43 protein-coding genes and 5 tRNA genes are annotated in these 41,603 nt (G+C 38.7%); 9 read left to right on the forward strand and 39 right to left on the reverse strand.

Annotated elements, in window-relative coordinates; translation table 11 throughout:
- Positions 1–126: 126 nt before the first annotated feature.
- From IBX42_RS03835 to IBX42_RS03845, 3 genes are all read left to right on the forward strand, one after another.
- Positions 127–450, forward strand: a complete 324-nt coding sequence (locus tag IBX42_RS03835; RefSeq protein ID WP_294929052.1) for a hypothetical protein — start codon at positions 127–129, stop codon at positions 448–450.
- Between the two features lies 1 nt (position 451).
- Positions 452–955 carry a hypothetical protein gene (locus IBX42_RS03840; RefSeq protein ID WP_294929055.1) on the forward strand — a complete coding sequence of 168 codons (504 nt, stop codon included), beginning with the start codon at positions 452–454 and terminating at the stop codon, positions 953–955.
- A gap of 102 nt (positions 956–1,057) precedes the next feature.
- Positions 1,058–1,777: an arginyltransferase gene (locus IBX42_RS03845; protein ID WP_294929058.1), complete on the forward strand. Its 720-nt coding sequence runs from the start codon at positions 1,058–1,060 to the stop codon at positions 1,775–1,777.
- On the opposite strand, the gene IBX42_RS03850 is transcribed toward IBX42_RS03845, so the two are convergent.
- The 19 genes from IBX42_RS03850 to IBX42_RS03940 form a co-directional block, all read right to left on the reverse strand.
- Complete coding sequence (locus IBX42_RS03850; RefSeq protein ID WP_294929060.1) at positions 1,766–2,431, reverse strand: hypothetical protein; 666 nt, start codon at positions 2,429–2,431, stop codon at positions 1,766–1,768. The two genes, IBX42_RS03845 and IBX42_RS03850, sit on opposite strands and share 12 nt — an antisense overlap.
- Before the next feature lie 368 nt (positions 2,432–2,799).
- Entirely contained in the window at positions 2,800–4,890 is a 2,091-nt protein-coding gene (fusA, locus tag IBX42_RS03855; RefSeq protein ID WP_294929063.1) for an elongation factor G, read from the reverse strand.
- An 11-nt stretch (positions 4,891–4,901) separates the two neighbouring features.
- Positions 4,902–5,369 carry a 30S ribosomal protein S7 gene (gene rpsG / locus IBX42_RS03860; RefSeq protein WP_294929066.1) on the reverse strand — a complete coding sequence of 156 codons (468 nt, stop codon included), beginning with the start codon at positions 5,367–5,369 and terminating at the stop codon, positions 4,902–4,904.
- A 221-nt stretch (positions 5,370–5,590) separates the two neighbouring features.
- The gene (gene rpsL / locus IBX42_RS03865) at positions 5,591–5,965 is read right to left on the reverse strand and encodes a 30S ribosomal protein S12 (RefSeq protein WP_194369106.1); all 375 of its coding nucleotides are present in this window, start codon (positions 5,963–5,965) and stop codon (positions 5,591–5,593) included.
- 238 nt (positions 5,966–6,203) lie between these two features.
- Positions 6,204–10,715 carry a DNA-directed RNA polymerase subunit beta' gene (gene rpoC / locus IBX42_RS03870; RefSeq protein WP_294929072.1) on the reverse strand — a complete coding sequence of 1,504 codons (4,512 nt, stop codon included), beginning with the start codon at positions 10,713–10,715 and terminating at the stop codon, positions 6,204–6,206.
- A complete protein-coding gene (rpoB, locus tag IBX42_RS03875; RefSeq protein ID WP_294929075.1) occupies positions 10,708–14,853 on the reverse strand; it encodes a DNA-directed RNA polymerase subunit beta in 4,146 nt (1,381 codons plus the stop codon). The genes rpoC and rpoB overlap by 8 nt, the downstream gene beginning before the upstream one ends.
- A gap of 223 nt (positions 14,854–15,076) precedes the next feature.
- A complete protein-coding gene (gene rplL / locus IBX42_RS03880) occupies positions 15,077–15,448 on the reverse strand; it encodes a 50S ribosomal protein L7/L12 (protein ID WP_294929078.1) in 372 nt (123 codons plus the stop codon).
- 179 nt (positions 15,449–15,627) lie between these two features.
- Positions 15,628–16,113, reverse strand: a complete 486-nt coding sequence (gene rplJ / locus IBX42_RS03885; protein ID WP_294929081.1) for a 50S ribosomal protein L10 — start codon at positions 16,111–16,113, stop codon at positions 15,628–15,630.
- 300 nt (positions 16,114–16,413) lie between these two features.
- Complete coding sequence (gene rplA, locus IBX42_RS03890; RefSeq protein ID WP_294929084.1) at positions 16,414–17,106, reverse strand: 50S ribosomal protein L1; 693 nt, start codon at positions 17,104–17,106, stop codon at positions 16,414–16,416.
- Positions 17,107–17,171: 65 nt separating this feature from the next.
- Positions 17,172–17,597, reverse strand: a complete 426-nt coding sequence (gene rplK / locus IBX42_RS03895; RefSeq protein ID WP_294929088.1) for a 50S ribosomal protein L11 — start codon at positions 17,595–17,597, stop codon at positions 17,172–17,174.
- 188 nt (positions 17,598–17,785) lie between these two features.
- Positions 17,786–18,328: a transcription termination/antitermination protein NusG gene (gene nusG, locus IBX42_RS03900; protein WP_294929091.1), complete on the reverse strand. Its 543-nt coding sequence runs from the start codon at positions 18,326–18,328 to the stop codon at positions 17,786–17,788.
- 9 nt (positions 18,329–18,337) lie between these two features.
- On the reverse strand, positions 18,338–18,517 hold the full coding sequence (secE, locus tag IBX42_RS03905) for a preprotein translocase subunit SecE (RefSeq protein ID WP_137011690.1): 180 nt from the start codon (positions 18,515–18,517) through the stop codon (positions 18,338–18,340).
- A 61-nt stretch (positions 18,518–18,578) separates the two neighbouring features.
- Positions 18,579–18,655: transfer RNA gene (locus tag IBX42_RS03910), tRNA-Trp, on the reverse strand.
- 54 nt (positions 18,656–18,709) lie between these two features.
- Positions 18,710–18,862, reverse strand: coding sequence for a 50S ribosomal protein L33 (gene rpmG / locus IBX42_RS03915; RefSeq protein WP_137011688.1), 153 nt, complete (start codon positions 18,860–18,862; stop codon positions 18,710–18,712).
- Positions 18,863–18,907: 45 nt separating this feature from the next.
- Positions 18,908–20,107 (reverse strand): elongation factor Tu, encoded by a 1,200-nt coding sequence (tuf, locus tag IBX42_RS03920; protein ID WP_294929097.1) that lies wholly within the window; start codon positions 20,105–20,107, stop codon positions 18,908–18,910.
- 90 nt (positions 20,108–20,197) lie between these two features.
- A tRNA-Thr gene (locus IBX42_RS03925) sits at positions 20,198–20,272 on the reverse strand.
- Positions 20,273–20,429: 157 nt separating this feature from the next.
- Positions 20,430–20,506: transfer RNA gene (locus tag IBX42_RS03930), tRNA-Gly, on the reverse strand.
- A gap of 14 nt (positions 20,507–20,520) precedes the next feature.
- Positions 20,521–20,605: transfer RNA gene (locus tag IBX42_RS03935), tRNA-Tyr, on the reverse strand.
- Between the two features lie 55 nt (positions 20,606–20,660).
- Positions 20,661–20,737 (reverse strand) — tRNA-Thr (locus IBX42_RS03940).
- A gap of 150 nt (positions 20,738–20,887) precedes the next feature.
- Between IBX42_RS03940 and IBX42_RS03945 the strand changes: the two genes are divergently transcribed.
- Positions 20,888–21,619 carry a YaaA family protein gene (locus IBX42_RS03945; RefSeq protein ID WP_294929100.1) on the forward strand — a complete coding sequence of 244 codons (732 nt, stop codon included), beginning with the start codon at positions 20,888–20,890 and terminating at the stop codon, positions 21,617–21,619.
- On the opposite strand, the gene IBX42_RS03950 is transcribed toward IBX42_RS03945, so the two are convergent.
- Together IBX42_RS03950 and IBX42_RS03955 are read right to left on the reverse strand one after the other, a co-directional pair.
- A complete protein-coding gene (locus tag IBX42_RS03950) occupies positions 21,614–23,977 on the reverse strand; it encodes a heavy metal translocating P-type ATPase (RefSeq protein ID WP_294929103.1) in 2,364 nt (787 codons plus the stop codon). The two genes, IBX42_RS03945 and IBX42_RS03950, sit on opposite strands and share 6 nt — an antisense overlap.
- A 21-nt stretch (positions 23,978–23,998) precedes the next feature.
- Positions 23,999–24,610: a hypothetical protein gene (locus IBX42_RS03955; protein ID WP_294929106.1), complete on the reverse strand. Its 612-nt coding sequence runs from the start codon at positions 24,608–24,610 to the stop codon at positions 23,999–24,001.
- Between the two features lie 206 nt (positions 24,611–24,816).
- Between IBX42_RS03955 and IBX42_RS03960 the strand changes: the two genes are divergently transcribed.
- Genes IBX42_RS03960 through rlmB form a run of 3 tightly spaced genes read left to right on the forward strand, consistent with a single transcriptional unit; the run spans position 24,817 to position 27,180 of the window.
- Positions 24,817–25,554 carry a Lon-like protease helical domain-containing protein gene (locus IBX42_RS03960; RefSeq protein WP_365943309.1) on the forward strand — a complete coding sequence of 246 codons (738 nt, stop codon included), beginning with the start codon at positions 24,817–24,819 and terminating at the stop codon, positions 25,552–25,554.
- Positions 25,555–25,603: 49 nt separating this feature from the next.
- The gene (locus tag IBX42_RS03965; RefSeq protein ID WP_294929109.1) at positions 25,604–26,395 is read left to right on the forward strand and encodes a S16 family serine protease; all 792 of its coding nucleotides are present in this window, start codon (positions 25,604–25,606) and stop codon (positions 26,393–26,395) included.
- Between the two features lie 35 nt (positions 26,396–26,430).
- Positions 26,431–27,180 (forward strand): 23S rRNA (guanosine(2251)-2'-O)-methyltransferase RlmB, encoded by a 750-nt coding sequence (rlmB, locus tag IBX42_RS03970; RefSeq protein WP_294929112.1) that lies wholly within the window; start codon positions 26,431–26,433, stop codon positions 27,178–27,180.
- 1 nt (position 27,181) lies between these two features.
- On the opposite strand, the gene IBX42_RS03975 is transcribed toward rlmB, so the two are convergent.
- Positions 27,182–27,502, reverse strand: coding sequence for a thioredoxin family protein (locus IBX42_RS03975; protein WP_294929115.1), 321 nt, complete (start codon positions 27,500–27,502; stop codon positions 27,182–27,184).
- Between the two features lie 56 nt (positions 27,503–27,558).
- Between IBX42_RS03975 and IBX42_RS03980 the strand changes: the two genes are divergently transcribed.
- Positions 27,559–28,467: an AEC family transporter gene (locus tag IBX42_RS03980; protein ID WP_294929118.1), complete on the forward strand. Its 909-nt coding sequence runs from the start codon at positions 27,559–27,561 to the stop codon at positions 28,465–28,467.
- A complete protein-coding gene (locus tag IBX42_RS03985) occupies positions 28,464–29,156 on the forward strand; it encodes an endonuclease III domain-containing protein (RefSeq protein WP_294929121.1) in 693 nt (230 codons plus the stop codon). The genes IBX42_RS03980 and IBX42_RS03985 overlap by 4 nt, the downstream gene beginning before the upstream one ends.
- On the opposite strand, the gene IBX42_RS03990 is transcribed toward IBX42_RS03985, so the two are convergent.
- From IBX42_RS03990 to rpmJ, 17 genes are all read right to left on the reverse strand, one after another.
- Positions 29,131–29,382: a helix-hairpin-helix domain-containing protein gene (locus tag IBX42_RS03990; RefSeq protein ID WP_294929124.1), complete on the reverse strand. Its 252-nt coding sequence runs from the start codon at positions 29,380–29,382 to the stop codon at positions 29,131–29,133. The two genes, IBX42_RS03985 and IBX42_RS03990, sit on opposite strands and share 26 nt — an antisense overlap.
- Positions 29,383–29,646: 264 nt before the next feature.
- Positions 29,647–31,566 carry a transketolase gene (gene tkt, locus IBX42_RS03995; protein WP_294929127.1) on the reverse strand — a complete coding sequence of 640 codons (1,920 nt, stop codon included), beginning with the start codon at positions 31,564–31,566 and terminating at the stop codon, positions 29,647–29,649.
- A 166-nt stretch (positions 31,567–31,732) separates the two neighbouring features.
- Entirely contained in the window at positions 31,733–32,578 is an 846-nt protein-coding gene (locus tag IBX42_RS04000; protein ID WP_294929130.1) for a polyprenyl synthetase family protein, read from the reverse strand.
- A gap of 12 nt (positions 32,579–32,590) precedes the next feature.
- A complete protein-coding gene (locus IBX42_RS04005) occupies positions 32,591–33,571 on the reverse strand; it encodes a PDZ domain-containing protein (protein WP_294929134.1) in 981 nt (326 codons plus the stop codon).
- Positions 33,572–33,889, reverse strand: coding sequence for a YbaB/EbfC family nucleoid-associated protein (locus tag IBX42_RS04010; RefSeq protein WP_294929137.1), 318 nt, complete (start codon positions 33,887–33,889; stop codon positions 33,572–33,574).
- Position 33,890: 1 nt separating this feature from the next.
- Complete coding sequence (panD, locus tag IBX42_RS04015) at positions 33,891–34,256, reverse strand: aspartate 1-decarboxylase (protein WP_294929140.1); 366 nt, start codon at positions 34,254–34,256, stop codon at positions 33,891–33,893.
- 3 nt (positions 34,257–34,259) lie between these two features.
- Entirely contained in the window at positions 34,260–34,634 is a 375-nt protein-coding gene (locus IBX42_RS04020) for a (2Fe-2S) ferredoxin domain-containing protein (protein WP_294929143.1), read from the reverse strand.
- A gap of 239 nt (positions 34,635–34,873) precedes the next feature.
- The gene (locus IBX42_RS04025) at positions 34,874–36,169 is read right to left on the reverse strand and encodes a UDP-N-acetylmuramoyl-L-alanyl-D-glutamate--2,6-diaminopimelate ligase (RefSeq protein WP_294929146.1); all 1,296 of its coding nucleotides are present in this window, start codon (positions 36,167–36,169) and stop codon (positions 34,874–34,876) included.
- Positions 36,159–36,749, reverse strand: coding sequence for a hypothetical protein (locus IBX42_RS04030; protein ID WP_294929149.1), 591 nt, complete (start codon positions 36,747–36,749; stop codon positions 36,159–36,161). Before IBX42_RS04030 ends, IBX42_RS04025 begins: the two co-directional genes overlap by 11 nt.
- Positions 36,750–36,766: 17 nt before the next feature.
- Entirely contained in the window at positions 36,767–37,042 is a 276-nt protein-coding gene (locus IBX42_RS04035; RefSeq protein WP_294929152.1) for a NifU family protein, read from the reverse strand.
- Between the two features lie 80 nt (positions 37,043–37,122).
- Positions 37,123–38,355: an aldo/keto reductase gene (locus tag IBX42_RS04040; RefSeq protein WP_294929155.1), complete on the reverse strand. Its 1,233-nt coding sequence runs from the start codon at positions 38,353–38,355 to the stop codon at positions 37,123–37,125.
- A gap of 94 nt (positions 38,356–38,449) precedes the next feature.
- Positions 38,450–38,800: a 50S ribosomal protein L17 gene (rplQ, locus tag IBX42_RS04045; RefSeq protein WP_294929158.1), complete on the reverse strand. Its 351-nt coding sequence runs from the start codon at positions 38,798–38,800 to the stop codon at positions 38,450–38,452.
- A 23-nt stretch (positions 38,801–38,823) separates the two neighbouring features.
- Positions 38,824–39,816: a DNA-directed RNA polymerase subunit alpha gene (locus IBX42_RS04050; protein ID WP_294929161.1), complete on the reverse strand. Its 993-nt coding sequence runs from the start codon at positions 39,814–39,816 to the stop codon at positions 38,824–38,826.
- Positions 39,817–39,837: 21 nt separating this feature from the next.
- Positions 39,838–40,464, reverse strand: coding sequence for a 30S ribosomal protein S4 (rpsD, locus tag IBX42_RS04055; RefSeq protein WP_294929164.1), 627 nt, complete (start codon positions 40,462–40,464; stop codon positions 39,838–39,840).
- 11 nt (positions 40,465–40,475) lie between these two features.
- Positions 40,476–40,868: a 30S ribosomal protein S11 gene (rpsK, locus tag IBX42_RS04060; RefSeq protein WP_294929167.1), complete on the reverse strand. Its 393-nt coding sequence runs from the start codon at positions 40,866–40,868 to the stop codon at positions 40,476–40,478.
- 10 nt (positions 40,869–40,878) lie between these two features.
- The gene (rpsM, locus tag IBX42_RS04065) at positions 40,879–41,241 is read right to left on the reverse strand and encodes a 30S ribosomal protein S13 (RefSeq protein WP_294929170.1); all 363 of its coding nucleotides are present in this window, start codon (positions 41,239–41,241) and stop codon (positions 40,879–40,881) included.
- A gap of 2 nt (positions 41,242–41,243) precedes the next feature.
- Positions 41,244–41,357 (reverse strand): 50S ribosomal protein L36, encoded by a 114-nt coding sequence (rpmJ, locus tag IBX42_RS04070; RefSeq protein WP_008338806.1) that lies wholly within the window; start codon positions 41,355–41,357, stop codon positions 41,244–41,246.
- Positions 41,358–41,603 lie beyond the last annotated feature (246 nt).

Raw genomic sequence — 41,603 nt, forward strand, 5'->3', positions numbered from 1 at the left:
GCTTGGAGGAAATATTAAAAAACTTTGTTGTCTTTTAGAATGAATCAGCCGTGTTGTGACGTTTTTCATATTTGCTAAATTTTTTCTTTTTAAATACAATAGCACATATTTATCAAGGATTTCAATATGATGACAAAAGAAGCAATAGAAGAACTTTTAAATCAAGAACATTATACTTTTGTTGAAAGTGTTTATAATTCAATAGGAGAAGTATATGAGGCTATTTATTTTGTAAAACCTAATCAAGAAGAACTTCAAAATTTTATAAATAATTATGAAGAGATATTAAAAGAAGAAGAATATGAACGAAGAAAAAGCTATTTGGCATATGATATTGAAGAGATTGAAAATTTAGCAGAGGATGAAGAAAGAGACCTCACAGAAGAAGAGGAAGAAAAAATTGCACAGCTTGAAGATGAACTTCAAAGTTTAAAAAATTATCGAAGTTAAAATGACTGAACAAGACAAACTAAGCAAAGCAATTTATGGAACTTCGAGTTTAGAATCTTTTTTTAGAGAAGAAAATAATATTTCTAATAGAAATCCTCTATTAAGAGATGCTCTATTATTATTTTTTGCTTTGACAGAAGAACAACAAGAAGAATTTTACGCAATTATAGATTATAATGAAAATAATAGTGATGTTCCAAAAGAAGATAGACAAGACATGATGTTTAAAATGCTTATGGAAATAAATGAAAGAAGTAAAAACTCGATTAGTCAAATAAGTTTGTCTGAAAGACAGAAAATTGTTGAAGCTAAAACAATTATTTCAGTTGAAGAGTTTGAAATGAAATATGGAGATAGCGAGGAAGTTCAAAGAGTTTATAGAGAAAGACCTCAAAATAAAATTCCATACCACCAAAAAGTTAAAAGAGGAAAAATAACTTATAAAGTTATTGAAGTCGATAGATGGAGAGAAAATAACAATATTTCTAATAAAGAAAATAGATAAAATTGTTGTTTTAACACTATCTAATGGGTCAAAAAGGGGTCAAAAATAAAATTATGATTGAAAAAATCACTATAAATATGGAGTTTTTTAAAAATATCTGAAATGAATATACTTAAAGAGTTTAGAATCAGCGATAAGTGCTCCTACTTGCCGGACAAGAGTCAGACAACGCACTACAAGGTAATAGATAAGTGCTCCACTACTTATTGTGAGGATTTAATAGAGCGCGGATACAGAAGATTTGGCAAGATGTACTTCAGACCAATCTGCCCCACATGTGATGAGTGCAAAAGTATAAAAATAGATGTAGAAAACTTCAACTTTTCATCCTCTCAAAGAAGAGTAATGAGAAAAGCTTCCAAGATTAAAAGCTATATTCAAAGACCTACAATCAGCAAGGAGCACTTAGAGCTTTTTGAAAAATATCATCTCTATATGAGTGAAAAAAAAGGGTGGGAGTTTGCGCCATCATCGGTGCAGAGTTACTATAACTCATTTGTAGATGCCCATAACAATTTCGGTCATGAGGTTTTATACTTTTTGGATAACAAGCTCATCGGAGTAGATTTGATTGATATTCTTAATGATGGCGTATCTTCAATCTACTTCTACTATGACCCTGATTATGCTCATCTCTCTTTGGGAAGGTTCTCTTTATATAATCAGATTGCATTTGCAAAAAAAAGCAAAAAAAGGTGGGTTTACCTAGGCTACTACGTCAAAGAGTGTCCCTCTCTTGTATATAAGTCTCATTACAAACCCTACCTAATGCTTCAAGGCAGACCTACAACAGATGAGGATGCTCTTTGGTTAACTACCTAGGAGCTCCCCTTTTTGGTACTCTCTAATCTCTCTTTTTTGTTGATGCAACTCTTCTTCTAATAGTTTATTTTTTCTCTCTTGCCTCTCTTTATCTTTTTCTCTAAGCCATTTTATTCTCTGTGCTTCACTTCCTCTTTTCGTGGCAGCCTCTCTTGCCTCAACTGCACTCTTACGCTGTTGCAGCTCCTCTTCTATATAGAGTTTTGGCTCCTGCGAGAGAGAAATCTCATCCCTGTGCAAAGTGTAAAACTCTACAATACTCTCTCTGTACTCATCTAATTCTATTATTCCTGAATTTATAAGCTGTTCAAAAAGCATAACATTATCGTTTTGCATTGATTCTTCAAAACTAATTTTAGAGACTCTTATAAAATTTCTGTCTTTTTTATAGAGCTCTCTTAGCTTTTTCAAATAGAGCGCCTCATCTACGCTCTTATCTCCGGACTCGATGGCAAATCCATCCTTTTTTGTAGCATTGACATCTTCTATATACTCTTGTATCTCTTTTTTATAGAGTGATAGCTCCTCTATCTCCGCTAACTTTTCAATAGCTGCAGAGTTGTTGTAAATCGTGTCACCTAGTTGAGAATATACAGAAGGGTTTTTAGCAAAGAGAGTTAGTGATAGAAGTGATAGTATTACAATTTTTTTCATCTTTTTTTGCCTAATTTTTTTATTTTTTTAATTATAATAGATATAATTGCATTATGATTAAAAAAATAAAAGTCGAACTTATTTACTTCTTAGCAATCTTGGTGTTGCTTTCTATTTTACAGCACTCCGACCTATTAAGTTCGCCGATTCAAAGAGCCTCTCTCATGATGGAACGGGGAAATTTTCTACACCCTCTTCTTTGGACATCCGTCGTTTACGTAATTATACTGGCTTTAAGAGCAGTTGTAAAATTTCTATTTTATATAAAAAATAGAAATAAAACTAATTTATCATAAAATTTTGATTTTTTGTAGATAGTTTGGAGTTAATGCCTCCCCCAACTAAGAGGAGGCACTTTTTGTAGCGGTTTAGCCGTTTCTCTTTTTAATAATCTCTTCAGATACATTTTTTGGAACTTCTTCATAGTGATCGAATTCCATAGAGTACGTTGCTCTACCTTGAGTAGCAGAACGAAGATCGGTTGAGTAACCAAACATCTCAGCAAGTGGAACGAATGCATCAACAATTTTGTTTCCGCTTCTATCGCTCATTGCGTTGATTTGTCCACGACGACGATTAAGGTCACCGATAACATCACCCATGTAATCTTCTGGAACTTCAACTTCTACTTTCATCATTGGCTCTAAAATTGAAGGATTTGCTTTTCTACAACCCTCTTTAAAGCCCATTGAAGCAGCAAGTTTAAATGCCATCTCGTTCGAGTCAACTTCATGGTATGAACCGTCATAAAGCGTAACTTCAACGTCTTCCATCGGGTAGCCCGCAAGAACACCGTTGCTCATTGTCTCAGAACAACCCTTCTCAACTGCAGGAATATACTCTTTTGGAATTACCCCGCCCTTGATTTCATTATGGAAAACAAAACCTGTACTAGGCTCGCCCGGCTTGATTCTAAGGTATACATGACCAAAAGCACCGCGTCCACCAGACTGTTTTGCGTATTTGTACTCTTGTTCAACTTCTTTTTTGATAGTTTCACGGTAAGAAACTTGCGGAGCACCGACTTCAGCTTCTACTTTAAACTCTCTTTTCATACGGTCAACAAGAATTTCAAGATGCAATTCGCCCATTCCTGAAATAATTGTCTGTCCTGTCTCTTCATCAGTATGAACTCTAAAAGATGGATCTTCCGCAGCAAGTTTACCGAGTGCTAGACCCATTTTCTCTTGATCGGCTTTTGTTTTTGGCTCAACAGCAACAGAGATAACCGGCTCAGGGAATACCATACGCTCTAGCACAACTGCCTCATCTGAATCACAAAGAGTGTCACCGGTAGTTGTATATTTAAGACCGACTACTGCACCGATTTCACCCGCATAAATCTCTTTAACTTCTTCACGCTTAATAGCATGCATCTTTACGATACGGCCAATGCGCTCTCTTTTATCTTTTGTAGAGTTATGAACGAATGAACCTGCTTCTAATGAACCGCGATAAACACGGATAAAAGTCAATGTTCCAACGAATGGATCAGTCATAATCTTAAATGCTAAAGCAGCAAACTTGCCATCATCAGTAGATGGAACTATGACTTCTTGCTCTTCGTCATCCATCACAGTGCCTTTAATCGGAGCACACTCTACAGGAGAAGGAAGATAAGCAACAACTGCGTCAAGAAGAGTCTGAACACCTTTGTTTTTAAATGCTGTTCCTGCAGTCATAGGAACTATATGCATTGCTATTGTTGCAGCTTTAATTCCTGCAATAATTTCCTCTTCGCTTAGCGCTTCACCCTCAAGGTATTTTTCGGCAAGCTCTTCGTTTCCGTCAACTTCAGAGATTGATTCAATCATCTTTTCACGATACTCTGCAGCTTTGTCCAACATGTCCGCCGGAATCTCTTCTACGTGGTAGTTTGAACCCATTGCAGCATCTACATCCCAAACGATTGCTTTCATCTTAACAAGATCTACAACACCTGTAAAACCATCCTCAGCACCGATTGGTAATTGGATTGGAACAGGATTTCCTTTTAGGCGATCACGAATTTGAGCTTCAACTTGATAGAAATCAGCGCCTGTTCTATCCATTTTGTTAACAAATACAATCGATGGTACACCATAACGATTTCTTTGTCTCCAAACAGTCTCAGATTGTGGTTGAACGCCGCCAACTGCACAGAAAACTGAAACAGCACCGTCAAGTACACGCATAGAACGCTCAACTTCAATAGTAAAGTCAACGTGACCCGGAGTGTCTATAATGTTAATTTGTTTGCCGTCCCATTCACAAGTTGTTGCAGCAGAAGTAATAGTAATACCACGCTCTTGCTCTTGCTCCATCCAGTCCATTGTAGCAGCGCCGTCATGAACCTCGCCGATTTTATGCTCACGACCTGTATAGAACAGAATTCTTTCAGTTGTTGTCGTTTTACCCGCATCAATGTGAGCAGCAATACCGATGTTTCTTACATCTTCTAGTTTATGTGATCTTGCCATAATTTATCCTATTACCAACGATAGTGAGCAAATGCTTTATTTGCTTCAGCCATACGATAAGTATCTTCTTTTTTCTTAAATGCATTACCTTTTTCGGAACCGGCATCCATTAACTCATTAGCCAATCTCTCAGCCATTGTTCTCTCGTTTCTTTTTCTAGAAGCATCAACTAACCATCTAATAGCTAGCGACAATTGGCGTACCGGGCGTACTTCTACTGGAACTTGATAAGTAGCACCACCAACACGGCGACTTTTAACTTCAATAATCGGCTTAATATTTTCAATAGCATCGTTAAATGTATCGATACCTGTTTTTTCACCGCGAGAGCTTACGATATCTAAAGCGCTGTAAATAATCTTCTCAGCTGTACTTTTTTTACCGTCATACATAATTTTGTTTATAAATTTCGTTAAAACTTTGCTTCCATAAACAGGATCAGGCATAATTTCACGAACGGGAGCTTTTCTTCTTCTCATTTGTAATTTCCTTACTTCAATTTTTTTTAAATTTACTCAAAATATATCACTTAAGAGATATCCTGTGTTAGCTTAATATTTTTCAGCTTTTCACTAAAACATAATTTCAAATAAAACTAGTTTCATGAGCCCACTGCTGAAGTGAACTTAGCGTTAGCGTAGTGAAACGGACTTGTTCGTTTCGCGTACTAATTAATGTTTAGGTTCCTAAAAAATAGTCCCTATTTTTTAGGACGTTTTGTTCCGTATTTAGAACGAGCAACCTTACGATTTGCAACACCTGCGGTATCGAGTGCACCACGAACGATGTGATACTTAACACCGGGTAAATCTTTTATACGACCGCCACGAACTAGTACGATTGAGTGCTCTTGAAGGTTGTGACCCTCACCACCGATATAAGAAATAACTTCAAAACCTGAAGTCAAACGAACTTTTGCAACTTTTCTCAAAGCCGAGTTAGGTTTTTTTGGTGTTGTTGTGTAAACACGTGTACAAACACCACGACGCTGTGGACATGATACAAGAGCAGGTGATTTTGATTTTTTAACCACACGTTTACGCTCATTGCGAATCAATTGATTGATTGTAGGCATACAATTCCTTTACTTAATTTTTCCAGTAGAATTTAACTCGCTATTCTCTAGGGAGTTATAGACGCGTAATCTTATAAAAAAAGTGATTAAAGCTAGCTTATTTTAAGTATAAATTAATATATAGAGTTTTATGTGAGAAGCTATAGAGGCTAATCATAGATAACAAGAGTTTAAGCGGAGAGCAACCTCTTGCATAAGCGCAAGAGGTTGAGTTTATTTAAATATATAAAGATGAAACTTAGTTGTACCCAAATACAATCTGTTGATCTTTATAGATACCTGTTCCAACCGGAATAGTACGTCCGATAATAACGTTCTCTTTGAGGTCGTTTAGATCATCTACTTTCGCACTAACCGCAGCTTCTGTCAATACTTTTGTAGTATCTTGGAATGATGCAGCAGAGATAATACTATCAGCTGAAACGGCAGCTCTTGTAATACCAACCAAGAATGGCTCTGCAATCGCAGGGCGACCGCCAAGTTTAATAATCTTCTCATTCTCTTGAGCAAACTTCGTTTTAGAGATTAAATCTCCCGCTATAAACTTCGTATCGCCTGATTTTACAATTTTTATCTGTCTTAACATCTGAGTAAAGATTACCTCAATGTGCTTATCGGAAATATTAACACCTTGTGAACGGTAAACCTGCTGCACTTCGCTTACTAGATAGTCATAAAGTGCTTTAACACCCATAATACGAAGAAGCTCATGTGAAGAGATAATACCGGATGTCAATCTCTCGCCGGCATGTACAAAGTCTCCCGTGTTGACAACCGCAGTGTGCGATTTGTCTACAAAGTACTCTTTAATTATGCCGTTATCAGATGCAACGATAATTCTAATCTTTCCACGAAGAGGCTTTCCGAAACTAACATTTCCATCTATCTCAGATATTAGTGCCGTTGCTTTTGGTCTACGACCCTCAAAAAGTTCACTTACACGAGGAAGACCACCCGTAATATCGCTTGACTTTTGAAGAGCTTTTGGTGTTTTTGCAATGATATCTGCTACTTTAACCGTTGCTCCGTCTCTTACATATATTGATGTTTTTGGTTGAAGCTGGTATCTTAAAAGTTCGCCGTCTTCGCTTGCAAGAACAATTGTCGGTTTGTACTCTGTAGATACGTGATCGCTTATCATTAAACGGGTTTTACCCGTTAGCTCGTCATACTGCTCTGTTGCCGTTGTACCGCTGATGATATCTTCAAAATGAACCACACCGTTTGTCTCGGATATAATCGGGTTAGAGTATGGATCCCACTCTGCAATTACAGTCGACTCGTCACTCTTTGGCTTAGCTATAACAGACTTAGAATCTACAAGCACGTCATCTTCTGCAACGATTACGGAACCGCGCGCAATGTAGTGACGTACTGCTTCACGATTGTTAGCATCTACAACGGTAGCAAAAAGACCTTTTTCTACTACTTCATAACCGGATTTTAGCCCCTCAAATCTCTCTAAATAATCGCCTTTTAGCAAGAAGTATTTCACGACTCCTTCCTCTTTTGCAAAAATCTTTTGTGTTACAGGTGCTCCATTTGCAACTAAAAGCTCGGATGCATATGGTATACGGCTTGGAACATTCCAGCCATCTTTAATTGTTTCAACAATTGATTCATGCTCTTTAACTTCAGAACCGCTCTCATACGGGAAGTAATATTTCCCTTCAATCTGTCCGCCGACACCTGCTAACTCATTAGGTTTAGCAATCTCGTTTTTACGTAGTACGTAACGAACAGTATCAGTTTTAGAAGATACGCTGATGATAACTTCATCATGCACAGTCTGAATCTCAATTTTACCGGCAAAAGGAGCTTTGATTTTTGGTTCAACCAATAGCACTGCTGCATTTCTGCGGTTTGCCACTATGTTTTTGCCCTCTTTTGAAGCATAAGTTTTAAGGTTGTAGTAACGGATAAAACCTTCTTTCTCAGCAACAACCTGTCTCTCTTGAGCAGTCGAGCTTGCTGTTCCGCCAACGTGGAATGTTCTAAGAGTAAGCTGTGTACCAGGCTCGCCGATTGACTGTGCGGCAATAATACCAACAGCCTCACCTCTACGAACTATATATCCTGTTGCAAGGTTTACGCCGTAACATAGTGCACATATACCGTTTTCACTCTTACATGTAGTCGGTGTTCTGATATATGCTGTTTTGATGCCAGCCTCTGCTATAACTTTTGCACTTACTTCATCAAGAAGTGTTCCCTCGGCAAAAAGTATCTCGTTGCTTATCGGGTCAATAACATCATCTGCTAAAACCCTGCCGTTGAGTCTATCTTCAAGAGATTCGATAAGCGTATTTTGATCACTTATATCTGAGATCTCAATACCCTCATGAGTATGACAATCATGCTCAACAACTTTAACATTTTGCGCAACATCTACAAGTTTACGAGTCAAATAACCCGCATTTGCAGTTTTAAGAGCAGTATCGGCAAGACCTTTTCTAGCTCCGTGAGTGGAGATAAAGTACTCGATTACGTTAAGACCCTCTTTAAAGTTAGAGATAATCGGAGTTTCAATAATTTCACCGCTTGGTTTAGCCATAAGACCGCGCATACCGGCAAGCTGACGGATTTGTGCAGCAGAACCACGAGCGCCAGAATCTGCCATCATGTGGATAGAGTTAAACCCGCTCTTATCTGTTTGAACCAGCTCCATCATCTGTGCTGCAAGAGTGTTGTTTGTGTCTGTCCAAACGTCGATAATCTTGTTATATCTCTCTTGTTCAGTTAAAAGACCCGCTTCATACTGCTTTTGAATCTCAAACACTCTGTTTTTAGAGTCAGCGATCTTAACTGATTTTCCCTCAGGTATTTTAATATCATCAATAGAGATAGAGACACCTGATTCTGTAGCATGTTTGAAACCTAAATCTTTAAGTCTGTCTAAGAAACCGGCTGTAATACCTATGCCACCATGTTTTTGAACATAGTCAACTAGTTCATTTATAGCTTTTTTCTTCATAACTCTATTCCAAAGTTCTGATGGAACGAAGTCAGGCAATATTGCTTTAAGCAACATACGTCCTGCAGTTGTATGGATGATTCTTCCCTCATCTCTAGTTCTTACTTTTGCATGAATATCTAACGCATCATGCTCAATTGCTATTCTTACTTCATCAACGTTTGCAAAAAGTTTGTTTGAACCCTTTACGCTGTTTTTCTCCAAAGTAATATAGTAGATACCAAGAACCATATCTTGTGAAGGCGTAGCTATCGCTTTTCCTGATGCAGGCAGAAGGATATTCATAGATGCCATCATCAAGACTTTAGCCTCTGCAATAGCAGCTGAGCCAAGTGGAACGTGTACAGCCATCTGGTCACCGTCGAAGTCGGCGTTGAACGCAGCACAAACTAAAGGGTGAAGCTGAATAGCTTTTCCGTCAATCAGCTTAGGATGGAACGCTTGAATAGAGAGCTTGTGAAGCGTAGGCGCACGGTTTAGAAGTACCGGATACCCATCAACTATCTCAGCAAGACACTCCCAAACTTCGTTTGTTTTGTCCTCAATCATCTTTTTAGCAGCTTTAACCGTTGTTGCATAACCCTTATCTTCAAGTTTTGCAATCAAATGCGGCTTAAAGAGTTCAAGTGCCATCTTCTTAGGTAATCCACACTGATCCATTGTCAGCGTTGGACCTACAACAATTACAGAACGTCCGGAGAAGTCAACACGCTTACCGAGTAAGTTTTGTCTAAAACGACCCTGCTTACCTTTAATGATCTCACTTAAAGATTTCAGTGGACGCTTGTTAGCACCCTTTACAGCATTTGCACGACGACCGTTGTCAAATAGAGCATCAACCGACTCTTGAAGCATACGCTTCTCATTTCTAACAATAATCTCAGGTGCTTCAAGCTCTACAAGACGCTTAAGACGTTGGTTACGGTTGATAACACGGCGATAGAGATCATTTACATCTGATACTGCAAATTTTCCGCCATCGAGTGATACAAGCGGTCTTAAATCTGGCGGAAGGACAGGAAGAACCGTAAGCATCATCCATGCAGGATTGTTTCCTGAATTTAGAAATGATTCAATAACCTTAAGTCTCTTAGCAATAGTTTTTGTTTTTGCTTCGCTTTTTGTAAGTTCAATATCTTCTTTAAGCTGCGTAAACGCATCAACTAAATCGATTGAGTCTAACAAATCACGAACAACTTCGCCACCCATGCGAGCTCTAAAGCCTAACTCGCCAAATCTTGATACTAAAGTACGGTACTGCTCTTCATTTAAAACGTCATATTTTAAAACAGGAGTTTTAGCTTCAGCATCATAGTATGCCTCTCCGCCCGATTCAACAATGTATGCCTCATAATAAAGAACGCGCTCCAAATCTTTCATCTTGATACCCAAAAGAGTACCGATACGAGAAGGTAGTGAACTGACATACCAAATGTGTGCAACAGGCGTCACAAGCTCTATATGCCCCATGCGGGTACGGCGAACTTTAGTGCTAGTTACTTCAACACCACACTTCTCACATACAACGCCTTTGTAACGCATCTTTTTGTATTTGCCACACAGACACTCATAATCCCTTACAGGACCAAAAATTTTAGCACAAAAAAGACCGTCACGCTCAGGTTTAAGCGTACGGTAGTTGATAGTTTCCGGTTTTTTTACTTCCCCGTGACTCCAAGATAACACCTTCTCAGGGGAAGCTAAACGAAACTGTATCTGCTTTATATCAGTCGGCCTTTTCTCCTCAGTTACTTCAATAGCTACTAATTTACTCATTGTCTTCTACCTCGTCAAATATTTCTACATCAAGAGCCAATGCTTGAAGCTCTTTTGTCAATACAAATAGAGTCTCAGGAATGCCTGATTCCGGCACTAACTCACCTTTTGTAATCGCTTTGTACGCACGGACACGTCCATCAACATCATCAGATTTGATAGTAAGCATCTCTTTAAGTACTGCACTTGCACCATATGCTTCAAGTGCCCAAACTTCCATCTCTCCAAATCTTTGACCACCAAAGAGCGCTTTACCGCCGACCGGTTGCTGTGTAACAAGAGAGTATGGTCCGGTTGAACGTGCATGAATCTTCTCATCAACAAGGTGATGAAGTTTAAGAACATACATGTAACCAACGTTTACACGCTCTTTTATCTTCTCTCCAGTCAAACCGTTGTAAAGTACAACTTTACCGTCTGTCTCCATCTTAGCAAGCTTGAAAATCTTCTCAAACTCTTCTGAATTTACGCCTTCAAAAATCGGGGATGCAAACTTAACACCTCTTGACCAGTCACGTGCGTGATTAAGCAGTTCATCATCACTCATTTTAGTGATAACCTCTTTTGCATTCATCATAAGTGCAACATCTGCAATCTCAATCATCTTAGCACGGATATTTTGGATGAAATCTTTTTGTTTAGACTCAAACTCTTTTGTAATCTGATGTCCAAGTTCACGACCTGCCATACCCAAGTGCATCTCTAATACCTGCCCGATATTCATACGAGAAGGAACACCTAGCGGATTGAGACAAATGTCAACGCTTCTTCCATCTTCCATGTACGGCATATCAACCTCTGGTACAATGATTGAAACTATACCCTTGTTTCCGTGACGTCCAGCCATTTTATCACCGACTTTTAACTGGCGTTTTGTAGCGATATATACTTTTACATACTTCACAACGCCGTTAGGTAGAATGTCATCTTTTTCTAAGATATTTAATTTCTCTTCATGTTCATCGCGGAAGAGTCTCTTCTCCTTTTGGAAGTAGTTTTTAGTCTTATTGTACTCTGACTGAATCTCTTCGCTGAATGATTTTATAATCGCATTCATAGCAAAACGGTTTACTTCAACTAAATCTTTTGCATCTATCAAATCACCTGTTTTGTAATTTGTATTACCGATTTTAATATCAGTCGTCAGAGGCTCTTTTGTAAGAAGCTTAGTTACGCGAAGCATCTCCTCTTTATCTATCATAAGAAGTCTGTCATAGTGCTCACGCTCTAAATAATCACGCTCTTCTTTCTCAAGCTCTAACGCGCGTACGTCTTTGTCATAACCTTTTTTTGTAAAGATTTTAACGTCAACTACAACGCCTTCCATGCTTGGAGGACAGTATAGAGATTTGTTTATAACGTGACCGGCTTTTTCGCCGAAAATTGCACGAAGAAGTCTCTCTTCAGGAGTAGGTTTAACTTCACCCTTTGGAGAAACTTTACCGACAAGAATCATACCGCCCGTAACAGTTGTACCGATTTTAACGATACCGCTGTCATCAAGATGAGATAACTCGTCATCTCTTACGTTTGGAATATCACGAGTGATCTCTTCAACGCCGTGCTTCAACTCTCTTGCTTCAACCTCTTTCTCATAGATATGAACAGATGTAAATGCGTCTTTACGGATTAGTCTCTCTGAGATTACGATAGCATCCTCAAAGTTATAACCATTCCAAGGCATAAATGCAACCATTGCATTTACACCAAGAGCAAGCTCTCCTTGATCCATGTTTGGACCGTCTGCAATTATCTGTCCCGTCTCCACTCTCTGTCCGATATTTACAATCGGTTTTTGTGCAAACGCTGTATTTTGGTTAGTACGAAGATTTTTTTGCAATGGATAGTAATCTATATAAATATCTCCTTCGTCATCTCCCATAACGTAGATGTGTTTAGCGTCTACCTTCTCTACAATACCTGAACGTCTAGCTTTTACACACTCCCATGAGTCACGCGCAACAAGCTTCTCAACGCCTGTTCCGACCATTGGTGCCTCACATTTAATAAGTGGTACTGCTTGACGCTGCATGTTCGCGCCCATAAGTGCACGGTTTGCATCATCATGCTCTAAAAATGGAATAAGTGATGCAGCTACACCGACAACCATGTGAGATGAAAGATCGGCATATTCACACTCATTTATAGAACGGTGAAGAATCTCTCCATCCATTCTTGTAACAACCAACTTATCTATAAACTGACCGTTTTCGTCCAATTTGTTTGAAGCGGCTGCTATCTTTTTGCCCTCTTCTTGAGTTGCAGTAAGATAAACAATTTCATTGAGAACTTTTCCATCTTTCATAACTTTATATGGTGCCTCAATAAAGCCGTGCTCATTTACTTTTGCGTATGTTGCAAGAGTGTTGATAAGACCGATGTTTTGACCCTCCGGAGTTTCAACTGGACAGATTCTGCCGTAGTGAGTCGGGTGAACGTCACGAACTTCAAATCCTGCACGCTCTTTAACAAGACCGCCTTCACCAAGAGCTGATAGACGGCGCTTATGCGTTACTTCTGATAGTGGATTTGTTTGATCCATAAATTGTGATAACTGCCCGCCCGAGAAGAACTCCATAATTGTTGAAGTAATCATCTTTGAGTTTATCAAATCGTGCGGCATAAGCTCACTCATCGGTCCGCTCATAGTTGAGAGTTTGTCACGAATCGCTTTTTGCATCTTGATTAAACCGTTATGTAATTCATTTCCTAAAAGTTCACCGATAGAACGAATACGACGATTTCCAAGGTGATCTCTATCGTCAATATGACCTTGTCCGTTTTTTACTTTAATAACATATTTTACTGATTCTATAATATCTTCATGCGTAAGAACAGTTATGTACTCTGGAATATTAAGACTTAGTTTATGATTCATCTTCATACGACCAACTTTTGTCAAGTCATATCTCTCAGGATCAAAGAAAAGCTGATTTACAAATATTCTTGCAGCCTCTTTAGTTACAGGCTCACCCGGTCTCATAACCTTATAGATACGAATAGCTGAGAGAGCATTTTCGTCTTCGATATCTTCAGTATGCTTTAATAACTTTAGCGAATCTGCATCGGCGTTAAATGCGTTAATGATTGAACCATCAACACCTTCAGCCAAGTCATTTGCAATACTAAAGCCTTTTACTCCGATTTCGCTCATTTTCTTAAGCTTATTCTCGTCAATTCTAGTCATAGCGTCAAAAAGAACCTCGCCTGTTTCAGGATCAACAATAGACTTTGCCAAGTAGCGCTCAAGAAGTACTTCAAGAGGGTATTCAACCTCTTTTAGACCATCTTCAATAAATTTTTGTGACTTTTTAGCTGAGAGTCTTTTTCCTGAAGCCAAAAGAACAGTGCCGTCTTTGTCAATAAGATCGTAAGTAAGTCTTGCAGAGTAGTCATTTGGATTAAATGACATAAGAAATTTATTATCTACAATGCTTATATTTTGAATTGGATAAAATAGTTTTAAAATATCTTGCTTTGAGTATCCAAGTGCGCGGAACATAATAGTTACAGGAACTTTACGGCGCTTATTAATTCTCATATAAAGAATATCTTTTGGATCATACTCAAAATAGAGCCATGAACCGCGGTCTGGAATAATCTGACCCGTATAGATAAGTTTGTTGCCCGCAGTTGTTGACTCTTCTTCTTTAAAAATAACGCCCGGTGAGCGATGAAGCTGATTAACAACGACTCTCTCAACACCATTGATAATAAAAGATGTTCTCTCAGTCATTAAAGGAATATCACGAACAAAGATACTCTGCTCTTTAATATCTTTAACGCCCAATTTCTCTTTAGTGTTTTCATCTCTATCCCAAAGAATAAGACGCGTTTTCATTCTTAAGCTTACAGCATAAGTAAGACCACGCTCCATACACTCTCTGACCGTATACTTTGGCTTACCTATTTCACTGCCGATATACTCAAGCGTCAATCTATTTTGAGAGTCATGTATAGGAAAAACTGACTGAAATACTGTCTCTACACCGCTTTGCGACCTCTCTTTTTCATCAAGCATTAAGAACTTGCCGTATGAACTTTGTTGTATTTGCAGCAGGTTTGGTACTTCTATCTGTTGAGGAGTTTTAGAGAAGTCTACACGAAGACGGTTTCCGGAATATAAAGTGTTTAACATTGGCTACCTCGATGAGTTGTTTTTAAGACTTAATCTTTATTGATTAAGGTGTCATATCTAGGCGTCCCTAGACAATTTTTTTGAGCTCGAAATCAGAGCTTGTTTTATAGTGCTTATTAACGACGTAAGGGCACTTTTACGAAGAGATTAAAATCCATTCGTAAAAGCGCCCAAAATTGAGGAGCAACAAAAAATTATTTGTGCTACTCCTCCACAGTAGTAATTATTTAACTTCTACTTTTGCGCCAGCTTCTTCAAGTTGCTTTCTAGCATCTTCAGCTGTCTCTTTGTCTACGCCTTCTTTGATTGTTGAAGGTATATTTTCAGTTGCTTCTTTAGCTTCTTTTAGTCCAAGACCTGTAAGAGCACGAACAACTTTAATTACGTTAATTTTCTTATCACCTGCATCAGTAATAATAACATTGAATTCTGTTTGCTCTTCAGCAGCAGCTCCACCAGCTACAGCACCACCAGCCATTGCAACAGGCTGTGCAGATACGCCGAATTTCTCTTCAAACTCTTTTACCATTTCAGAAAGTTCTAGTACAGAAAGTCCTGAAATAAACTCTAATACATCTTCTTTAGTTATAGCCATAATATTTTTCCTTAAATTTATTGCATAAATTCAAGGGAACCTTAACATCTATTTGCACGCCCAAAGAAGTAATTCTTTAGGCTACGCTAACGCTAAATTTCCCTCGGCGGGAAGCCCATCGCACTTGTGCGATTGTATCCCTAATTAATCTGATAATTCAGACAACCTGGAAAAGTGAACTATGCCACTTCTTCCTCTTTTTTTTGTCTTAACGCGTCAAGTCCGATTGTAAAGCATGTAATCGGTGCCATCCAAGTAGCAGCAAGCATAGCAAGAAGCTCTTCGCGACCAGGAAGTTTAGCAAATGCTTCAACTTTAGCAGCGTCAGCAGGTGCACGATCAACATAAGCAGACTTAATCACAAACTTATCGTTATCTTTAGCAAAGTCAGCAGCTATTTTAGAAGTAGCGACTGAGTCAGAACCCCATACTAAAATATTAGTGTCTTTTAATTCAACACCTGTTAGTTCTGCATTGCTTAATGCGATCATTGCTAAAGTATTTTTAACAACTTGAACTTTTGCATCTTTTGCACGAGCAGCTTTTCTCAAACTCTCAAGACTAGAAACACCAAGTCCTTTATAATCACAAAAAATTACACTTTGAGCTTCTTTGAACTCATTTGAAAGTACTTCAATAATTTCAGCTTTTTGTGTTTTTGTCATAGAATATCTCCTTTCCAGACAATACTTCAACAGGAATACCAACTATTAATCGGCAGATTAAGCTTTCGCTCCTATATCTTCAGTCCATAAAATGCAGTTACCAAAGTAGTAACTTGATAGTGCTTTACGAATAAAGCACTAAAAATCACTCTCTCACTGATGTTATGCACTAAAACGAACGCGTCCATTTTAGTGGCAGAGACAGATGTCCCTACAACCCCCTAAAGCTGCGAAAAACTTGTTTTTCGAGATTCACGAGGTGTTTCTACAAACTTTTTTTCAAAAGTTGCATAACGTCAGTTACTTAATTTCAGCCAATTGCATAACATCAAGTTTAATAGCAGGACTCATCGTTAAACTAAGTGCGCCATTTTTGATATAGCGACCTTTTGCGGTTGAAGGCTTGTGCTTATTGATAGCTCTTACAAAAGATGATAGGTTTTCTGCAATTTTATCAGCATCAAAACTTGCTTTGCCGATACCAGCATGTATATTTCCTTTTTTATCAACACGGAAATTTACTTGACCACCCTTAACATTTTTAACAGCAGTTGCAACATCTGGAGTTACTGTACCTGTTTTAGGGTTAGGCATCATACCTTTTGGCCCAAGGATACGACCGATTTGACCAACTAGCCCCATACAATCCGGTGCAGCAACAACTACATCAAAATTAAAGATTCCATCTTTGATTTGTTGTACTAAATCATCAGTACCGACTATGTCTGCACCTGCTGCTTTTGCTTCATCAGCTTTAACGCCCTTAGCAAAAACTGCAACACGAACAGTTTTACCGGTTCCGTGAGGAAGAACGATAGCACCACGAATCATCTGGTCTGCATGTCTTGGATCTACATTTAGGTTTAATGCAATTTCAACAGTCTCATCAAACTTTGCACTTACTAGGTTTTTAACTACAACTGAAGCTTCATCAACACTGTGCGTCTTTGTAGCATCAATTTTTTCTATTAATTGTTTATATCTTTTACTCATTATGAAATTCTCCTATGAAATTCTGCCACAAAATTTTGTATCACTGTGGTCGATGATATTTATTTCTAGTCTACTACTTCTATACCGATTGAACGAGCAGAACCGGCGATAATATTAGCCGCCATCTCTTTATCATCAGTGTTTAAGTCTTCGATCTTTCTATTTACAACTTCCATAAGCTGCGCACGAGTAATCTTTGCAACTTTGTTTTTAAGTGCATTGTCCGAACCTTTTTTAAGTCCCGCAGCATTCATTAAAAGTGCTGATGCAGGTGGCTGCTTTGTGATAAAAGTAAAACTTTTGTCAGTATAAACAGTGATAATAACAGGAACTTTAAATCCCATCTTATCTTTTGTTTTTTCGTTAAATGATTTAGTAAACTCCATGATGTTAACACCACGTTGTCCTAAAGCTGGTCCAACCGGTGGTGCAGGTGTTGCTTTACCGGCTTCAATTTGAAGCTTAATGTAGCCTAATATTTTCTTTGCCATTTATTTTCCTTTTTATTATTTTAATTAACGCAATCTGAACAAAGTCCAGCTTGCTACGCTAACGCTAAGTTTCACCCTCAAGGGGGCATAGATATCTTCAGCAGAACGCTCGCGCGACTAGTCGCTTTAAACTACGCTAACATTAAACTTTTATAAAAAAATCTAATGTTAGCGTAGTTTATTACCAATTAAATTATTTTTTCAACTTGGGTATAAGCGATATCAACCGGGGTTGCTCTACCAAAAATTGAAACGTTAAGCTTTAGAGTTCCATGCTCTAAATCATACTCATCTACAGTTGCCGTAAAGTTTGCAAATGGACCATCCGTAATACGAACAGTTTCACCACTTTCAAAATATACCTTTGGCTTAGGTGCCGCTCTATTTTGAACACGGTCAAGAATAACACTAATATCATGCTCGCTTAAAGGTGTCGGCGTATTTGCTTCACCGATAAATCCAGAGACCTTAGGAACAGTCTGGATAAGATGTTGTATCTCTGTGTTAAGATCTATTCTTGCAAAAACATAACCCGAGTAGAGAGATCTCTCAGATATTTTTTTCTTGCCGTCTTTGACCTCTATAACATCTTCAGTGGGAACAATAACGTCTGTTATTCTATCCTGGAGTCCCATCTCTTCAATCATATTTAAGATTGCTAAGCGAACTGTTCTCTCATTTCCATATGTCTGTATAGAGTACCACTGATGATTACTTTTTTTTTCCTCCACTGCTACTCCTTATCCTAAGATTGCTGACATAACTGATGACATTATCAAGTCAATCAATGCTAAAAAAGCAGCTATAACAGCAACAACTATTACAACTGAAATATAAGCCTGCTTTACTTGACCTTTTGTAGGAAAAATAACTTTGCTTAGCTCTATTTTCGCATTTCTGATATGTGTACCTAAATTCATTTAACTTTCCTAATACTCATTAATTACAGATAAAGCTCTGTAGCTTTACAAATAATTAATGTGGCAGGCGTAGAGAGATTCGAACTCCCAACACCCGGATTTGGAATCCGGTGCTCTAACCGTTGGAGCTACACGCCTATTTTAAACAAAAAAAGCCAAGTCAAAAAGACTTGAGCTTAAGTTGCAACTATATTAGAGTTTCATCTCTTTGTGAACAGTATGCTCACGACAAAACTTACAATATTTTTTTACTGAAAATTTTTCAGTATGAGTTTTTTTGTTTTTAGTTGTGTGATAGTTACGACGAGTACACTTCTCACATCCTAAATGTATTGCTTCTCTCATGTTATTAACCTTATTAAAGGATTAATGCAAATTCGCTAAAGCGAATTATGCAATAATCTCAGCTACAACACCGGCACCAACAGTACGTCCACCCTCACGGATAGCGAACTTAGTACCTTTTTCCATAGCGATTGGGTGAATTAATTCAACTGTAATACTTACGTTGTCGCCCGGCATAACCATCTCAGTACCCTCAGGTAGAGTAATTGCACCTGTAACGTCTGTAGTACGAACATAGAATTGTGGACGGTAATTTGTGAAGAATGGAGTATGACGACCACCCTCTTCCTTACTTAGTACATAAATCTCAGCTGTAAATTTTGTATGTGGATTAATTGTGCCTGGCTTACAAAGAACTTGACCACGCTCAACATCATCTTTACCGATACCACGAACAAGAACACCACAGTTATCTCCAGCTAAACCTTCCGTCATCTCTTTACGGAACATTTCAATACCGGTAACAGTAGTTTTTTGAGTATCACGGATACCTACGATTTCAATAGTATCACCGATTTTAACTGTACCACGCTCAATACGACCAGTAACAACAGTTCCACGTCCAGAGATTGAGAAAACATCCTCAACTGGCATTAAGAACTCTTTGTCAACTTCACGAGCCGGCTCTGGAATATATCTATCTACTTCAGCCATTAATTTTTGAATTTTAGCTGACCATGGTCCAAGAGTACCGGTTTTCGCCTCTTCAAGAGCTTTAAGAGCTGAACCTGCAACGATTGGAGTATCATCGCCCGGGAAATCATACATATCTAATAGTTCACGAATTTCCATCTCAACTAATTCAAGAAGTTCTTCATCATCAACCATATCTTCTTTGTTCATGAAAACAACCATGGCAGGAACACCAATTTGCTTAGAAAGAAGAATGTGCTCACGAGTTTGTGGCATCGGACCATCAGCTGCAGAAACAACTAGAATAGCACCATCCATTTGTGCAGCACCCGTAATCATGTTTTTAACATAATCGGCGTGACCTGGACAGTCAACGTGTGCATAGTGACGATTATTTGTTTCATACTCTACGTGTGATGTTGCAATTGTAATACCACGCTCGCGCTCTTCTGGAGCATTATCGATTTGATCATAATCCATCATTTTTGCACCGTTAGTTACTGCTAATACTGCAGTAATTGCAGCTGTCAATGTTGTCTTACCATGGTCTACGTGACCAATAGTTCCAATGTTTACGTGCGGTTTATTACGCTCAAACTTTTCTTTTGCCATAGTGTCCTCCGACTTAATTTGTGAATAGAAATGGAATTGTACCCAAAAATTATTCAATTATTGCTTAAATTTTATCTATACTCTATCTTATGGAGCTCACGAGCGGATTTGAACCGCCGACCTCTTCCTTACCAAGGAAGTGCTCTACCCCTGAGCCACGAGAGCATAGTAAATATAAAACAAGCAATAATTGCATAATTTTTTTTAAATATTAGTAAATTTTTGTGTAGATAGCTATGTAAATTATAGAACAATACTATAAATATACAAATCATAATATGAAGTAGGTTGAATTTGTACTTCAGCTTCCAGAATGTTTCAATGGAGCGGGTGAAGGGACTCGAACCCTCGACCCTCAGCTTGGAAGGCTGACGCTCTAGCCAACTGAGCTACGCCCGCATGTGCCATTGAAATGGTGGTGAGAAGAGGAGTCGAACCTCTGAACCCGTAGGGAGCGGATTTACAGTCCGCCGTCGTTGGCCACTTGACTATCTCACCATAACAATATATGTTTTGTCCGGTCTAACACTGTTTCTAATATTCTCAAATTCAATGGTGCCGACACGAGGATTCGAACCCCGGGCCTGCTGATTACAAATCAGCTGCTCTAGCCAACTGAGCTATGTCGGCATCGAATTTGAGCCAGAATTATAGTGCAATATATTTTCAATGTCAAGAGTTTTTTATTAATTATTTGTCGAATCCAACTCTTTAAGTAAAATTGGTTATTATCTGCTCACATATTTCTAATTTTATATATATTGTAAAGGTTGTTTTTAGATGTTAAAGATTTTATTTTCACCCGCTGAGGGCAAAAAAATCGGAGGAGATGAGGATAAAAAAGAGCTATTTGGTTCTAATAGTGCAAGAGAGGGCATACTAAATGAGTACAACACTATTGTCAATAGCGGCAATAATGATGCCATAAAAGAGCTATTTGGCTTTAAAAAATTTAGCGACTGCGAAGCATATATATGTGATATTTTCAACTCGCCTCTTATGTGTGCGATTGAGCGCTATAACGGTGTGGCTTATGAGTATCTAGATTTTGACTCACTTCAAACAGAAGCAAAAGAGTATCTTAAATCAAATACAATCATATTCTCAAACCTTTACGGAGCGATTTTAGGCGGAGATACTATAGCTAACTATAAAGTAAAGCAGGGGAACAATGTAGGCAGTTTTATACCCGATAAGTTCTACAAAGATAGATTTTCCTATCAACTTGAACTCTACCTCGCAAACTGTGAGATTTTGGACTTGCGCGCTGGATATTATGATAAATTTTATGAAGTTAAAAAGCCCTATACCACGCTGAAGTTTTTAAAAGAGGGCAAAACCGTAAGCCACTGGGCAAAGGCCTACAGAGGCTTGGTGCTTAAAGCAGTTGCGCAAAATGAGATAAACTCGATAAGCGAGTTTATGTCCTTAGAGATAGATGGTCTAAGCGTTGCAGAGATTAAGGTAATAAAAAACAGAACCGAGATTGTTTACAATATTACAAATTTATAACTCTATTTTTCTCAACCTTAAAGAGTTTGCTATAACAGAGACCGAGCTAAAGCTCATCGCTGCTGCGGCTATCATCGGAGAGAGCAGCAAACCAAAAAATGGATAGAGAACTCCTGCCGCAATAGGAATTCCTGCTGAGTTGTAAAAAAAGGCAAAAAAGAGATTTTGTCTGATATTTCGCATTGTCGCTCTGCTTAATACTCTGGCTCTGACTATGCCTCTTAAATCGCCTTTTACTAAGGTAACACCGGCACTCTCCATCGCAACATCAGTTCCAGTTCCCATAGCAATGCCGACATGTGCAAGAGCAAGTGCAGGTGCATCGTTTATACCGTCACCCGCCATTGCAACGATATGTCCTTGTGCTTGAAGCTTTTTAATAATCTCTGCTTTTTGCTCAGGCAACACCTCAGCATGTACTTCATCTATGCCAAGTTTTTTTGCGACAATTTCTGCCGTGGTTCGGCTATCGCCTGTTAGCATGACTACTTTTATGCCTTGTTGATGTAAATTTTGAATGGCTTCTGCCGTGTTCTCTTTGATAGGGTCGGTAATGGCAATGAGACCGACTGCTTTTGAGCCAACGGCAACCAACATAACAATTTTGCCATCAGAGCGTTCTATATCTGCTTTTTTTGACAATTCAACTGCGTTTATGTTTAAGCTCTCAAACAGTTTTAAATTACCGACTGCAACTGTTTGCCCATCAACTTCACCTGTTATTCCCATACCGCTTATAGATTTGAAATTATCAGATTTAACTAACTCTACCTCTCTCTCTTTCGCACCATTTACAATAGCTTCTGAGAGCGGATGCTCACTCGCTCTCTCCAAACTAGCAACCAAACGTAAGAGTTCATTTTCACTAATTCCATCTTCTACATGTATATTTACCAGTTTAGGTTTTCCCTCTGTCAATGTTCCTGTTTTATCGACTACCAGAGTATCAACCTTTTCCATTATTTCTAAGACTTCGGCATTTTTGATTAATACCCCGCTTGTAGCACCTCGTCCCGTTGCTACCATTATAGAGATGGGCGTAGCAAGACCGAGTGCGCACGGACATGCGATAATGAGTACAGAAACGGCACTGACGATAGCATAAGCCAGACGAGGTTCACTTCCCCATATCCACCAGACAAAAAACGTTATTACGCTGATACCGATAACAGCTGGAACGAAATAAGAAGATACTACATCAGCCAGTTTTTGTATAGGGGCACGAGAACGCTGTGCCTTTGAGACCATATCTATGATTTGTGAAAGCAGAGTATCTGCACCAATCTTTTGGGTTCTCATAAGAAGAGTGCCGCTTGAGTTAATAGTGGCGCCTATAAGTTTCTCGCCTGCAAACTTTTTGACCGCAATCGGCTCACCCGTAACCATTGACTCATCAACATTGCTCTCACCCTCTATAACCACTCCATCAACAGGAACTTTTTCCCCCGGGCGGACACGCAGAATGTCTCCGACATTTACTTTATCAAGTGCGATATCCTCTTCATTACCGTTTTCTCTTACTATCCGTGCGCTGTTTGGAGCAAGCTCTAGCAAAAGTCTGATTGCTGCGTTGGTTTGAGAGCGAGCGCGCAACTCAAGCACCTGTCCTAAAAGCACAAGCGTTGTAATTACAGCTGCCGCTTCAAAATATACATGTACCAAACCATCACTCATCTGCATCATAGGCGGAAAAATATGCGCCATTATCAAAGCGACTACACTATAAGCCCAAGCAACGAATACACCTATAGCAATCAGCGTAAACATGTTTAAATTCATAGTTTGCAGAGATTTGTAACCTCGGACAAAAAATGGCCAGCCACCCCAAAAAACAACAGGTGTGGCTAGTAAAAACTCTATCCACTGAACCATTTTCATGCTTAAGACACTCGGTAATAATGAAGGCAATAAGTCTGAAATCATTGCTAAAACAAACACAGGAATAGAAAGAGCCGTACTAACCCAAAAACGACGACTCATAGATATGAGTTCTTCATTCTTTTCTTCTACTGCTTTTGCGACAACAGGTTCAAGTGCCATACCGCATTTTGGGCAGGAACCTGGATGATCTTGAACTATTTCCGGATGCATAGGGCATGTGTACTGAGTGGTTTGAAGCTCTTTTTCGTAAGTTTTTTGAATATCTATAGAACAGGTTTCTTCATCGTCACAGATAGATGTACTCTCTTCTTTTAAATATTTTTGCGGATTCTTTTTAAACTTCAAAAGACACTGCTCGCTACAAAAATAGTAATCATCTCCAGAGTAATTATAATAGTATTTAGAATCACTAGAGACATTCATGCCGCAAACTGGGTCTTTTAGCTGATCGGGTTCTCTCTTAAAATTGATCTCCATATCGCTACCCTCCTTATATAATTAAGATTTAGTTACCTCTGTTTCCTCTAGTAAATCTTTAAAGTCTGCTCTTCTCTCTTCAAGCTCTTTTCTGTATGTGTCATAATCCCCAAAATGAAAAAATTTATCATATCTTGAGTGCATGTCAATTTGCGGTTTTGAGTGTTTTATGGGACACCAAAACTGCTCGCTTCTTGCCGCTATCTCTCTTGTGTAGCCTATGACACCGTTAAAATACTCACAATACAAACAGTTTATCTTCTCAACTCTATCCAGATAAAAAAGATTGTATCTGTCTATGACTACGTAATCACTTCTTTTAACTTTTGGTATCTTATATATAGGAAAACAGACCGTTTGATAAATAGTAACAAAGATATCTGCAAGAAGTGCGGGAATCATCATCGACCAGATAAAAGGGATTGTGAAAATTACTAAAACAGGAAACGATGATAAATATTTGATGGAGCTTACAATCCTGGATTTCCCCTCTTCTATTACGTTCTCTTGAAACTTTACCTTTTTATCCTCAAGCGTATAAAAAAATTCATCCTGCTTTTTTCTAAGCTCTGCCATAAGTTCGTCTTCAAGAGTTTTTATCTGTTGTGCTATCTCATCTATTCTACTATCCATCAAACTCTCCGGTTTTTTTGATTTTATCTTTTTTAAAGTATAGCACTATTTTATCAATTAAACATTTTTAATAATGGAATAAGCTTTTTTCATTTAAAACCACTAAGGAGCTTGAACCGCTAGAGGAGCCTTTTGGACAGGAAAATGCACTCGAAGCTATAGACTTTACCGCGAACATTGAGCAAGACGGTTACAATCTTTTTGCCATGGGAACCTCGGGCAGCGGCAAACACTCTACCGTGATGAACTTTTTGCAAAAAAAAGCAAGAAGCCAAAAGGCACCAAACGACTGGTGCTATGTCAACAACTTTAAAGACCCTAGAAAACCCATTGCCATAGAACTTCCCTCAGGACATGCCGTAGGATTTAAAGATGACATGGATGATCTTGTCGAGCTCTTAAAAGAGATTCTTCCGACTGTTTTTGAAGGCAGTGCTTACCGCAATGAGTATGAGGCTATCAACCAAAAATATATGGAAAAAGAGACGCAGATTTTCAAACATCTCCAAGACGAGGCAAAAAAACATGATATTTCAATGGATGCCAGCTCTAAAAACAGAGTCACCTTGGCGCCCGTCATAAACGGTAAAGTCATTACTGCCTCAGAGTTCAACGCCATAGAGGGAAAAGAGAAAGAGGAGATTGAGAAGAAGGTCGATGAGTTTGAGAAAATTGTAAAAGATGGTCTGCATGGTGTAAATGAGCTAAACAAAGCGCAAAGAAAAGAGCTTAAAGATTTAGAGAAGAGAGTGACTAAGGAGTCGGTCGAATCGCTTATTGACGAAGTGCGCTCCAAGTACAAATATTCAGACAAAATCACTGCCTATCTTGATGATTTAGAGGATTATGTTATCCGACATGTACAGGATTTTTTGGTAAAACCCGACGAAATGCCGATGATGCCCTTTATGAAAGAACTCTCACTCGGCGGCAGAGAAGGATGATATAAACAAGGTACTCCAGACACGCATCGATAGGGCAAACCGCATACGGATGAGACTCTACGAACAGATTGATGAGGGCACCATCATGATTGATGTATCAGGCAGTGCAGTAGGTCAGATAAATGCGCTTAGTTTTATCTCCATGGGAGGATACAACTTCGGTATAGCCTCTAAAATTACCGCTAGAACACGCATCGGCAAAGGCGAGATTATAGATATTGAGCGAGAAGTTGAACTGGGCGGACCTCTTCACTCAAAAGGAGTTATGATTCTTAGTTCGTACCTTGGCTCAACGTACGCCCAAAACAAACCCTTAAGCCTCTCTGCTTCTTTGGTTTTTGAGCAATCCTACAATAAAATAGACGGTGACAGCGCATCTTCAACAGAGCTCTACGCCATTCTTTCATCGCTTGCAAACCTGCCTATAAAACAAAACATCGCAGTTACGGGTTCTGTTAATCAATTTGGCGAAATCCAGCCCATAGGCGGAGTAAACGAGAAGATAGAGGGCTTTTTCGACATATGCATGCGCAGAGACAAAAATGGATTTTACGGCGTCATTATTCCAGAAACAAACATCAAGCATCTAATGCTCAAAACTGAAGTTCTTGAAGTGGTAGAAAAAGGCAACTTTGCAATCTACGCAGTAAAAACTATAAATGAAGGTATAGAGATTTTAACCGGTGTAGAAGCGGGAGAAACTGATGAAAACGGCAACTATCCACCATCTAGCATAAACGGCATGGTAATGGTTCGTCTTGAGGAGTTCTCAAAAAACGCAAAAGATTTTTATCGCAAGAAGAGTGATAGCCCTGATGAAGAGAATAAAACAGATAAATAGTGTAAAATTACATCAATATAAACAAAAGGCAAGTTTTGGAAGATTCACAAGAGTACAAAAACAAAAAAGCATACTTTGAGAAGATAATCACGCTTTATGGCAGAAATGTAGTCATAGAGGTTCTTCAAGATGAAAACATCGGTATTCATAAACTTCACATGTCAAACTCTAACAAACCAGACGGTGCGGTAGAGACTATCTTAAAACTTGCAAAAAAAAGAGGCATTGAGGTAGTTTATCACGATAAAAATGCACTCAGCAGAATCAGTAAAAATGCAAAACAAGACCAAGGTGTGGCGATTGACATCATTGCTTCCTCCTACCAAAGCGCAAATGAGATAAAGAGTTTAAAAAGTTTCAAACTCTTAGCGCTTGACGGCATACAAAACCCTCAAAACCTAGGGATGATTATCCGCTCATGTGCGGCAGGTTATGTCGATGGAATTATTCTTCCTAAAAAAAGCAGCGCAAAAATCTCTCCGCTTGTTATAAAAGCGAGTGCAGGAACGCTTTTTAAACTCCCAATCTACTACTGCAATACGCTCGATGAGATTTTAAAAGAGCTAAAAGATACAAAAATATTTCTGCTCTCTTCACATGCAAAAAACAGTATCTATGATTTGAAAAAAAGCGACAAATGCATATTTGTTCTTGGAAACGAGAGTGAAGGAGTCTCAAAAGAGATAGAAAAACTATGTAACGACTCTATCAGCATCCCTATGAACCGTGGTGTAGAGTCACTTAATGTTGCAGTTACCGCTTCGCTTATCGCTTTTATGAAGTAAATTATCTCATCATAATCTCATAAGGGCGTTTTATCTCTTGCACGATCTCATCGACGCTCATGTGGCGTGATTTTCTCAAAAACTCTTTGCTCTCAAGAAAAACCAAAACGGTAGGGATGGCAAAAACGCTAAAATGCGCGGCTATCTCTTGATCTACTGAAGTGTCTATGCTTATGATTTGAAACTCTTTAAAGTTGCTCTTTATCGCTTCAAAAAGTTTTGGTTTTAGCGCATGACAAACATTGCATGTGGGTGCTGAAAAGTAGAGCATAACGGCTGGATTTTCTTCTAGAATTTTTTTTATCTCATCTCTGTTTTGCATAAGGGAGCACCTCTTTTTTTGGTGGGGAATTATACACTATCTGTTATAATCCCTTTATGAGTTCCATAATATTTTCAATACTCGGCATCTATATATTTATACTTATCGGCTTTATCGCAAAAATGAGCTTTAAAGAGAGCATCGACGATAAGACGATTACGCTTATAAACGTCTATTTTTTACAGATTTTTTTAACATTTTGGGGACTTCTGATTCGCCCCGTTGACATCACGCTTCTTTATGCGCCCTCCGTATATCTAGTTATTGTTGCTATAGTTTTACTCATCTCGGCGCTGGTTGCAAAGAGGCTCTTTAAAGATAAAAAAGAGTACTCCATTGCAACAGTTGCGGCTATTATAGGCAATACGGGAAATTTGGGCATACCTTTAAACATAGCAATATTTGGCGAAGAGTCTATCCCCTACACGACTATCATAAATCTTATGAACGTGTTTGTTGTCTATACTATCGGGGTCTATTACTACTCAAGAGGGAGTTTTGACGTAAAAACATCGCTAAAAAACATAGTTAAACTCCCTATTTTATGGGCGGCTACGGCGGCAATAATCCTTAGTATGCAGGGCTACAAACCAAACGATGAGATAATGAAAGTGCTTATGATGGGGGCTTACGCTTCCATTGTTATGCAGCTGTTTTTGTTCGGTATGTATCTCTACGGCACTGAGGTAAAAGAGATTAGCAAAAGACTTACGTTGTGGATTATAAGTATAAAATTTCTATTTTTGCCCGCTGTTGCTTTTTTGATTCTTTATAGTATTGAGATGGATAGCATGATAAAAGGAGTAATCTTTTTAGAGCTCTTAATGCCTCTTGCTATAGCAAATGTCAACTTTGCCTCGTTATATGACTGCAAACCAAAAATCGTTACCGCTCTAGTATTTATCTCCTCTGTCTTGTTTTTGGGAGTAATCTTTGCAGGCACAAAGGTTTTAACATATCTATGAACAAAATATATAAGATTTATAAAACACTGCACAAAGCCTACGGTCCTCAAGGGTGGTGGCCTATAACAGGTTGCGGATATCATAAACTTGATTATAGTTTCCCGCGAAACAGAGATGAGATATTTGAAGTGTGTCTTGGCTCGATTTTAACTCAAAACACTACATTTGCTTCCGTCGTAAAATCTTTAAACAATCTACATGTAAAGAGTGCTCTACATGCAGATGCGATAGAGAGTATGGATATAGACGAACTAAAAGAGGCTATCAGACCATCAGGCTATTTCAACCAAAAAACAGAGTATATTTTAGAATTTATAAAATTTTACAAAAATCTAAAAGGTGCTACTCCCACAAGAGAGGCTCTTTTACATGTAAAGGGTATTGGCGAAGAGACGGCGGATTCTATGTTGCTCTACGGTTATAATCAGAGAGAGTTTAAAGTAGATGCCTATACAAAAAGATTGTTGATTGGGTTAGGTTTTGCAGATGAGAGAACAAAGTACTTAGAGATAAAATCTCTTATGCAAAACTCCCTAAAAGAGTGCATAAAAGATGAAAAAGAGCTGCTTATAGCCTACCAAGAGTTTCATGCTCTAATAGTAGAGCATGGCAAAAGACACTACTCCAAAAAACCATATGGAGTAGGCTGTTTTTTAAAAACAACTATTTTTTGCAACCCTCAGCAGTAATACTGCTTCTATTTTTCTCTAACATTTTATCTCCAAAGCCCTTGATTTCTTTTAGCTCATCTACACTTTTAAAACACTCATTTGCTTTTCTATACTCTAAAATGGCATTTGCTTTTGCTTCGCCGACACCGTTAATACTCATAAGCTCATCTTTATCAGCTTTGTTAATATCCACAGCTCCAAAACACAAAACGGCACCTATAATCAATAGTGAGAACAACTTCATTTCTAACTCCTTTTAACGCAAGATGTTAAATTGTACTTTATTAATATTAAATTAACATTAATTATTAATAAAATCTAATAAAATTTTCTATTTTTGCGAGTGGATACCTCTAAAAACTCACTCTTAGATTGCCACGGCTAAAGCCTCGCAATGACAAGTATGACAATCTAGTTTTTAGAAGTGTAAAGGTTTTTTTAAAGATTTAATATATATAGGAGATAAAATAAAGAGGTTTTACCTATAGGCAATTAGCCTATAAGCAAATTATTTAATTTTTGAGAGAATATTTTCTACAGAGAAGCCGAACTTGGCAAAAAGCTTATCTGCCGGAGCAGAAGCACCGAATGTATCCATACCGATAACCTCATCGGCAAATCTATACCACTCTAAACCGCGAGCAGCTTCAATAGCTACTTTTTTACTATCTTGTTTAATAATAGAATCTATATACGCTTTGTCTTGCTCAATAAATAGGTCATAACATGGGACGGAAACAACATCTGCTTCAACTCCTTTTGCATTCAGCGCCTCTTTTATTTTAAGCGCAAGTTCTACCTCTGAGCCTGAAGCCATCAATGTAACAGTTGCATTTTCATCACTTGCAAGAAGATATCCGCCTCTATCAGCACTCCCTTTAACCGCAGCCGGAAGAACTGAGAGATTTTGGCGTGAACATACAAAAGCTGATGGAGATTTTTTCATGCTGAGTGCAGTTTTCCACGCCTCAATATTCTCCGCACCATCCGCAGGACGCCAAACATAAAAGTTTGGAAGTGCTCTAAACTGACTTAAATGCTCAATCGGCTGATGCGTAGGACCGTCTTCGCCTACACCGATGCTATCATGTGTCCAGATAAAGAAGTGCTGTATCCCCGCAAGAGCCGCGATACGCGCAGCAGGTTTCAAATAGTCCGAGAAGACAAAAAACGTTGCAGAAAACGGCATAAGCGGTCCGTAAAGTGCAATCGCATTTGTAATAGCCGCCATTGCATGTTCGCGGATACCAAAGTAGATATTTCTCCCTTTTGGATAAACACCCATGTCAAGAAGCTCTGTTTTGTTTGAAGGACTAAGATCTGCGGAACCGCCTAAAAAGCATGGAAGAGCCTTTGCAATTGCATTTAGAATTTTTCCGTTTGTATTTCTCGTAGCATCAGCCTTCTCAAAAGTCGGCCACTGAATTCTTGAAAAATCTGGATTTTGAAAAGCATCTAACGTCTCATTTTGCTCCATTAAAGGAAGCGCTTTAAGGGAGTGAATCCACTCACGCTCCGCTAAATCACCTTTTTCAATCGCACATCTAAAACGAGCCATAACATCTTCATCTACATGGAAACTCTTTGTCGCATCAAATCCACAAGCACTCTTTGCCTCAGCAATTACATCGCTGCCAAGAGGAGCACCGTGAGAGTGATGAGAACCCTCAAGTTTTCCTCCTCCTTTTGCGATAGTCGTGTTTGCGATGATGATCGTCGGCTTAGTATTTGCTTTTGCAACGGTAATTGCGCCATCAATCGCATCAAAATCATGACCGTCACATTCTTGTACATCCCAACCTTGAGACTCAAAGCGAAGACGAATGTTTTCGCTGATACTTAAACTTGTAGAACCCTCGATTGTAATGCGGTTAGAGTCATAGATAAGAATAAGATTGTCAAGCTTGTTGTGTCCTGCTATAGAGCACGCTTCATAACTAACACCCTCTTCTAAGTCGCCGTCACCGCACAAGCAGTAAACATTGTGATCTATAACTTTTGCCGTATCGGAGTTAACCTGAGCGCCCATAAATTTTGAAGCCATGGCAAAACCTACCGCATTTGCAACGCCCTGACCCAAAGGACCTGTAGTAATTTCAACGCCCTCAGTGTGTCCAAATTCAGGATGCCCAGGGGTTTTTGAGTCTAACTGGCGAAAGTTTTTCAAATCTTCAATCCCCAAGCCGTATCCCCAAAGATAATAAAGAGAGTAGATAAGTCCTGTTGCATGACCACCGGAAAAAACAAGCCTATCGCGGTTTAACCAAGATGGGTTTTTAGGATTATGATTTAAGTGTTCACTTAAAACTACCGCAATGTCCGCCAAGCCCATAGGCGCGCCAGGATGTCCTGAATTTGCCGCTTGAACCATATCTGCCGCTAAAAATCTTATACTGTCTGCCATTTTTTGACGCATTTCATTACTCATTATTTTATTGCCTTCATTTATTATTTGATGTTATGCACTAAAACGAACGCGTCCGTTTTAGTGGCAGGGACTAAAGTCCCTACAACCCCCTGAAGCTACGAAAAACAAGTTTTTCGAGAACTACAAAGTATTTTTTACGCCTTTTTTGTGAAAATGCGTAGGTTAGCTATTTATGTCTGTTTATATAGTGTACAAGAAGCGGAAATAGCTCGTTTTTTAACTTCTCATCAAACCCATCCATCTCTTTTATAAGCGTCTGAGCCAACTCATCTGCTTCTTTTAGCGCCTCATCAAGCCCAAGAAGCGTCACAAAACTGTTCTTTGACTCATCATTGTTTGTTAGTTTTCCTGCTTCCTCCGAGCTCTGTGTCACATCCAAAATATCATCTTGTATCTGAAACAAAAGTCCAAGTCTTACGCCAAAATCATAAAGAGTATCTGCCAACTCTTCACGGTCGACAATAATTGCACCCATCTTAAGTGAAGCTGCAATAAGTTTTGCCGTCTTGTTTGTGTGCAAAACTCTTACATCTTCAATGCCAAGCGCTCTGTTTTCAAAGTAGCAGTCAATCGCCTGCCCCAAGACCATACCGTTTAAGCCGCCGCTTGTTGCAAGCTCTCTTACAAGAGCGACTCTCGTATAGTCGGAAAATGGAGCGTTGCTTAAAACCTCAAAAGAGTAGGTATTTAACGCATCACCGACTAAAATAGCAGTTACCTCATCATAAAGTACATGCAGAGTCGGCTCTCCGCGTCTTAACGGCGAGTTGTCCATCGCAGGCAAATCATCATGAATAAGAGAGTAAGTATGCAGAAGTTCAACCGCGTAAGCAGCATGATACGCTCCGCCTATTAAAAGCGGGTTGTACGCATTTACCACTCCTAGCAAAAGTGCGGGACGAAATCTCTTCCCGCCTGCAAGGAGCATTTTTTGAAGCGCCTCTTCATAAGTCGGATGTATGCTTTTTGAAGTCGGTAGGTAATTTAGTAAAAAATTCTCAAAGTTCTGCATATGAAATTTTACCTAATTTACTTTCACAAAAAACTGAAATTGTTCTCTTTCAAAGAGAAGATTTGCACTCTTTTTAGGATTGTCTATTATCTCTAATATTTCCTCTTCATTCTTTACATCTTTTATGTTGACCTGCAGTAACTGATCTCCTAGTTTGAGACCGTAATGCTCAGCTTTTTTCTCTATTTTGGTGATAAAGAGATTTTTATCAAACGATATGCCCAAAAACTCTAAAAACGTATCGCTCAAATATCCGCCGCCGACTCTGTTTTTGCTCTTTGCGCTCAAAGTAAGCAACTCATTCCCACGTTTGATTTTCACACTGTGAGTAGAACCGATTTCGCTAAATAGCACATCTCTCATAAACGCAGCACTGTTTTTAATTTTTTTGCCATCCAGCTCAAGGAGTATATCGCCTTTTTGAAACCTATTCTCTTTTATAAAAGGGTTGGAGCTGAAAACAACAACGTCAGAACCGACATTCTTGACTCTGATGCCGAAGTCTCCATAAGCCACCTTTTTGCTCTTTAAAAAATGCGCTATATACTCTTTTTCGATTATTCCGCGCTCAGTCACGACTCCCTCTATGGCACAACAGCTGTTTAGAAGCAGACTCGGTGCAGAGAGCGGTTTGCTAAATGTTGCAAAACTGTTCAGCCCAACCTGTCTCTTTATAATCTTACCCTCAATCACACTGCTGTTGTCAACACCGAAACTCCCGAGGGATTGATTTATGTTGACTCTAAAAGGGTATTTAAAACTATTTTTGTCTTCTACAAGATAGAGTGAGAGAAAGGGGTCATGTTTGATTATTTTTGCAGTTGGTTTAGTTTTGGAAAAAATTAATTTTTGATTGTTTTTGAGTGGTATATGAAGAGAGGTGCACGCTATGGCTTTTGAGTCGACAACTTTAAGTCTGCAAGAATCAGAACCGCCTTTACATGCATAAAGGTTTAAAAAGAGAAGGTTAAGCGCTAAAAGCAGCCTAAGCACTTACTTAGTCCCAAATGGATTTGCACCACCCATTCCACCAAGCATACCTAAAGCACTGTTTTGTCTATTGTCTTCTACCATTTTGTTTGCATCATTGATGGCGCCGATAAGCAGGATCTGAAGTGAATCTTTGTCATCAAGGAGTGAGTCATCGATATTTATATCAATCACCTCTCCTTTTCCGTTAATGGTTACTTCAACCATGCCGCCGCCGCTTTTTACCTTAAAAACTTTAGACTCTAGCTCAGCTTGAAGTTTTTTAGCATTCTCCTGCATTCCTTCAAGCATTTTACCCATGTCGCCCAAGTTGCCAAACATTTTAGATACTCTCTAAAATTTCTTCGATATCATTGTTTTCATCTACTAAAACAACTTTTGGCTTATATGTCTCTAAATCTTTTTCGTCATAAGTAGCATACGCAACTATAATGATTTTATCGCCTTTGTGAACTTTTCTAGCAGCCGCACCGTTTAGACAGATGTCTCTTTTGCCGCGTTCACCCAAAATAATATATGTTGAAAATCTCTCACCGTTATTGATGTCAAGTATCTCAACTTTTTGTCCAACCCTCATCTTTGCAGCTTCCATCAGCTCCTGATCTATGGTAATAGAACCAACATAGTTTAGGTTAGCATCAGTTACGGTAGCGCGATGAATTTTGCTGTACAACATCTCTATTGTCATTTTTTACATTCCCATCTGTTTTTTCATATCGCACGGCGATATCGGTTCGTCCCACACTTCGGAACTAATTAAAAACTCTTCAATCACTTTGCCGCCGATGATGTGTTCTTCCACTATTCTATCAATTTTCTCTTTAGTAAGTGCTGCGTACATAAAATGTCCCGGCTCTACAAGCATAACAGGACCCGAACTACAGCGGTTTAGACACGATGTACGGATAGGTTGAACTGTTCCCATCACGCCCTCTTTCATCAATTTCTGTGCCAAATGCTGAAACAGATCCTGTGTCTGTGGCGTTACGCATGAAGGTTTCGGCATGCCCGGAGGAGCTGATTGTTCACACTTGAATATGTAAAATGCCGGTTGAGGAATTCCCATAATGTCCGTCCTTAATATTTTTCGCAATTATAGCAAAAATAATCTCATAAATATTAATGCGTATAAATAACTTTTTTTCTTTAAGAATCTGACCCCTTACGCACTTTTGCAAAAAAGTTCGTAAATACCTCTAATCTTCTCGAAAAGTACCCTTTTCGTAGCTTTAGGGGGTTGTAGGGACATTTGTCCCTGCCACTAAAACGGACGCGTTCGTTTTAGTGCGTAACATCAGTAAGAATTTAACTTATTTTTAGCAACTCTCTTACTACTTCTCTGTCATCAAAAGGAAATTTTTCATCGTAGATTATCTGAAAAGATTCATCACCTTTTCCAAGAATTACAACTACTTCATCCTCCTGCTGCTCATCAAGCGCCATCTGAATAGCTTTTTTTCTGTTTAGCTCTACAGTGACAATGCTTCTGTCTTCAATCCCCTCTAAAATATTATCTACGATACTTTGAGGGTCTTCATTTCTAGGATTGTCGCTTGTAATATAGAGCTTTTTCGCTAGGCTTGCAGCAACTTTTCCCATAAGAGGTCGTTTGCTTCTGTCTCTATCTCCACCTGCTCCAAAGACAACCAAAAGCTCTTTCTCTTTGAGTGCATTTAAAACCTGCTGTATGCCATCAGGCGTATGCGCAAAATCAACTATAACATTCGGCACTTCGCTTACCTGCTCCATTCGCCCACTCACACCGGCAAAATTATCCACAACTTCACAGACCTCTTCAAGCTTTTTGCCACTCAATATATGAGTTGCCGCAATAGCCGCCAATAAGTTGTAAAGGTTGAAAAATCCATGCAAAGATGCAGTAAAAGGCACCACATCTTTTATGTTTTGAATAATTCCGCTTGTTGCATTATTGAGCGAATAAGCAATCAGCCTATATGTGGCAGAGTTTTCTATGCCGTATGTAAAAGTATTTTTAAAATTAAACGATGCTTTTGTCTCATCTTTATTGATGAGTTTCTTTCCATCATCTTGGAAAAAGCTGTTCTTAACGGCAATATATTCGCCTATTGTCTTATGATAGTCTAGATGGTCTTGAGTGATATTTGTTAAAATTTTAAGTTCAAAATCAAGCCCCTCTACTCTTTTTTGAGCGATGGCGTGCGAACTTACTTCCATGATAAAAAACTCACATCCAGCCGCTACTGCCTGATAGATGTGCTTATATGTATTTAAAACGGAAGGCGTTGTTAAACTTTTACCCTCGATAAGCTCATCGTTCATAAAAAAACCGCGCGTTCCCTGCATTGCAACCTTGTAACCAAGATCTAGCAAAAATGAGTAGATAGCACTTGCCGTCGTCGTCTTGCCGTTTGTTCCGGTAATTCCGACAATTTTTATATTCTCTACGCCAAAGAGTTTTGCAACATCTTTTATACTTATAATCGAGTGAGCGCCGTTCTCTTTTGCGTTTTGAAGATACTTCTCATTTTGAGCCGTGAGCACGAATGCCGTCTCTTTGTCGCACTCCTGCGAATTTTCGGTTATATACCTAAACTCCTCTTCCGGCAGTTCAATTTTCAACTTTTTTGCCCTTTGTCAGCTTTGTAAGCAATTTTCTAAGAAGTACATCACTCGGGTAAACGCTTAGAGCATTTTCCAAATAGGTCAAAGCCATCTCCGCAAAACCATGGTCCATAAGACTGTCCAAGAAGTCGACAAAGTCCTCTTTTTGGGTGATTATAACTCTTGTAGAGAACATTATGTTTTCAAAAGTCTCTTTAAAACTCTCTCCAGAATCAATCAACGCCTTAAAATCTTTATACAAAATACCGTCCTCAAACTCTATTCTGTCGCGGATAGGCTGTGCAAACACTTCGCTAAGCTTCTCCATTGAGCCGTCGATATTTTGCAAAATATCGCTCATGATGATGTCTGCTTGCTCTTTGTCTTCCTCTTTCAATATCTCATAATAGTCAAAAAGAGCCTCGGCACCACCTTCCCCACTGAGTGCCATCTCTGCCAATATAACGCCGTTGTAAGCCTCTTTTGAATTTGGAAAATTCTGCAGTACTGCTGCAAACTTCTCCAGTGCATTTTTATAGTCTGATTTGGAGAAACTGTCTTTAGCTTGTGATAATATTTTATGTTTACTTATTGCCATTTTGTCTCCTTCATTTTTTATAAATTATCTATTTCGTCTTCCATGCCTATTGGTACATTTATAACTGTTATCTCAGGATGGATAGCCATCTTAAGCTGTCTTTCCACGCCGTATTTTAACGTGCTACCGCTACTGGCACAACCTATGCAAGAACCTCTTAATTGTATATATACCTTCGAGTTTTTAACTGTTATAAACTCTATATCTCCGCCATCAAGAGCCAAAGATGGACGAACTTTGTCTATAACGCTTCTTGCCGGATTCATCAACTCTTCGTCTGTAAATGGTATCATGCCCATCCTTTATAATTTATATCTTTTATTGTTTTCATAAGATATGCAAATATTGCTTAACAAGTCATAAAAAACAGAAGCTACCTATCCAGCGAAAGGATTTCATGCACATATGAAGACTTCCTCATCCCAACGAGGATATAATCGACATTTTCGCTATTTATTAAAAACTTTAGTGAGCACTCCGGCATTGTAGCGCTGCACTCTTTAAAGAACTCTTTTAGCTCTGCTCTTGTTCTTTTTGCACACTCATGTGCTACCATTTTTCTATACTCGATGAGAAAAAGATCAATAAAATCTAGCATTGTCCGGCTGCTCTCTTCATCTACTTTTTGCAGGGTTTTTCTCATATGCGGTATTATCTGGGTAAATAGAAAAAGATCATAATCGCCGATCCATCCAAATTTGTGCTTAGTTGCATCGAGTTGCTCCAACAGATTATAAAGAGGTCTTAGAGCTTCATTGTCGCAAACTTCCATCAGCTCATTAAAGTATGTGTAGTAATCCTTACTCTCATCATAATCAGCCAAGCGGTACATCATTTCATTATATTTTGCATTTAGCGGTCTGTTTGCTAAAACTCTAAGCCCGTTCTTTTTTGCCCATGAAGCGCATTTCAGCCCATCCCTCTCCAAAATATTAATGGGAAGCTCTATGGTTGTAAAGCTGTGAGTTCTGTTTCCGACTATCATTGCCGCATTATACGCAAGCGTCGGCAAATCTTCATACGGCAGAAATTCATCACTTGCGCGTGGGAGAGAAAAACTGTTGGAACTGATGCCGTAAGAGCCTATTCTACCGCTTTTAACTTCCTCTTCAAGCCCTACAAAAGCCTCTTGTAATCTTCTGTACATCTCGTCTAGACGCTCATCTTTGTCCATACCTCTGTTGATTGCGTCTAAAATATAGTACTCCGGATTGTGTATGAGATAACAGTCAATCCTCTGCATCTCAAGTCTTTGCAGTGAAGCGCTTAACTGCTCATGCATAAATGATTTTGCTATAGAGTGGTAGCACTCATCGCTGTATTTTACAACTTCTTTTTCATTCTCAATTATTGAGGGGTCTTCTTTGTAGTTAAGCAGATTTGTTCCTTGAAGATACCCAAATTTGCTTACTATTTCGACTTGATCTTTTTTATCTTCATCGAACTCTCTAAAAGCGATTGCGATTGCACGCTCTGCGCCGCCATCCATATAGTTTGAAGATGTATCTATCATCTCTATACCGGATTCTATCGCCTCTTTTAAGGCTTCAATGTGTTGTGGATTTATATCACTTATTCTATAAGTTCCAAATGCAAAATTACTCATAATGTCTCACTTTTATAATTTAAGTAGTTTTGAATGTGGAAATCTTGAAGGATAGCAGAAAGACCGACGGGTCTTTCTGCTTATTTGTGCTAAATTATACTAATTCAACGAATGCCATAGTAGTAGCATCACCACGGCGGATACGAGTTCTAGTAATTCTAGTGTATCCTCCTGGACGATCAACATACTTAGGAGCTATCTCATTTACTAAAGTTTTAGTTGCCTCTTTACTTTGAAGCGCCGCAAATACTGCTTTATGAGCATTAGAATCGCCCTTACCGGCGATAGTGATAAGTTTTTCAACGTAAGAACGAAGTTCTTTTGCTTTCATAATAGTAGTCTCTATTTTACCATGTTCAATTAACGAAATACTTAGGTTCTTAAGTAGAGCTGCACGGTGTGAGCTTGTACGACCTAGTTTACGGTATCCATGACGATGTCTCATCTATAATTCCTCTTTTTACAAGCCTATAAAGCTTCAATTTTCTTTTTTAGTCCACTAACGATCTCATCTGCAAGATCGCCTCCAACTTCATATCCAAACTCTTGAAGTTTTTCAACAATCTCATCATATGACTTTTTACCAAGATTTTTAACGTTTTTGAGGTCATTTGTACTCATTAACGCTATTTCACCTATAAATTTTATATTTGAGCGGTCAAGACAGTTAAAACTTCTTGCACTCAAACCTAAATTATCAATATGCATAGTTAGTTTTTTAAGGTCCGGGCTCTCTTCTGTTCTCTCAATAGCAGCCGGAGATTTAACGCTTATTTCACTGTTAAATACAGCTAATTGAGCATACATAACTTCTAGCGAATTTCTAAATGCATCAAGCGGAGAAATTTGTCCATCAGTTCTGATGTTTAAAATCACTCTCTCAAAGTTAGGATTATCTTCTACAAGTACGTTCTCAATTCTATATGTTGCGCTACGAACAGGAGTGAAATATGCGTCTAGTGTGATATATCCCTCTTCTAGCCCATCATGAGTGTCTTCACTAGCAACATAACCGATACCTTGAGCAATTTTGATCTTAAAGTTAAGCACTGAATCTTCATTTAGAGTTGCTAAATGCATATCCGGTGTTACCACTTCTACTTCGCTGTTTGTAAGGTCGCCGCCTTTAATGGTACAAGGACCGGCAAAGCTATAGTTAACTTCTGTCTCTGTAGCACCGCCAAGCAGCTTAAATCTTATCTCTTTAAGATTTAAAATAAAGTCTGAAATGTCTTCGAGCATACCGCGTACAGAATCAAACTCATGTTTAGCGCCTTCAATTTTAATAGCTATAGGAGCATAACCAACTGAGCTACTTAACAAAAAACGGCGAAGTGGATGAGCTAAAGATATAGCATAACCCGTTTCAAATGGGTATGCCATAATATTAGCTTCATTTTCACTAATCTGTTCTACCTCAAACTCTTGAGGAGCAAGTGGAGTAGTTTTAATTTTTTTCATTTAACGCCTTTTATTTAACTTTTATTTCGAGTAAAGCTCAACGATTAAACGCTCTTCTACAGGGATAACAACTTCTTCACGCTCCGGCAAACGAGTAAAGATACCGAATTTTTTATCAGCATCAATATCAACCCATGGTGCAAGACCAGTTTGATTTACAAGCTCTAGAGCACGAACAATCTGAGAGTTGTTTTTGCTGCTCTCACGAATCTCAATCTTTTGTCCCGGTCTTACACGGTAAGAAGGAATATCCAATTTAGCACCGTCAACAAGAAGGTGGCCATGTGTTACAAGTTGGCGTGCAAAACGACGTGTCGTTGCAAATCCCATTCTGTAAACAACATTGTCTAATCTCTGCTCAATTAAAGTAACAAGGTTTGTACCCGTATTGCCTTCTCTTCTTTTAGCTTCAACGAATAGTGCGCGGAATTGCTTCTCAGAAAGACCATACATAAATTTTGCTTTTTGCTTTTCATTTAACTGTAAACCGTACTCTGATACTTTTTTACGACGCTGACCATGTTGACCCGGACCATATGGACGTTTCTCTAATGCAGACTTACCTGCTAAACGACGCTCCCCTTTTAGGTTAAGGCTAACTCCAAATCTTCTTTCGATTTTTTCTACTGGACCTCTATATCTTGCCATCAGTAATCTCCTTAAACTCTACGGCGCTTAGGCGCGCGACAACCATTGTGTGGCAGTGGAGTAACATCTTTCATAAATGTTACGCGAATACCTTCAATGGAACCTACTGCTTTAGTTGCAGTTTCTCTTCCTGAACCGGGACCTTGAACTTTAATACCAAGTTCTTTTATGCCATGCACTTGAGCTTTTGCTACTGCATCTTCTACTGCTGCTTGAGCTGCAAACGGAGTAGATTTTTTGCTACCTTTAAAACCAAGACTACCTGCAGAGCTCCAAGCAATCATGTTGCCCATTTCATCTGTAATAGTTACAAGTGTATTGTTAAATGATGCAGAGATGTGGCAGATACCACGTGCAATATTTTTCTTTATTACTTTTTTTCTAACAGCTTTTCTTTTTGCCATTTGCTAATCCTTATGCTGCGCCGACAGTTTTACGTTTACCCTTGCGAGTACGCGCATTTGTCTTAGTTTTTTGACCACGACATGGAAGACCACGACGGTGACGAAGACCTCTGTATGAACCTAAATCCATAAGTGCTTTAATGTCCATTGCAACTTGCTTACGAAGATCACCTTCTACAGTATGATTTGCACGAATCTCTTTTGTAATCGCCGCAACATCATCTTCGCTAAGTTCGTAAACTCTTTTGTTATAGTCTATCCCTGTCGCATCTAAAATCTTGCGAGAAGCATGTAGACCAATGCCATATACGTATGTTAGACCATACTCAATTCTTTTCTTTTTAGGTAAATCAACACCAGAAATACGAGCCATGATTATCCTTGTCTCTGTTTATGTTTTTTAACTTTGCAGATCACTCTAACAATGCCTTTTCTCTTGATAACTTTACAGTCATCACACATCTTCTTAACTGAAGCACGTACTTTCATTGAAAGTCTCCTCTATATTAATTCTTTGCTGCATTTAGGCAAACATCTATATCCGTTTACCAATACTTTTATCTATATATCTCTATATAGGTAAAAATACTCTAGCTTGTTGTCAAAACAGCAAAGCGGATGAGGATTATACACAAATAAATGTAAAAGATTTATTAAAGCATTATGTTTCATATAAGATTAATAGGTAAATCCGACGAGATATAGGCTCGATAATTGCTTTAGGGTTTTAAAAAG

The organism is Sulfurimonas sp., assembly GCF_014859695.1.
Lineage (GTDB): Bacteria > Campylobacterota > Campylobacteria > Campylobacterales > Sulfurimonadaceae > Sulfurimonas.

Excerpts from the sequence above, each read along its gene's own strand:
- rpoB (WP_294929075.1), bottom strand. The coding sequence starts at position 14,853 with ATGTTAAACACTTTATATTCCGGAAACCGTCTTCGTGTAGACTTCTCT.
- rplA (WP_294929084.1), bottom strand. The coding sequence starts at position 17,106 with ATGAGTAAAAGATATAAACAATTAATAGAAAAAATTGATGCTACAAAG.
- secE (WP_137011690.1), bottom strand. The coding sequence starts at position 18,517 with ATGAATTTAGGTACACATATCAGAAATGCGAAAATAGAGCTAAGCAAA.
- IBX42_RS04050 (WP_294929161.1), bottom strand. The coding sequence starts at position 39,816 with ATGAAAAAAATTAAAACTACTCCACTTGCTCCTCAAGAGTTTGAGGTA.
- IBX42_RS03990 (WP_294929124.1), bottom strand. The coding sequence starts at position 29,382 with ATGAAGTTGTTCTCACTATTGATTATAGGTGCCGTTTTGTGTTTTGGA.
- rpsG (WP_294929066.1), bottom strand. The coding sequence starts at position 5,369 with ATGAGAAGAAGAAAAGCTCCCGTTCGTGAAATTATGCCTGATCCTGTT.
- rpmG (WP_137011688.1), bottom strand. The coding sequence starts at position 18,862 with ATGAGAGAAGCAATACATTTAGGATGTGAGAAGTGTACTCGTCGTAAC.
- IBX42_RS04040 (WP_294929155.1), bottom strand. The coding sequence starts at position 38,355 with ATGAGTAATTTTGCATTTGGAACTTATAGAATAAGTGATATAAATCCA.
- rpoC (WP_294929072.1), bottom strand. The coding sequence starts at position 10,715 with ATGAGTAAATTAGTAGCTATTGAAGTAACTGAGGAGAAAAGGCCGACT.
- IBX42_RS03980 (WP_294929118.1), top strand. The coding sequence starts at position 27,559 with ATGAGTTCCATAATATTTTCAATACTCGGCATCTATATATTTATACTT.
- rpsM (WP_294929170.1), bottom strand. The coding sequence starts at position 41,241 with ATGGCTCGTATTTCTGGTGTTGATTTACCTAAAAAGAAAAGAATTGAG.
- panD (WP_294929140.1), bottom strand. The coding sequence starts at position 34,256 with ATGACAATAGAGATGTTGTACAGCAAAATTCATCGCGCTACCGTAACT.
- IBX42_RS03945 (WP_294929100.1), top strand. The coding sequence starts at position 20,888 with ATGTTAAAGATTTTATTTTCACCCGCTGAGGGCAAAAAAATCGGAGGA.
- IBX42_RS03950 (WP_294929103.1), bottom strand. The coding sequence starts at position 23,977 with ATGGAGATCAATTTTAAGAGAGAACCCGATCAGCTAAAAGACCCAGTT.
- IBX42_RS03850 (WP_294929060.1), bottom strand. The coding sequence starts at position 2,431 with ATGAAAAAAATTGTAATACTATCACTTCTATCACTAACTCTCTTTGCT.
- IBX42_RS03965 (WP_294929109.1), top strand. The coding sequence starts at position 25,604 with ATGAGACTCTACGAACAGATTGATGAGGGCACCATCATGATTGATGTA.
- IBX42_RS03975 (WP_294929115.1), bottom strand. The coding sequence starts at position 27,502 with ATGCAAAACAGAGATGAGATAAAAAAAATTCTAGAAGAAAATCCAGCC.
- rpmJ (WP_008338806.1), bottom strand. The coding sequence starts at position 41,357 with ATGAAAGTACGTGCTTCAGTTAAGAAGATGTGTGATGACTGTAAAGTT.
- IBX42_RS04030 (WP_294929149.1), bottom strand. The coding sequence starts at position 36,749 with ATGGCAATAAGTAAACATAAAATATTATCACAAGCTAAAGACAGTTTC.
- tuf (WP_294929097.1), bottom strand. The coding sequence starts at position 20,107 with ATGGCAAAAGAAAAGTTTGAGCGTAATAAACCGCACGTAAACATTGGA.
- IBX42_RS03955 (WP_294929106.1), bottom strand. The coding sequence starts at position 24,610 with ATGGATAGTAGAATAGATGAGATAGCACAACAGATAAAAACTCTTGAA.
- rpsK (WP_294929167.1), bottom strand. The coding sequence starts at position 40,868 with ATGGCAAAAAGAAAAGCTGTTAGAAAAAAAGTAATAAAGAAAAATATT.
- tkt (WP_294929127.1), bottom strand. The coding sequence starts at position 31,566 with ATGAGTAATGAAATGCGTCAAAAAATGGCAGACAGTATAAGATTTTTA.
- IBX42_RS04000 (WP_294929130.1), bottom strand. The coding sequence starts at position 32,578 with ATGCAGAACTTTGAGAATTTTTTACTAAATTACCTACCGACTTCAAAA.
- IBX42_RS03835 (WP_294929052.1), top strand. The coding sequence starts at position 127 with ATGATGACAAAAGAAGCAATAGAAGAACTTTTAAATCAAGAACATTAT.
- rplJ (WP_294929081.1), bottom strand. The coding sequence starts at position 16,113 with ATGACAAAAACACAAAAAGCTGAAATTATTGAAGTACTTTCAAATGAG.
- IBX42_RS03845 (WP_294929058.1), top strand. The coding sequence starts at position 1,058 with ATGAATATACTTAAAGAGTTTAGAATCAGCGATAAGTGCTCCTACTTG.
- rplQ (WP_294929158.1), bottom strand. The coding sequence starts at position 38,800 with ATGAGACATCGTCATGGATACCGTAAACTAGGTCGTACAAGCTCACAC.
- rplK (WP_294929088.1), bottom strand. The coding sequence starts at position 17,597 with ATGGCAAAGAAAATATTAGGCTACATTAAGCTTCAAATTGAAGCCGGT.
- IBX42_RS03840 (WP_294929055.1), top strand. The coding sequence starts at position 452 with ATGACTGAACAAGACAAACTAAGCAAAGCAATTTATGGAACTTCGAGT.
- fusA (WP_294929063.1), bottom strand. The coding sequence starts at position 4,890 with ATGGCAAGATCACATAAACTAGAAGATGTAAGAAACATCGGTATTGCT.
- rpsL (WP_194369106.1), bottom strand. The coding sequence starts at position 5,965 with ATGCCTACAATCAATCAATTGATTCGCAATGAGCGTAAACGTGTGGTT.
- IBX42_RS04010 (WP_294929137.1), bottom strand. The coding sequence starts at position 33,889 with ATGTTTGGCAACTTGGGCGACATGGGTAAAATGCTTGAAGGAATGCAG.
- IBX42_RS03985 (WP_294929121.1), top strand. The coding sequence starts at position 28,464 with ATGAACAAAATATATAAGATTTATAAAACACTGCACAAAGCCTACGGT.
- IBX42_RS04020 (WP_294929143.1), bottom strand. The coding sequence starts at position 34,634 with ATGGGAATTCCTCAACCGGCATTTTACATATTCAAGTGTGAACAATCA.
- rplL (WP_294929078.1), bottom strand. The coding sequence starts at position 15,448 with ATGGCTATAACTAAAGAAGATGTATTAGAGTTTATTTCAGGACTTTCT.
- IBX42_RS04035 (WP_294929152.1), bottom strand. The coding sequence starts at position 37,042 with ATGATACCATTTACAGACGAAGAGTTGATGAATCCGGCAAGAAGCGTT.
- IBX42_RS03960 (WP_365943309.1), top strand. The coding sequence starts at position 24,817 with ATGGGAACCTCGGGCAGCGGCAAACACTCTACCGTGATGAACTTTTTG.
- rpsD (WP_294929164.1), bottom strand. The coding sequence starts at position 40,464 with ATGGCAAGATATAGAGGTCCAGTAGAAAAAATCGAAAGAAGATTTGGA.